The organism is Massilia litorea, from assembly GCF_015101885.1.
Lineage (GTDB): Bacteria > Pseudomonadota > Gammaproteobacteria > Burkholderiales > Burkholderiaceae_D > Telluria > Telluria litorea.
Map to the genome: position 1 here is coordinate 1,421,888 of NZ_CP062941.1, position 57,671 is coordinate 1,479,558.

The window sequence follows — 57,671 nt, forward strand, 5'->3', positions numbered from 1 at the left end:
GTGCTCGGCCGCCAGGGCGTTGGTCAGCTCGGTGAGGTCGCCGTCCATAATAAAGTCGAGTTTATATAAGGTCAGGTTGATGCGGTGGTCGGTCAACCTGCCCTGCGGGAAGTTGTAGGTGCGGATCCGCTCGCTGCGGTCGCCCGAGCCAATCAGACTTTTACGGGTGGCCGCTTCCTTCGACTGCTGTTCGCGCAGCTGCACATCTTTTATGCGCGCGGCGAGGACTTTCATGGCCTGCGCCTTGTTCTTGTGCTGGCTGCGGTCGTCCTGGCATTCGACGACGATGTTGGTCGGCAGGTGGGTGATGCGCACCGCCGAATCGGTTTTATTGATGTGCTGGCCGCCGGCGCCGGAGGCGCGGTAGGTGTCGATGCGCAGGTCGGCCGGGTTGATGTAGACGTCCTCGACCTCGTCCGCTTCCGGCATCACGGCCACCGTGCAGGCCGAGGTGTGGATGCGTCCCTGGGTTTCGGTGGCGGGCACGCGCTGCACCCGGTGGCCGCCCGATTCGAATTTCAGTTTCGAATACACGCCATTGCCGATCACGCGCACGATGACTTCGCGGTAGCCGCCCAGGTCGGAGCTCGATTCGGAAACCATCTCCACCTGCCAGCGGTTGCGTTCGGCAAAGCGGGTGTACATGCGCAGCAAATCTCCCGCGAACAGGGCCGATTCGTCGCCGCCGGTACCGGCGCGGATCTCGAGGAAAATGTTGCGCTCGTCGTTTTCGTCCTTCGGCAGCAGCATTTTTTGTAAATCGAGGTCGAGCGCGGCGAGGCGCCCTTTGGCGGACTCGATTTCTTCTTGCGCGAATTCCTTCATCTCCGGATCGCCCAGCATTTCCTGGGCCGCGGCAATATCGCCGTTCGCCTCCTGGTACTGGCGGTAGAGAGCGACGAGCGGACCGATCTCGGCATGCTCCTTCGTCATTTTCCGATAATTGTCCATGTTGGCGGTGGCGCCTTCATGGGTCAGCAATTCGTCGAGTTCGACCAGGCGGTTCGCGAGTTGGTCCAGCTTGGCCAGCATCGATGGTTTCATAGCGGATTCGGAAAGAGTTGGAACAAAGGCGCGTGGCGCCGGGACGCGCCCGATGGCGGGCGCAACTGCAGAAGTAAAAAAAGCGCTAACGGCGGCCGCGGAACAGCTGCGGCAGCAGGCCGGCCAGGCGTGCGCGCTCGTCGCCTTCGGCGCGGTGCAGCGCCTGCTGCGGACCGTGCAGGAACTTGGCGGTCAGGCCTTTCGACAAGGCCTCCAGCACGGCGTCGACGTCTTCTCCGCGCGCCAGCAGTTTGCGGGCGCGCTCGAGTTCGGCCAGGCGCAGCGCCTCGCTCGACTCGTGGAGTTGCTGGATCACCGGCACCACGGCGCGGTCGCCGATCCAGTGCATGAAGGAGGCGACCCGGTTCTCGATGATGGCCTCGGCCTGGGCGACGGCCGCCTGCCGGCTTTCCATGCCGGTCTGCACCACCTGCGCCAGGTCGTCGACGGTGTACAGGAACACGTCGTCCAGTCGCGCCACTTCCGGTTCGATATCGCGCGGTACGGCCAGATCGGCCATGAAGACCGGACGGTGGCGCCGCGCTTTGATGGCGCGCTCGACCAGGCCGAGGCCGAGCAGCGGCAGCGTGGACGCCGTGCAGGAGACGACGATGTCGAACTGGTGCAACTGCTGCGGCAGGTCGGCCAGGCGGATCGCGCGCGCGTTCAGGCGCGTGGCGAGCGACTCCCCGCGTTCCATGGTGCGGTTGGCGATGGTGATCGATTTCGGGTTCTGCGCCGCGAAGTGGGCCGCGCACAGTTCGATCATCTCGCCGGCGCCGATGAACAGCACGTGCTGGTCGGAGATGCTGTCGAAGATGCGCTGCGACAGGCGCACGCAGGCCGCCGCCATCGAGACGCTGTGGGCGCCGATCTCGGTGGTGGTACGCACTTCCTTGGCCACCGCGAAGCTGCGCTGGAACAGCTGGTGCAGGTAGGTGCCGAGACCGCCCGCTTCGTCGGCGGTGCGTACCGCGTCCTTCATCTGGCCCAGGATCTGCGGCTCGCCCAGCACCATCGAATCGAGGCCGGAGGCGACGCGGAAGGCGTGGCGCACGGCATCGTCCTGCGGCAGCATGTACAGGTGCGGACGCAGCTCGGCGAAATTCAGGGCGTGGTAGTGGGCGAGGAACTGAGCCGAGGCATCGAGCGGATTGGCGACGCCGCTGGCGGCATACAGTTCGGTGCGGTTGCAGGTCGAGAGAATCGCCGCCTCGTCGCCGCCGGCGGTGTCACTGTGCTTGATGCGGCCGAACCATTCGCGCGCCGAGTGCACCGCCCGTCCCAGCTGCTCGGGCCCGAGCGCCAGCTGCTCGCGCAGCGAGACCGGTGCAGTCGTGTGGTTCAGGCCAACGGCGAGCAGTTGCATGCTGGGGTAAAAGGAGGGAAACGGTGACAGCCATTATACGCGCATGCGCGCGCAGTGTCCGGCGGGTGCCCCGTGGAAGCTCGCAGGGTGGGCACGGGCGAACCCGGCATGCAGGCCGTTGGCCTGCATGCCCCCGCAGACATTATTGCGCGCCGAGCTTTTCGAGGCGATAGCCGTAGCTGTACACCGGCACCAGCCTGAAACCGTTTTCCGGGCGCAGGCTGAGTTTATTGCGCACGCGCGAGACATGGGTGTCCATGGTGCGCGAGGGCACGGCCGTTTCGCGGACCCAGACGGCTTCGTGGATATAGGCGCGCGACAGCGGGCGGCCGATGTTGCGGAAGAACAGCAGGGCCAGATAAAACTCTTTCTGGGTGACGTCGATGACGCTGCCGTCCTTCAGCAGACGGCCCGGGCGGGTTTCGAAGACGTAGGAGCCGAATTGCAGCTGCTCGGTGCCGGTCTGCGCCGGATAGGCGCGGCGCAGCAGGGCCGAGACGCGCGCCACCAGTTCGCCGCGGCGCAGCGGTTTCACCAGGTAGTCGTCGGCGCCGGCGGCCATGCCGGCCACGATGTCGTCTTCGGCGCTGCCGCTGACGAGGAACATGGCCGGCGCGTCGGGCGCCATTTTTTCCTTGGCGCGGCGCAGGGTATCGGCCGCTTCCGGGTCGCCGGCGGGCCAGTCCATGATCAGGAGGTCGGTGCTGTCCTTGCGCATCTGCGCCAGCATCTCCTTGCCGCTGTCGAAGAACTGGCAACTGTGGCCGGCGGCACTCAGTACCTGGCAAACCAGGTCTGCCTGACTACGGTCATTATCAAGGACGGCTATTCTCATGGCGGCACGCTATTTGTCAAATTCGTACTGTAGGATGAGTCCTACAACGTTAAACCGACTATATCAGACTTTGACAAAATAATGCTACTTGTTAACTTCCATTTTTTATCGAAAGAGCATAGGCATCGGGAAGGTGTGCGGAATTCTCAACAGTTCTTCCTCTATGAACACTCAATTCCGACAGTTTGACAGGAGTTGGACGTGAGCGAATCCTTGCAGCATAAATGCAACATAAATGGCCAAAAAACAACACTGTTGCATGGCCTGGGGGCATTGTGAGGGAAATGTGAAAGACGCGCTGGCGCGTATTCCTACAAGACAGGCGGCCCCTGCGCTTCAAAAAGGCCGGGCGGAAACGACAGCGTCCGGACTGGCCGGACGCTGGTGGGGGAAGGAATGCGCTGTGTTACGCGTCGGGCAGGACCACGTTCACGTCGAGCACTTCCAGGTTGCCCTGGCGGTCGAGCGAAATCTTGATGTCGTCCGCGTTGACCTTGGTGTACTTCGAGATCACTTCGATCAGTTCGCGGTGCAGGGCCGGCAGGAAGTCCGGGCCGGTCCGATTCGTGCGCTCACGGGCGATGATGATCTGCAGCCGTTCCTTGGCCGCGGTCGCGCTCTTCTTCTTTTCGGGGAACAGGAATGAGAGCAGGGCCATATCACTTTGTCCCGAAGAGGCGCTGCAGCAGGCCCGGCTTTTCGTAGTTCGTGAAGCGCAGCGGACGGTCTTCGCCGAGGAAACGGGCGACCACGTCTTCATAGGCTTCGGCCACGTCGGTGCCCTTGAAGTGAATCGCCGGATTGCCCTGGTTGGAGGCGTGCAGCACCGATTCCGATTCCGGGATGATGCCGATCAGCGGGATGCGCAGGATTTCCTGCACGTCCTGGTAAGACAGCATCTCGTCGTTTTCGACGCGCTTCGGCGAGTAACGGGTAATCAGCAAATGTTCCTTGACCGGCTCGCCGCCGGTCTGGGCGCGGCGCGACTTGGCCTGGATGATGCCGAGGATGCGGTCCGAATCGCGCACCGACGACACTTCCGGGTTGGTCACGATCAGCGCTTCATCGGCGAAGGTCAAGGCCATCAGGGCGCCATGCTCGATACCGGCCGGCGAATCGCAGATGATGAATTCGAAGTCCATCTTGACCAGTTCGTTCAGCACGCGCTCGATGCCGTCTTCCGACAGGGCATCCTTGTCGCGCGTCTGCGAGGCCGGCAGGATGAACAGGTTGTCGCAGTGCTTGTCCTTGATCAGGGCCTGGTTCAGCGTCGCCTCGCCATTGACCACGTTGACCAGGTCGTACACGACACGGCGTTCGCAGCCCATGATCAGGTCGAGGTTCCGCAGGCCGACGTCGAAGTCCAGCACGGCGGTCTTGTGGCCGCGCAGGGCCAGGCCGGTGGAGAAGCTTGCGCTGGAGGTGGTTTTGCCCACGCCGCCCTTGCCGGACGTCACAACAATAATTCTTGCCACAAAAGTGTCCTTTACAGTATCTGGTAGTGCCTGGCTCAGGTGCGCGATCAGATGCGCGACGAAGCCGGAGTCAGCGGTTCGAAGTCAGTGATGATATATCGATCCGGTCGCCGACCAGGCGAATTTGTGCCGGCTGGCGTGCCAGCTCGGCAGGGAAGCCGTCGTCGAAGGTGCGGTACACGCCTGCGATCGACACCAGTTCCGGTTGCAGCGACAGGCCGAAGATGCGCGAATCGGCATTCCCCGACGCCCCCGCCAGCGCGCGCCCATGCATGGGCGCGTAGACGTGGATGCTGCCGTCGGCAATGATCTCGGCGCCATTGTTCACGGCTGCCGTGATGATCAGGTCGCAGCCGCGCGCATACACGCGCTGGCCGGCGCGCACCGGCGTGTCGACGATCATGGCCGGCAGCGCCACGGTCTGCGGCTGTTGCGGCTGGGCTGGATGCGGGGCTGGCGGCGCGGGCGCCGGGGCCGCTTGCTGCACCGGCGCGATGGTGACGGCGGCGCTGGCGGCGGTCGCCGCGGCGACATCCTCGCGCGCGCGGTCGCCGCCGGCGCCGTCGTCGAGCGCCAGCCCGCGCGCCTTGATGGCCTCGCTCATCTCGGGCGTGGCGCCGCGCACGGCCACCGCGTTCAGGCGGTATTTCTTCAGCAGGTCGACCAGCGCGCGCCAGTCGATATAGGTGGGCTCGGGGCGCAGCGCGCCGACGTCGATCACCGCGAATTCATCTTCGAAAAAGTCCGAGACGCCGCCGGTCATTTGCTTGAGGGCCGCATCGATCGCAATCGGGTCAACCGAATGCAGGATCGCCGAGATGGCGACGACCGTGGAAATCTTGATTTCGATGGGCAGGCTGGACGGGCTTTTCGACATAAACGGTTCAGGTTGGATTAGCCCGTGCATTCTACTGTGAAATTTGCTGAAAAGGGAGGCATTTCCCCGATCATTCCATAGGGCAATTGACAGTGCAACAGCGTTCCTTATTTTGCTGGAAATAACCGTGTGGAAACCCCTGATCAACCGATAAGCTTTACTGGTTGTTTTCCGTGGATAAGCTGATAAGATTGACTTCGCTCAAACGTAAACGCAGGCGTGAAATCTACCATCCGAGGTTTCCGCCGGGCCGACATCGGCAGCCCTGCACCGTATCCGGGTGCACATTTACTAGCGCCACAGAGCGTACCGAGCGTATCGCTGCCAATCAAACCTGGCTCAGCCAGAACTGGAGAGAACAATGGAAGACGTCGTCATCGTAGCCGCCGGCCGCACCGCGGTCGGCAAATTCGGCGGGTCCCTCGCCAAGATCCCCGCCGCCGAGCTCGGCGCGCAAGTCATCCGCCAGCTGCTGGCGAAAACCGGGATCGATCCCGCGACCGTCAGCGAAGTCATCATGGGGCAAGTGCTCACCGCCGGCGCCGGCCAGAACCCGGCGCGCCAGGCCGCCATCAAAAGCGGCCTGCCCGACATGGTGCCGGCCTACACCATCAACAAAGTCTGCGGCAGCGGCCTGAAAGCCACCCATCTGGCCACCCAGGCGATCCGTTGCGGCGACGCCAACATCGTCATCGCCGGCGGCCAGGAAAACATGAGCGCCTCGCCGCACGTGCTGAACGGCTCGCGCGACGGTTTCCGCATGGGCGACGCCAAGCTGGTCGATACCATGATCGTCGACGGCCTGTGGGACGTCTACAACCAGTACCACATGGGCGTCACTGCCGAGAACGTCGCACGCAAGTACGAGATCTCGCGCGCCGAGCAGGACGAATTCGCCCTGAACTCGCAGCTGAAAGCCGAGGCCGCGCAAAAGGCCGGCAAATTCAAGGACGAGATCATCCCGATCGAGATCCCGTCGAAGAAGGGCACCGTTGTCTTCGATACCGACGAGTATCCGAAAGCCGGCAGCACGATCGAGGCCTTGGCCAGCCTGCGTCCCGCCTTCAACAAGGAAGGGACTGTCACGGCCGGCAACGCATCCGGCCTGAACGACGGCGCCGCTGCCGTGATCATGATGAGCGCCTCGAAGGCGCGTGAACTGGGCCTGACCCCGATCGCGCGCATCAAGGCCTATGCGTCCTCGGGCCTCGATCCCACCATCATGGGCATGGGCCCGGTGTCGGCGTCGCGCCTGTGCCTGCAGAAGGCCGGCTGGACCCACGACCAGGTCGACCTGATGGAAATCAACGAGGCCTTTGCCGCGCAGGCGGTGGCGGTCAACAAGGAAATGGGCTGGGATACCTCGAAGATCAACGTCAACGGCGGTGCGATCGCCCTCGGCCACCCGATCGGCGCCTCCGGCGCGCGCGTGCTGGTGACCCTGCTGCACGAAATGGTGAGGCGCGACGCCAAGCGTGGCCTGGCCAGCCTGTGCATCGGTGGCGGCATGGGCGTGGCGCTGGCGGTGGAACGCGACTAGGCAGGCTTGTAGTGCTGACAAAGGAGCCACGGGACACAGGCGCACAAGCGGTGATCGCGGCTCCTCACAACGACGGACAAAACAGGAGAAGACAAATGGCACGAGTAGCTTTAGTTACGGGTGGTATGGGCGGTCTTGGCGAAGCCGTGTGCATCAAGCTGGCGGCACTCGGCTACACGGTGGTGACGACCCACTCGCCGGGCAACAACAAAGCCGAAAGCTGGCTCGCCTCGATGCGCGACCAGGGCTTTAATTTCAAAGCCTATCCGTGCGACGTCGCCGACTACGATTCCGCGCAGGCCTGCGTCAAACAGGTCGAGCAGGAAGTCGGTCCGGTCGACGTGCTCGTCAACAACGCCGGCATCACGCGCGACATGACGTTCAAGAAGATGGATAAAGTGAACTGGGACGCGGTCATCAAGACCAACCTCGATTCCGTGTTCAACATGACGAAACCGGTCTGCGACGGCATGGTCGAGCGTGGCTGGGGCCGCATCATCAACATCTCGTCGGTCAACGGCCAGAAGGGCGCCTTCGGCCAGACCAACTACTCGGCCGCGAAAGCCGGCATGCACGGTTTTACCAAGGCGCTGGCGCTGGAAGTGGCGAGAAAGGGCGTTACCGTCAACACCATCTCGCCGGGCTATATCGGCACCAAGATGGTCATGGAGATCCCAAGTGAGGTGCTGGAAAGCAAAATCATCCCGCAAATCCCGATGGGCCGCCTCGGCAAGCCGGATGAAGTCGCCGGCCTGGTCGCCTACCTGTCGTCGGACGAAGCGGCCTTCGTGACCGGCGCGAATATCGCGATCAACGGCGGCCAGCACATGTACTGACCGGCGTTTTGTACGTCACCGGAAGCACCGCCGCGGCCCTCGGCCCCAGGCGGTGTTTTTTTATGAGCGGCGCAACGCAGGCGCAAGTGCAGATGTGCAAGAGCGCGGCTCGTTCGCGCCGTTTTTTGTATCCTGCATGGACCCCCTGTCAAACCGATAAACCGATGGACGCCAGCGAAACCTCTTCCGTAGTCAATCTTCCCAAGCAGCTGCGCTACGAACATTTTATTCGCCGTGTGGCCGATACCGGCCGGGTCTGGGGCCTGGTGCGCGACGGCTGGGCCATCGGCAAGACCGACGACGGCGCGCTGGTCTTTCCGCTCTGGCCGACGGGCGAGCTGGCGCAGCAATGCGCCGTGCTCGAGTGGGAAGGGTATGTGCCGCAGGAATTCGATTTGCAGGAACTGTTCGACGAACTGCTGCCGCAGATCGAGGCCGACGGCATCCTGCCCGGCATCACCTATACGCCCGACGAATACGGGCTGACGCCCTCGCACACCCAACTGCGCGCCGACCTGCAGGCGCGCCTGCGCCAGCGTGCGTTTTCCCGCAACGACTCCGCCGAATAAGGCCATCTCATGCATACCCTCCCGTACGACGGCCTGGTCCTGGCCGCCCTCGACGAACAGTTATTGCACCCCGGCGTCAAAGGTTTACCGATCACCGAGCCGCTGCGCCAGGGGGCGATCGGCGTGCAGGGCTGGAATGTGCTGCACGCCGACACCAGTTTCCCGGTCGCCGTCCTGAAAACAGGCGCCCTGCGCCATAACCTCGACTGGATGCGCCGCTTTTGCGAACGTTACCAGGTGACGCTGGCGCCGCACGGCAAGACGACGATGAGTCCGCAATTGTTCGGCGCCCAGCTTGCCAACGGCGCCTGGGGCATCACCCTGGCCAGCGCCACGCAAATCCAGGTCGCCTACCGCTTCGGCGTGCGGCGCGTGCTGTTGGCCAATCAATTGGTGGCACCGGCCGACATCAAGTCGGTACTTGCCCTGCTGCGCAGCGACCCCGGTTTCGAATGCATCCTGCTGGCCGATTCGCTGGCGGGGGTGGCGCGCCTGGCCGAAGCGGTGGCGCTGCATCCACTGGCGCATCCGCTGCCGGTACTGGTCGAACTGGGGCTGGCCGGTAAACGCGCCGGCTGCCGCACGCCGGAGGCGGCCATCACGGTGGCGCGCGCGATCGCCGGCGCGCCCGGCCTGCAACTGGCGGGTTACGAGGGGTATGAAGGGCTGCTGGTGACCGACGACCGCAAGCAGGACCTGGCGGCCGTCGACGCCTTCCTGGCCCAGCTGGTGGAACTGGTGCGCAGCGGCGACGACGAAGGGCTGTTCACGGGGGCCGAGATCCTGCTGTCGGCTGGCGGTTCCGCCTATTTCGACCTGGTCGCGCGCGGCCTTGGCGCCGTTTCCGGGCTGTCGCGGCCGGTACGCGCGGTGCTGCGCAGCGGCTGCTACCTGACGAGCGACCATGGCACCTATGAACGCATGATCGGCGAACTCAATGCGCGCGAAGGAGATCGGGACGGCTTGCAACCGGCCCTGGAGGTGTGGGCGATGGTGCAGTCGCGTCCCGAACCGACGCTGGCCATTCTGACCATGGGCAAGCGCGACGTGTCGTATGACGCCGACCTGCCGGTTCCCCTGCTGTACCACCGCCCCGGCCCCGGCGCGCCGCACGCGCTGCCGCCGGGCTGCAGCATTTTCAAACTGAACGACCAGCACGCCTATCTGCGCCTGCCCGACGGCCATCCCTTGTGCACGGAGCTGGCGGTGGGCGACCTGGTCGGCTGCGGCATTTCCCACCCGTGTACCACCTTCGACAAATGGCCCTTGATCCTGAGCGTCGACGACGACTATCACGTGCGCGGCGCCTGCAATACCTTCTTCTAAGACGGTAGTACGGTAGGCTACAATCCTTGCTCGAACTTCAAGAGAGCCGCCATGCCCGCCACCCCGCCGTCGCTGTTCCCGCCGATCCAACCGACCCGCCACGGCATGCTCGCCGTGGATGCGCTGCATACGATCTACTGGGAGGAGGTGGGCAATCCAAACGGCATCCCGGTGCTGTTCCTGCACGGCGGTCCCGGCGCCGGCCTCTCTCCCCAGCACCGGCGCTTTTTCGATCCCCATGCCTACCGCGTGATCCTGTTCGACCAGCGCGGCGCCGGCAAGTCGACCCCGCTGGGCGAATGGCGAAATAACACGACGCAGTTGCTGATCGAGGACATCGAGCGCCTGCGTACCATGTTTGGCATTTCGCGCTGGCTGGTGTTCGGCGGCTCCTGGGGCTCCACCCTGGCGCTGGCCTATGGCCAAACGCATCCCGAGCGTTGCCTCGGCTTTGTCCTGCGCGGGATTTTTCTCTGCACCAAGGCCGAAGTCGAGTGGTTCCTGCACGGCGTGCAATGGTTTTATCCGGAACTCTACGCCGAATTCATCGCCCCGATCCCGGCCAGCGAGCGGGCCGATCTGCTGGGCGCCTATGCGCGCCGCCTGCTGTGCGACGACCCGGACTTGTACTGGCCGGCGGCGCGCGCCTGGAGCCGCTTCGAAGGCAGGCGGGTGTTCCTGCTGCCGCAGGAAGAAGAGCAGCCCTCCGATACGCTCGACCTGGGCGTCGGCCGCCTTGAAGCGCACTACATGGCGAATGGCGCTTTTTTGGAAGAAGACCAGCTGATCAGCGACATCGGGCGCATTGCCCACCTGCCGGCCGTCATCGTGCAGGGCCGCTATGACGTGATCTGTCCGCCGCTGTCGGCGCACCGCCTGCACGGCGCCTGGCCGGGTTCGATCCTGCGCATGATTCCGGATGCCGGACACGGCGCGCTGGAACTGGGCATCGCGCGCGCCCTGGTCGGCGCCACCGAAGCCTTTAAACGCTTCGGCCGCTTCGATTGACCGAAGACCCCACAGGCGGCTGCTACACTACGCCTGACACATTCCAACGCCCGTAAAAAAACGTGTTTTCATGAACATCCAGATTAGCGACATCGGCCACATGATCCAGCTGGCGATCGCGCCCGTCTTTCTCCTGACGGGCGTGGCGACCAAGCTGACGGTGCTGACCAACCGGCTGGCGCGCATCATCGACCGCACCCGCGTGCTCGAGGACCGCCTGCAAATCGGCCCGAACGACGCCTATACCGACGAACTGGAAACGCTGTATACGCGCTCGCACCTGATCAACTACGCGATCACCTCCAGCACCGCCTGCGGTTTCCTGGTCTGCCTCGTGATCGCGATGCTGTTCGTTGGAGACAGCGCCAACATCAAGCTCGACAAGTACATCGCCGCCTTCTTCGTGCTGGCCGTGTTCGGCCTGATCTTCAGTTTCATGTTTTTCCTGCGCGAGATTTTCATTTCCTCGCGCTTCATGCGCATCCGCCACGACGCCAGCCTGGTGCCGGGCGAGCGCCGTACCTGACTACCTACCTTCACATCGAATCGAGTTCCACATGCACGACTACCAGCGCCCACCCACCCTGCACCTTTACGGCATGCGCGACGAGCTCGAGCAAGCATTGAAGGCGGGCCAGTTCCGGCTGGTGCCGGCCAACGGCTTCCTGACGATTTCCTTCTCGCAGGCCTGGAACAAGTCCCTGTTCGAGGTGCTCGGGCCGGCCGACTGCTGCCTCGTCATCCACAACAGCGAAGAGTTCGGAGAGCGCCTGCACCGCGCCGTCCAGCGTGCCTTGCCGAACTGGGCCGGCATCGACGGCGCCGTCGAATACGGTACCCGCTCGCCGCTGGGCGCAGCGTTTACGAAAAGCCGTGCCGAAGCGCAGGAACAGGAATGGAAGTTCGCCTGGCGCTCGCTGTCGCCGAATACGAGCCTGAACCCGGTGACGGTGAAAATCGGCAGCATCGAGCAGTTTGCCGAATTGCGCGCACCCGAGAGTCACCTGGTGTGAGGCAGGGCATCCGCGACGTTTAGAACCACGACTCCACGGATTCCCGCTTTAATGTCGGGATGACAAATACTGCCTACCCCCATCTCCTCGCCCCGCTCGACCTCGGATTCACGACCCTGAAAAACCGCGTGATCATGGGGTCGATGCACACCGGCCTCGAAGACCGTTTCTATAACTACGGCAAACTGGCCGCCTTCTACCGCGAGCGCGCGGCCGGCGGGGTGGGATTGATCGTCACCGGCGGCATCTCGCCCAACCGGCAGGGCTGGCTGCTGCCGCTGGGCGGCACCCTGAATTTCATCGGCGACGTGCCGAACCACCGCCGCGTCACCCGCGCCGTGCATGAAGAGGGCGGCAAGATCCTGATGCAGATCCTGCACGCGGGCCGCTACGGTTATCAGCCCTTCGTCGTCTCGGCCTCGCCCGTGAAATCGCCTATTTCAAAATTCAAGCCGAAAGAACTGAGCGAAAGCGGGATCGAGTCGACCATCCGCGCCTACGTGCGCTGCGCCAAGCTCGCGAAACTGGCCGGCTACGACGGCGTCGAGGTGATGGGCAGCGAGGGCTATCTGCTGAACCAGTTTTTATGCGCGCGCGTCAACAAGCGGACCGATCGCTGGGGTGGCGCGATCGAGAACCGCATGCGCCTGGCGGTGGAGGTGGTGCGCCGCATCCGCGCCGCCGTCGGTCCCGACTTCATCCTGATGTACCGCCATTCGGTCCTCGACCTGGTCGAAGGCGGCAATACCTGGGAAGAAGTGGCCAGCGTGGCGCGCGCCCTGGAAGCAGCCGGCGTCACCATCCTGAACACGGGTTATGGCTGGCACGAGGCGCGCGTGCCCACCATCGTCACCTCGGTCCCGCGCGCGGCATTCGCCAGCGTGGCCGGGCGCCTGCGGCGCGAAGTGAACATTCCCGTGGTCGCCTCGAACCGCATCAACATGCCGGGTGAAGCAGAGGACGTGCTGGCGCGCGGCGACGCCGACCTGGTATCGATGGCGCGCCCCTTCCTCGCCGACGCCGCTTTTGTTGCCAAGGCCGCCAGCGGGCGCGCCGACGAGATCAACACCTGCATCGGCTGCAACCAGGCCTGCCTCGACCACACCTTCTCGAATAAACGCGCCAGCTGCCTGGTCAATCCGCGCGCCTGCCACGAGACGGAATTGACCTACGCGAAGACGAATAAACCGCGCAGGATCGCCGTCGTCGGTGCCGGACCGGCGGGACTGTCGGCGGCGACGGTCGCAGCCGAACGCGGGCACGCGGTGACCTTGTTCGAGGCATCGAATGGCGTCGGCGGCCAGTTCAACATCGCCACGCAGATCCCCGGCAAGGAGGAATTCGCCGAGACCGTCCGCTATTTCACGAGAAAGCTGGCATTGACCGGCGTCGACGTGCAGCTGAACCGGCGCGTGACGCGCGACGAACTGCTGGCGGCCGGTTTTGATGACGTCATCGTCGCCACCGGCGTGCGCATGCGCATGCCGGCGATTCCCGGCATCGATCATCCGAAAGTGCTGTCTTACCTGTCCGTCCTGCGCGACAAGGCGCCGGTGGGCAAGCGGGTGGCGATCATCGGCGCCGGCGGCATCGGTTTCGACACCGGAGAGTTCCTGCTGCACGATCCCGCACACCCCTTGCCGCAGCCGATCCGCACCTGGACCGGGGACTGGGGCGTCGACCTGGATGCGACGGTGGAGGGAGGATTAGTCAAACCGGTGCCTGCCCACCCCTACCGCCAGCTCTACCTGCTGCAGAGAAAGAGCACGCGTCCTGGCGCGGGCCTGGGTAAGACCTCGGGCTGGGTACACCGCGCGGCGCTGGTGCGCGGCGGGGTGCAGATGCTGGCGGGGGTGCAGTACGAGCGCATCGACGACGCCGGGCTGCACATCACGGTCGGCGGCCAGCAGAGACTACTTGAGGTGGACAACGTCGTGATTTGCGCGGGGCAGGAGAGCCTGGACGAATTGACGATCGGAGCGGTGACGGGAAGTACGCGCTTCCACAAGATCGGCGGGGCCGTGCTGGCGGCGGAGCTGGATGCGAAGCGGGCGATCCGGGAAGGGGCGGAGCTGGCGGCGCGTCTCTGATCATATGCCGTAAAACGCGTGGAGTCGGGACTCCACCCTACGAACCGAGGTATACGTAGGGTGGAGTTCTGACTCCACGCGGCAGAACGTTCGCGTATTTGAAAAAACGGGGATTGCGCCCCGTTGTTGTTACTTCTTGCGCACCACCACGCAGCCGATCGAATAACCGGCCCCGAACGAGCAGATCACGCCGTTCGCCCCCCGCGGCAAATCGTCCTGGTATTTGTGGAAAGCGATGATGGAACCGGCCGACGAGGTATTCGCATAGCTGTCGAGAATCACCGGCGCCTCGTTCGGCTCGGCATCGCGTCCGAGCAGGGTGCGCGCGATCAGCAGGTTCATGTTCAGGTTGGCCTGGTGCAGCCAGTAGCGCGACACCTGCGGGATCTGCAGGCCGGCCGCTTCCGCCGTCTCGCGGATCATCTCGGCGGCCATCGGGCACACTTCCTTGAACACCTTGCGGCCCTGCTGGCGGAACAGTTTATCTGCTTGCCCCACGCCCGATTCGTCGAAGCGGTTCATGAAGCCAAAATTGTTGCGGATGTTATTCGAAAACTTGGTTTTGAGTTTCGATTCGAGGATCTCGAACTGGTGTTCGCCGACGGCCGTGTCGGCCGCTTCGATGATCATCGCCGTACACGCGTCGCCAAAAATGAAATGGCTGTCGCGGTCGCGGAAGTTCAGGTGGCCGCTGGTGATTTCCGGGTTCAGCACGAGTACCGCGCGTGCCTGGCCGGTCTGCACGGCCGCCATCGCGGTCTGGATGCCGAAGGTGGCGGACGAACAGGCCACGTTCATGTCGAAGCCGTAGCCCTCGATGCCGAGCGCGTCCTGGACTTCGACCGCCATCGCCGGGTAGGCGCGCTGCATGTTCGATGCGGCCACCAGCACCATGTCGATGTCGGCAGCCACGCGGCCGGCGCGGGCCAGGGCGTCACGGGCGGCGGCCACGCACATCTCCGCCTGCAGCGACAGCTCGTCGTCGCCGCGCTCGGCGATGCGCGAGGTCATGCGCGTCGGGTCGAGGATGCCCTCTTTTTCCATCACATAGCGCGACTTGATGCCGGAGGCTTTCTCGATGAAACCGCTGCTCGATGGTTCGAGCGCTGTCACTTCGCCCGCGGCGATGGCTTCCGCATTCTCACGGTTGTGCAGCTCGACATAGGCATTGAATGCCGTCACCAGCTCGTCGTTCGAGATGGAAAACGGAGGCGTAAACAGACCGGTGCCGCTGATGACGACTGGTTTCATGTTGGGGACTTTCAAAGGAGATAAGGGGAGATTCCCCGGCGAATGACGGCGATTCTACACAATCGGGCCAAGCCTGGGAATTGTCGGGGAGACCATCCGAGGCTGAGCTCTAGCACACGATGCTAATGATGCCGCGCCAGCGTGGTCCCGGATGGGCGCTTCGACAATTGCACCGGCAGCCCCTTCAGGTGTTGAACGGCCTGCAGTAACTGAAAATCGCCCGCGCTGCCGTAAGCCAGCGGCTGGCGGTCACGCGCCGCATCCAATAAGGCCATCTGCTCTTCGATATCGTCGGGACGGGTCTTCGTCTCCCCGCTGCCGTCGCCCGACAGGTGGTGGTCGAGGTCGGCTTCGCGCAGGCGCAGCGCGTTCAGGCCGTCGTTCTCGGCGTTTTCGTCGACCGCGAAATCGGGGACGATGCCGCGCGCCTGGATCGAGCGTCCGTGTGGGGTGAAATAGCGCGCCGTCGTCAGTTTTACGGCAGCGTCGCGCCCGATCGGCCGGATCGTCTGCACCGAGCCTTTACCGAAGGTCTGGGTGCCGACGATGGCCGCGCGCTTGTGGTCCTGCAGGGCGCCGGCGACGATCTCGGACGCCGAAGCCGAGCCGGTATTGACCAGCACCACCAGCGGCAGCGTCTTGTACATTTTCGGGATGCTCGCGAGCGGATCGCGTCCGCTGCGCAGCATGTAGTGTTCGGGCTGACCATAAAAACGCTGGCGCGACTCGGGCAACTGGCCGTTGGTGGAAACGATTTCCGCGCCTTCCGGCAAAAAGGCGGCGGCCACGCCGATCGCGCCCTGCAGCAGCCCGCCCGGATCGTTGCGCAGGTCGAGCACCAGCCCTTTCAAATGCGGTTCCCGGCGCGCCAGTTCGGTCAGCTTTTCCGCCATGTCGTCGACGGTCGGTTCCTGGAACTGGGCGATGCGCAGCCAGCCGTAACCGGGTTCCACGATCTTCGCCTTGACGCTTTTCTGGACGATCTCCTGGCGTTCGACGGTGAGCACCAGCGGCTGCGGCGCGCTGGCGCGGGCAATCGTCAGCGTAACGCGGCTGCCGGGCGCGCCGCGCATGCGCTTGACCGCTTCTTCCAGGCCGAGGCCGCGCACATCGAGGCCGTCGATTCGGGTAATGCGGTCGCCGGCCTGGATGCCGGCGCGTTCGGCCGGCGAGTCTTCCATCGGCGAGACGATTTCCACATAGCCGTCGTCGCTTTCCCCGATCTCGATGCCGAGGCCCACGAACTTGCCTTCGGTTCCTTCGCGCAGCTCGCGAAAGGCGGCCGGGTCGAGGTAGGCCGAGTGCGGGTCGAGCGAATCGACCATGCCCGAGATGGCGCTGGTGAGCAGCTTGCCCCCCTCGACCGGTTCGACGTAATCGGCGCGGATCAGCTCTACCGCCTTGGCCAGCTGCTGCAGCTGGTCGAGCGGCATGCTCGGCTCGACCGGTTTATAGGCGAGCGCGGAAAACTGCATCGTGACGGCGGCGCCGGCGGCGAGGCCGACGGCAAGCAGGCCGGCGTTCTTGAGAGTGGAGCCCATAGTATCGGTGGTGGAAGAGTAGGAGCAGGTCCTGGCACGCATGAGATCGCGCGCCCCCAGTATAAACCCGAATCGTGCCCGGCCCGGGCTGCGCCCGCGCAAACGGGCGCGACTTGTAAAGCGGGTTGTACTTCCGGTAAGTAATTGTAAGAGTGGTCACCTGGGGACCAGGCCGGTCCTATAGTCGATTCCAGTTTTTCTCTCTCCACCCCAAAGTGGTTTCGCCCACGGTTCCCCACCGTGGGTATTTTTTTGCCGATCCTGTGTTGTATCGAAAAGTAAAAAAGGATCAATGGATGAGGCGGTCTCGACGGCAGCCGCTAGAATGGCCGGTTGCGTCAATACCGATGGCGCTGCCGGCCCGGCGGCGCCTCACATAAAAAAGAGACATGAACAAGCTGATTCCCACTGCCTGCCTTGCCCTGCTGGGTGCGGCAGGCTCCCCCGTCCTGGCCGCCGGCCAGAGCGTCGACACTGCCGCCCCTGCGCCCGATGCGCAGAAAACGACCGTCAAGGCGGCGCCCGCCACCAGCGGCAAAACAGACGGAAAAACGAGTGAGGCGGCCCCGGTCGCCCAGGTCAGCGTCACCGGTTCGCGCGCCAACGACACCGATCAACGGCGCCTGTCGACGGCCTCGAAAATGGTCTTCGGACGCGAGGAACTCGACCGCAACGGCGATTCCAGCGTCGGCGACATTTTGAAACGCCTGCCGGGCGTGACGATGGGCGGGCCGCCGGGCCGCGGCGGCGGCGGCGCCGTGCGCATGCGCGGCCTGGGCAACGGCTACACGCAAGTGCTGATCAACGGCGAGCGGGCGCCTGCGGGGTTTTCGATCGAATCGCTGCCGCCGGAGCAGGTCGAGCGCATCGAGGTCATGCGCGGACCGGTGGCCGAGCACAGCACGCAGGCGATCGCCGGCACCATCAACATCGTGCTGCGCGAGGGTTATCGTCAGAAGGACATCCAGTTGCGCGCGGGCGACAACATCAGCGCCGGGCTGCATTCGCCGAACCTGTCGCTGGCGCTGCCTGGCCAGTCCGGCAAGCTCTCCTGGCTGACGACGGTGAACGCGATGACCGGGCGCAGCCACAACGACAGCGACAGCTATGTGCGCGAGGAAGACCTCGCCGGCAAGGTGACGCGCGAGCAGAACATCCATACCGGCATCGATTCGCGCACGCGCGGCATGTTCCTGTCGCCGCGCCTGTCCTATAAATTCGAAAACAGCGATACCCTGACTTTTCAGCCCTTTATCGGCATCAATCGCAACGACAACGGCAGCGACACCCATATTGACCACCTGGGCGGCACCCGCCCGGCGGAATACGCGCGCCTGCGCACCGCTTCGACATCGGACTCCAGGTTCTTCCGCGCCATGGGCAACTGGCTGCACAAGATGGACGGCGGCGCCAAGCTCGACGTCAAACTGAGCGGGGGCGCGAGCCGCAACGACAGCGAGAGCCTGCGCCATACCTTCGATGAGGGAGGGGCGACCCTGCGCACCTTCAACGATGTCGACAACACCCGCAACAGCAACATCACGCACAGCGGCAAGTACACGAAGCCGATCGGTAAAGGCCATTTGTTCGCCATGGGCTGGGATGTCGAAGGCGCGCAATTGCGCCAGGTGCACGTGGCCGAAGACGACGGCGGCGCGCTGTTCGACGATTCCGGCGCCAACCTGGAAGCGAGCACGCGCCGCCTGGCGCTGTTCGCCCAGGACGAGTGGGACATCACCGAACGCTGGTCGGTCTACCTCGGCCTGCGCTGGGAGGGGATCCGCACCACCAGCACCGGCAGCGCGTCGGAAGTCGAGAACACGAGCCGCGTCTGGAGCCCGGTCCTGCATACGGTATGGCGCATTCCCGGTTTCGAAAAGGACCAGGTGCGCGCCAGCCTGACCCAGAGCTATCGGGCGGCGCCGCTGAACGACATGATCGCTTCTCCCTCGTTCGCGACCTATAACGCGCGCGTCAGTCCCGACCGCAGCGGCAACCCGAACCTGAAACCGGAACTGGCCAAGGGCATCGACCTCGCCTACGAACACTACCTCGGCAAAAGCGGCATCCTCAGCGCCAGCGGTTTTATCCGCAACGTCGACAACCTGATCCGGCGCGTGATCACCGAGCGCCCGACGAACCAGGGCCTGCGCTATCTGTCGAGCCCCCAGAACATCGGCAGCGCGCGCACCAGCGGCATCGAACTGGAAGCGAAATTCCAGCTGGCCGAACTGGTGCCGAACAGCCCGGATATCGACTTCCGTTCCAATTACAGCCGCTTCTGGTCGAGGGTCGAGGGTATCCCGGGTCCGAACAACCGGCTCGACGGCCAGGCCGAGCAGACGGCCAATGTCGGCCTCGACTACCGGATGAAGGGGCGGCCCTTGACGCTCGGCGCCAGCTACAACTGGACCCCGCCGCTGCTGGTGCAGACCAGCGCCACCGAGGCCAGCGCCGCAGGCGCCAAGCGCCAGGTCGACCTGTACGGGTTGTGGAAATTCAGCGCGAATAACCAGCTGCGCCTGTCGGTCAACAACCTGCTGGCCGAGGACTACGTGACCGCGCGGTATTACACCGCGCCGACCGGCTACGTGCGCACCAGCGCGCACACCGATCCGACAGTCGGTTTGCGCCTCGAAATGAAGCTGTAAATGGAAGGCGATCCGCGGACATGCATATGTGCGCGGACGCCGACGGGCTGTAGCGCCCGTCAATACAGGCGCCGTGCAAAATGCGCGGCGGCCCGCACTGTGCGCATTTTTGCCACATTCCCTCTCGACGGATGGGTCCGGATCGGGCATTCTTGCAGGATGACCCATGCCGCGGTCGCCAACGCTTGACACGAGGAACTCCCTTGAAACGTACCCTTCTGAGCACCCTGACCCTGTCCGTCCTTGCCACTTTCGCCCATGCCGGCGACACGACGAAATCCAATGCCGCACCCGTCGCCGTCGCGGCGGCCAGCACCGCCAGCACCGCCAGTACTGCCGGCGCGCCGATCTCCGGCATCGACACCCAGTTCATCGACACCTCGGTGCGCCCGCAGGACGACTTCTTCACTTACCTGAACGGCAAGTGGCTGAAATCGACCGAGATCCCGGCCGACAAGGCCAGCTGGGGTACCTTCATGCAGCTGCGCGACGACAGCCAGGCGCACCTGCGCGGCATCATCGAGGCGGCCCAGAAGGATCCGCATAAAAAGGCCGGCACCGACGTGCAGAAGATCGGCGACCTGTACGCCAGCTTCATGGACGAAGCGAAGCTCGAAACGCTGGGCGTGAAACCCCTGGCCGGCGAACTGCAGCGCATCCGCACCCTGAAGGACAAGAAGGGTTTGCCGGAGCTGGTGGCCCACCTGTCGAAGATCGGCGTCGCCACGCCTTACGGCATCCGCGTCGGCCAGGATGCGCGCGCCTCGACGAAATACGCGACCTATATCGGCCAGGGCGGCCTCGGCATGCCGGACCGCGACTATTACCTGAAACTCGACGACAAGCGCATGGCCGACACGCGCGCCAAGTACGAAGCGCATGTCGCCCAGATCCTGACCCTGGCCGGCGCAAAGAACGCGGCCGAACAAGCCAAGGCCATCGTCGACTTCGAGACCGAACTGGCCAAGGTGCAATGGACCAAGGTCGAGAACCGCGACCCGGTCAAACGCTACAACAAGATGAGCGTGGCCGAACTCGGCGCGCTGACCCCGGGCTACGACTGGAATGCGGCGCTGGCTGCAGCCGGCGTCGGCAACAAGCTCGACTACGTCATCGTCGCCCAGCCGAGCTATCTCACCGGTTTTAATCAAGTCCTCGCCAAGACGGATCTGGCGACCCTGAAGTCCTACTTCGAATGGCAGCTGCTGCGCGAATACTCGCCTTATCTGTCGAAGGCCTTCGTCGACGCCAACTTCGCCTTCTACGGCACCACGCTGACTGGCGTCACCGAAAACCGTCCACGCTGGAAGATCGGCGTGTCGACCGTCGAAGGCGCACTCGGCGAAGCGGTGGGCCGCCAGTATGTCGGCAAATACTTCCCGGCCGAGCGCAAGGCGCGCATGGAAGAACTCGTGAAAAACGTGCTGGCCGCCTACAAGGACAGCATCGATACCCTCGACTGGATGACCCCGGCGACCAAGAAGGAAGCGCAGGCCAAGCTGGCGAAATTCACCCCGAAGATCGGCTACCCGAACAAGTGGCGCGACTATTCGAAGCTGAGCATCCGCAGCGACGACCTGGTAGGCAACGTCAAGCGCGCGTCGGAGTTCGGCTACAACCGCAACATCGCGAAACTGGGTAAACCGATCGACCGCGAAGAGTGGGGCATGACGCCGCAGACGGTGAACGCCTATTACAACAGCTCGATGAACGAGATCGTGTTCCCGGCCTCGATCCTGCAGCCGCCGTTCTTCGACATGCGCGCCGACGATGCCGTCAACTACGGTGCGATCGGCGCCGTGATCGGCCACGAAATCGGCCACGGTTTCGATGACAAGGGCAGCCAGTCCGACGGCGACGGCAACCTGCGCGACTGGTGGAGCAAGGAAGACCGCGCCGCCTTCCAGGCGCGTGCCGACATGCTGGTCAAACAGTACAACGGCTATAGCCCGATCCCCGGCTACAACGTCAACGGCGAACTGACCCTGGGGGAAAACATCGGCGACAACTCGGGCCTGGCGATCGCCTATAAAGCTTATAAAATCTCGCTCAAGGGCCAGCCGGCCCCGGTGATCGACGGCTTGACCGGCGACCAGCGCTTCTTCATGGGCTTCGGCCAGGTGTGGCGTAGCAAAATGCGCGAAGCGCAGCAGATCGTGCAAGTGAAAACCGACCCGCATTCGCCGGGCCAGTTCCGCGCCAACGGCACCGTGATGAACCACCCGGCCTTCTATGAGGCCTTCGGCGTGAAGGAAGGCGACAAAATGTATTTGGCGCCGAAAGACCGCGTCACGATCTGGTAAAGTCATCAACCTGGTCGTGCATAAAGCCCGTCGCGACGGGACGTATGCATAGTCGACCGATCCGGCCGGTGCCCACGAGGCGCCGGCCGCCAACCTGATAAATAGTGGAGAGACACCCATGAAGAAACACATGCTGAGCGCCCTGACGCTGGCACTGATCGCCGGTTTCGCACACGCCGAAGGCGCCGCCGGCACCGCCGCAGCCACCGCCAAAAGTGCCAAGGTCCCGGTCCTGTCGTCCGGCGTCGCCACCGAATACATCGAAGAGAGCGTGCGCCCGCAGGACGATTTCTTCGAATACCTGAACGGCAAGTGGCTGAAAAATACCGAGATCCCGGCCGACAAGGCAAGCTGGGGTTCGTTCATGCAGCTGCGCGAGAACACCTTGCCGCGCCTACGCGGCATCATCGAAAAATCCGCCGCGACCAACCCGGCCGCCGCCACCGACGCCCAGCGCATCGGCGATTTTTATGCGAGCTTCATGGATGAGGCGCGCCTGGAACAGCTGGGCGTGACGCCGCTGCAAGGCGAGCTGGCCAAGATCGCTGCGCTGAAAGACAAGTCCGAGTTGCCGGCCATGCTGGCGCGCCTCGGTAAAATCGGCGTCGGCGTTCCCTTCGACTTCGGCATCCACCAGGACAACAAGGATTCGACGAAATATGTGGCCGACATCGGCCAGGGCGGCCTGGGCATGCCGGACCGCGACTACTACCTGAAGGCGGACGACGCGAAACTGGCCGCCACCAAGGCGAAGTACCAGCAGCACGTCGAGAAGATGCTGGCGATGGCGGGCGACAAGAACGCCGCCGCCAACGCGAAAGCCATCGTCGACTTCGAGACCGAGCTGGCGAACATCCAGTGGACCAAGGTCGAGCTGCGCGATCCAATCAAAGCCTACAACAAGGTCAACCTGGCCGACATGGACAAGATGGCGCCTGGCTACGACTGGAAGAGCTGGCTCGATACCACCGGCCTGTCCGGCAAGGCGACGTATGTGATCGTCGGCCAGCCGACTTACCTGAAGTCCTTCGTCGCGCTCTCGAACAAGACCTCGCTCGACACCTGGAAGGCATATCTGTCGCTGCACCTGGTCCAGTCCTACGCCAGCTTCCTGTCGAAGAATTTCGTCGACGAGCGTTTCGACTTCTACGGCAAAACCCTGTCGGGCGTGACCGAGATCGAGCCGCGCTGGAAGCGTGGCGTCAGCGCCGTCGAGCGTTCGCAGGGCGAGGCACTGGGCAAGCTGTACGTGGCCGAGTACTTCCCGCCTGAGCACAAGGCGCGTATGGAAAAGCTGGTGAAAAACCTGCTGGCCGCTTATAAAACCAGCATCGACAAGCTCGACTGGATGAGCCCGGCGACCAAGAAGGAAGCGCAGGCGAAACTGGCCAAGTTCACGCCGAAGATCGCCTACCCGAACAAGTGGAAGGATTACTCGGCGCTGGTCGTCAAGCGCGACGACCTGGTCGGTAATGTGATGCGTTCGCGGGTGGTCGAAGCGGACCGCGAGATCAACAAGCTGGGCAAGCCGATCGACCGCGAAGAGTGGGGCATGACGCCGCAGACGATCAACGCCTACTACAACCCGGAAATGAACGAGATCGTGTTCCCGGCCGCGATCCTGCAGCCGCCGTTCTTCGATGCCAACGCGGACGACGCGGTCAACTACGGCGGCATCGGTGCCGTGATCGGCCACGAGATCAGCCACGGCTTCGACGACCAGGGTGCCCAGTACGACGGCAACGGCAACCTGCGCGACTGGTGGAGCCCGGCCGACCACAAGAACTTCAAGGCCAAGGCCGACATGCTGGTCAAGCAGTACAACGGCTACAGCCCGCTGCCTGGCTACAACGTCAATGGCGCACTGACGCTGGGCGAAAACATCGCCGACAACTCGGGTCTCGCCATCGCCGCGAAAGCGTATAAAATCTCGCTGAAGGGCAAAAAGGCGCCGGTGATCAACGGCCTGACCGGCGAGCAGCGCCTGTACATGGGCTGGGCGCAAGTCTGGCGCGAGAAGATGCGCGAGCCGGCCCGGATCGCCCAGGTCAAGACCGACCCGCACTCGCCGGGCCAGTTCCGCGCCAACGGCACCCTGATGAACCAGCCGGGCTTCTACGAGACCTTCAAGGTCAAGCAGGGCGACAAGATGTACCTGGCGCCAAAGGACCGCGTGATCATCTGGTAAGCACCGGATCACGTTCTACAAAAAACACCGCCTGGCTTGCGCCGGCGGTGTTTTTTTTGCTTACCGGGGCGGACAAATAAAAAGCCCCAGCGGCCTTGCGGCGGCTGGGGTAGTGTCGAAGTTGGCGTTGATTAGCGTGGCACGATCGCAAACTCGGGGCTGTTGCCGTAGTTCGGCTTGACGGTGCGCGCCATGAACTTGCTCCAGGCGGCAGCGGCGTTCGGCAGACGGGCATCGACGGCGTAGGCCAAGGCTGGCTGCATGTTCGACGGATAACCAGCGATGCTGTCCGAGTAACCGGTCATCTCGCCGACCTTCAGCTTGAGGAAGCTGGCCATTGCCGCACTTCCGCACTCGAGCGAGCGGAAGGTGGCCGTCTCGCTAGCATCCGCCACCTGCGACATCGTCTTGTACAGGGGGCTGGTCTCCGAGTCACGGATGTTCATCGAGTACAGCGCCGCGTCGATCCAGCAGATGCCCGGGTCAGTCATGCGGATCACCGGCGCCTTGGCTTTCCAGCTCAGCAGTTTTTGCGCGCCGCTAAAGCCAAGCTCTGCGGCATGGCCAATTGCCGAAGTAAAGAAGTCATCCTGCCACGGAGCGATGCCGCGACGATTGTTATAGACGACCGCGCTCTTCATGTCGAGCACATTGAATACATTGGCCGCACTGTTATCAGTGTAAGCCTTGTTATACCAGTCCAGGTTGCTCGTCAGAATGCGGGCGAAATGCGATTTCAGGCGGTCGCTGTCCGGTGTAATGAAAGCTGCTTCTGCGAGCGTTCGCATACTCCAGGCCTGGCCGCGGACCTGTTCCGGCTCGAGCAGACCCTGAATGTTATTACGGTAGCCAGGATTGGTGCCGAATACATTTACCATTGCCCAGAATTGCAGCTCTTCCAAATAGTAGTAGTCGCCGGTCACAAGATAAGGCAGGTAGGCAAACGCCGGTTGGTGCGCGGAGTCATACGTGTAAGGCGAGCTGCAGCTGGCACCGAGCGCGCACTTCGGGAACGCTTCGAGTTGTTTGGTGACGGGATTGCGCGTATCGGTCGGAATCCCGGCAATGGTCATGTAGGGATAGTCGATCAGGCTGACCGGGCGGTCCGTGTTCTTGTCTCGATAGTGCGATGACCAGCTACCCGCGAGGTCGGCCGTACCCAGGGTAACTTCTTTAGCCCGCCCTTCCATCGTCAGCAGATAGGTAGCAGCCCAACCCGGCAACAGGCCGAGGTCGACGCGGCCGCCGGTGCTCGGCATATACGGGATTGCCATGCCGATACCCATCGGCTCGATGGCAGCCCCGGTCCATTTCGACTTCAACTCAGTAAATGTCGCTTCGGGCACGACGACGCTCTGGTCGTAGTTCGGCACCGCACGGCTGGCGATCAGGTAGCCGACATTGTGCTTGATGAGCGCCTGCGAGGCGTCGCCGCCCCACCAGAACACCTTGCGCCAGCGGCTGTGGTGATAGTGGGTCAGGCCCGGCTTCGAATAGACCACGGCGCCGCGCACCATCACTTCGGCGTCATAGGTGAAATTTTGCGGATTCGGCTCGTAGGCCCAGTTGTTTTCGAGCGTGACGTCGACGCGCGCCTTCTTGATGTCGTTGTACCAGCGGATCGCGAAGCGCGCCGTCAGGTGCGGGTGGGCCACGCCGTCGGCGCTCGTCAGCGGCGCCGAGACCTGCCACTCGTTGGCGACCGCGCCCGCGAGCCAGGTCTGGTAGGCGCCGCCGGTCTTGATGATGTCGTCGGCCGACACGCTGTAGCGCACGCCGTTGATGGTGGCATGCACCGACGAGCTGAAACCGTTCAGCAGGAGGGTCTTCGGACCCATGCCGCTGGCGTGTGGCGCGTTCGTTTTCATCAGCGACAGCAAGCGGGTTTCGCTCGCGTTCAGGCTCGGGATCAGGCCCGACACCACTGCATGGCGCACCGAACCGTCCGGGTGGGTCGCCTTGACGTCGAGCTGCAGCGGAACTTCGGTGCCGTCGTTGAAGCGGCCGACCAGCGAATCGGCCGGCATCAGGTCACCGGCGGCAAATACCTGGCCGAACGTGACCGGCAGGTTTGTTTGGGCGCTGGCGGTGATGTTCTGGATGCGCACGTCGGTGATCACACCGAAGACGGTGTAGGCGGTGGTCGTGGCCGCCGTGGTGGCGGGCACGGCGGCTGTGCCCGCAGGCGACACGGTGGCCTCGGGCGCTGCTGCGCCGCCGACCGGCGCGGCCTGCGGGGCAACTGCGGCCGCGGCTGCCGGGACCGTTGGCGCCGATGTGCTCGAGGCGACACCGGCAGTTGAACCGGAACCGCCGCCGCCGCCGCCGCAGGCCACGAGCGTGCTACCGAATACCGCGATTGCGGCAATTCGCATTGCAAAGTGTTGGAGTGGAAGTGTCATGGCAGGTCTTCAGAGGGTTACTTTGGGGAATAAATTATTGCCCCAGTGCATTTCTGAAGGTTACGCCAAAGCAAAACTGAACGACAGAAAAATCAGTCTTGCTGTTCCGGATTTCGTCCAAATACAACACAACATTGTCGATTCATTTACGAATATTATTCGTTTAGAACCGAAACAAAGTGTATTTATATAGTTATTTTGACTCGCCACCCAATAAAAAAACCGCCCGGCGGGCGGTCTGGACCAACCATTCCTTTGGCTTCGTCAACGCGAGGACGCCACCATGAAGTCGACCGCTGCCTTGACGTCGGCATCCGGCGCGCTGGAGCCGCCTTTGGGCGGCATGACGCCGGCCTTGCCCTGAAAGCCCTTGATGGCATGCTCGTACAGCACCTCGTTGCCCTGCTTGATGCGGGGCGCCCAGGCTGCTTTGTCGGCCACTTTCGGCGCACCGGCAATCCCGGCGCCATGGCAGGCGATGCAGGCACTATTGAACAGCGCCTTGCCGGCGTCGGCATTGGCGACGGCCGGTGCGGCCGCAGCAGGGGCAGCGACCGCAGGCGTGGCCGCAGCCGGGGCCGCAGTCGGAGCGGCGCTGGCCGGCGTGCCGCCGGCCGGTGCGGCCGTGGCGGCATTCGCTGCTGCCGGCGCGGCGGCGGTCTCGGCGCCGGCGGCGGGCGCGGCGCCCGCTGCGGGTGGCGCCGGCTCCTTGAACTTGGCGCCGCTCTGGTTGGCCATGTAGACCACCGCGCGTTCGACTTCCACATTGTCCAGGTCGGGATTGCCGCCCTTGGCCGGCATGGCGCGGATGCCTTCGATGGCGTGCTTGGCGAGCGTATCGTAACCCTGCGCCAGGCGCGGGCCCCAATCGCCGGCGACGCCGATCTTCGGGGCGCCCGCGGCGCCGCTGGCGTGGCAGGCCGCGCACACGGCGGTGTAGACGGCATTACCTGCTTGCAGCACTTTCGGCGCGTTGGCATCGCGCAGCGTAAAACCTTCTTCGGCGACCGGGCGCAGGCGCTGGGCCACTGCTTCCTTGCCGAGGCTGTTGGTGCCGGCGCCTTCCAGCTTGTCGTTGGTGACAAAGGAGACAAGCAGGATGATGCCGATAACGATTACCAGGAAGAAGCCTGCGACCACCCCGATCAGTTGCTTGGGCGTCCTGATAAACGATTGTTCATTGTGTGCGTCGCTCATGATTTCCTTAATACGATTAAAAAAACCTGCTACCCGGCGTGTGTCTTCCTGCATGACTTTTTGGAAAGGCCGCCAATCGGCGATTATAGTCTCAAAAGATGCCCCATAGCACATGACTCGTTTGCAACTTCTACTTTCCATGGACGGGGAACGCGAAAGAATGTATCCTTCGCATCGCTCAGGCATTTCCTCGCGAGATGACTCGACGCGTTTTACCAGTGCGGCTGTAGCTCAGTGGATAGAGTATTGGCCTCCGAAGCCAAGGGTCGCTGGTTCGATCCCAGCCAGCCGCACCATTCTTTGCATACTGTTCAGTATAAAAGCGAGCGCCCGTCTCGCGCACCTCGATCTCGTCATCACCCCTCGTTTTTGCATGAGCCTGCGGGCACGGTGCATCCCTTGCTGCGTGCCTTTAGTGCCGTCATGAGTACTGGACGGACAGGTTGCGGTCCTCCTTGGCTTACGTATGATACGTACCACATATCGCCCATAAGTTTCAATTTATTGAATTTAGATAACTTTTATTGCGATAAAATTACTATAATTCTCCGTAAATATGACGGTCATCAAGAACCGAAACCAAATTCTAGGGAAGCAATGAAAGATAGCGCACTCGATGACCTGTGGGTGGTCATTCCTGCCTTCAATGAAGGCGCAGTTATCGCTGACGTTGTGCGGGACATAAGGCAATTTTGCCCGAATGTCGTGCTTGTGGACGACGGCTCACGGGACGACACCGCGGAGCATGCGCGGTCCGCAGGCGCAATCGTCCTGCGCCATCCGATCAATCTGGGGCAAGGCGCGGCGCTGCAGACCGGCATCGAATTCGCCGTGCGCAATCGCGCTGTCTACGTGGCCACCTTCGACGCCGACGGACAGCACGACGTTCACGACTTGGCGCCGATGATCGAACTGCTGAAGGAGCGCAACCTCGATGTCGTACTGGGCAGCAGGTTCATTGGTAAGACAGTCGGCATGACATTTTCCAGGCGCCTACTGCTGCGTGCGGCGGTCCTGTTTACACGACTGACGACGGGGATGAACCTGACCGATGCGCACAATGGCTTGCGTGTTTTCACGCGCAAAGGCATCGCCAACATTTCGCTGGTCCATAACCGCATGGCCCATGCATCCGAAATTCTCGAGCAGATCGCCCAGAACCGGCTGGCATACGCCGAGTTCGGGAATACGGTGCGCTATACGGAGTATTCACGTGCCAAAGGACAGAAAGCGTCGAATGCCGTGAATATTGTTGTCGACCTCGTTCTTGGAAGGATTAGCAAATGATCGTTCAATCCCTGCTGACGATCGCGCTGGTCGGATCCCTGTTGTACATCTTTGGCCAGAAACGACTTCTCGGTACTATCCGGCTTGGCCTGTACGCCGTCATCTGCGCCGGCTTGTTCTTTGTCTGGTCGCCCGATCAATCGACCGCGATTGCCAATCACCTGGGCGTGGGGCGCGGTGTTGACCTGATTTATTACATCTGGATCGTCTTGTCGCTCGCCGTTTTCGTCAACATCCATTTGAAGCTGCGTGAAAACACCAGTTTGGTAACCCAGCTGGCCCGGCAAATCGCGATTGCCGAAGCGCAACGCAACCTGAGCGAGCAAAGCGTGCAGGCAGTCCACAACCAGGCCCAGGGCACCAACTAATGTACTTGACCAGTTTGAAGAATCCTGCCTGGCAGGTGCGCGGCGGCAGCGCTGCTGCCGGCACCTTTCACGCGATCGCAGCCGGACTATGCATTCTGACGGCGCTGTCGTTCTTCCTGCTCCCGCTCCCGACCCTGCAATGGTTCACCGATTACTGGGAACATGCGTCCGCCGTCCGCGTTTTATCGGAAAACGTGCTTGCGCCAAGTAACCCGCACTACGCCACCTACGACGCCGATCGCCAGTTTATACCGCTGTTCGTTTTGCTCGGCGGGTTGATGCAGTTGACCGGCATGGGCGTTACCGCAGCCCTCGCGCTCGGTGCCGTCGTGACGACGGCTCTTTTCGTCGTCGGCGTGAAAATGTTTGCCGATTCCTATTTCCAGCACAGGTGGGCGCCGGTAATTCTGATCGCCGTCTTGCTGTGTTGTTGGGGTACGCCCTGGGTGTGGACCGGCTTCTACGAGTTCCGGGCGATGTTCTACAATAGTTTTTATCCGGCGGCCTTCGTATTTTCACTCACTTTCATCACGTGGGCACTCGTGATCCGGGCCCTGCAGTCCGATACAGTCGCGCTATCGATTTGCTGCCTGCTGCCGCTCCTGTCTGCGCTCATGTTCGTTTCGCACCAGTTGGGCGGACTGTTTGCGCTGGGAGGCGCCTTCCTGTTCTTGTTATTCGAGCCGAAAAGTACGAGTAAAACGCGTCTCTTACTGTTTACTTTGTTGGCTTTCGGAGTGGCTATTACCTGGTGGTGGCCGTATTTCAATCCCATCGAACTGACTTACCGCGGGGCGGGCGACAAGGAAAACGGCGGCGTCGCCGACTTCTATAACACGGTGCAGGTCGTCCTTTTGCTGGGCCCAGCCTGGCTCGGGATACCACTGCTGTTCGAACTGTTCCGAAAGCGTATCCATCTGGCGCTTGTCGCCGGATTCCTGGGAGTTTTTGGTGCCTACTGTATTGGTGGCGCACTAGGGCACCCGGTGGCGCACCGTTTCTTGTCGTATGCGGTGCTCTACCTGCACCTGCCGATTACATGGAAACTGCTGTCCCTGATTCCGGAAAGAGAGGCCAAGTTCAGCGTGGCAGAACTGAAGAGAGACCGGCCAAGATTCGTTGTATTGGCCCTATGTGCGGCGTTGGTGATGCTGCACCTGGCGTTCGGTGCGCTCGATTTTGCCCGGGTGGGATACGAACGGACGAGCGGGAAGTCATTCGGTTCTTATCCAAACCAGGACGTGATCGGCAATTTGATCGCCGTTGCCAATAAATTGCCAGGCGATGCGATCATGTTTGCTTCGCCGCATCCCGCGCTCGCGATCACTGCCTTCAAAGGCAAAGTCGTCGTGCGGCCGCGACCCCAGTTGATGATTGCGGACGGTGTGGCACGCAGCAAGGACAATGCACAGTTCTTTTCTTCCGCCACTTCGCAGGCCGAGCGGCGCGAACTGGCTCGCAAATACGGTGTCCGCTATATCCTGATTAAAAAAGAAGATCTTCCGATGAATGTGACGGAAGACTTGAAAGCCTTGGGAGAAGTGGTCCCGAACCCCGGACAGCTCGTCCTTATCAAGATCGATATTTCGAAATTACCATGACTAATTCCCTGATCCTGACGATGATTTTTTATTCGTTGGGGATGGCAGGTGGCCAACTGCTGTTCAAGCTCGCTGCAATGCACCTTGCTCAACGGACTCCGGCTTCGTCTGTCATTTCGTATTTGAACGTCTACCTGGTGTCCGGACTGTTTCTCTACGGCCTACTGACGATGTTGTGGGTATGGATCCTGCGCAGCGTGCCGCTCTCCAAAGCCTATCCGTTCGTTGCCTTGTCCTTCGTGTTCACGCCGATGCTATCGAAGTTTGTGTTAGGCGAGCAGTTGTCGCCCGGATATTTTGCAGGACTTGCGCTTATTGCTGCCGGAGTGGTTGTAATTGTCCGTACTTGATACACCGTGCCTTCTTCCCAAAACTGACTTCGTACACGCACTGATGTGCTCCAGCCGTACAGGTAGTCAATAAACAATCCGAATGAAAAGCCAAACCACGTTGCGTTTGATTCAGGTCGATGCCCTACGTGGAATCGCAGCCTTGATGGTCGTTTTTTTCCATTACACGACCAAATATGAGGAATTATTTGGGCATGCTGGTAAGCCGGCAGTTTATGTACCCTGGGGCTACCTGGGCGTTAACTTGTTCTTCATGATCAGTGGTTTCGTTATTTTCATGACACTGGATAAAACTGTGCGGCCTTTGGATTTTGTCGTGTCCCGTGGTTTCAGGCTCTACCCTGCTTATTGGTTTGCGGTGACGGTCACCTTTTTGATTACGCAATGGACCGATCTTCACGGACAAACGGTTGATCTGGGAACCGCACTCATCAATTTGAGTATGGTGCAAGGTTTGTTTGGGATTAAAAACGTTGACGGTGTCTATTGGACATTGAAGATCGAACTAATCTTTTACGGCTGGGCACTGCTCTTGTTTTATCTTCGATCACTGGATAAGATCCAAGGCGTGCTGATTGGCTTGCTCCTTCTTCGTTGTGTGGAACATTTTGTGCCATCTGCGTCGGGCTATACCATACCGTCGGAGCTAAGTCGGCTATTACTGCTAGACGTCATTCCCTGGTTTGCTGCCGGGATTTCGATTTACAAATTGTCGTTTAACCAGTCAAAAAACAAAAAACCATCGTATGTTGTCGTGGTAATCCTCTCAGCGCTTGCAATCGGTTTGAGCGACGGGCTAGCACTGACCGGACTACTCGTGCTATTCGCATTGCTATTATTCAGTGCCGCGACAGGAAGTATTTCGCTTCTCAGTCACCGAATTTTCACACTTCTTGGAACGATGTCGTACTGTTTATACTTACTTCACGAAAACATCGGATGGTCTATTATTGCTGCATGCGAAAAAGCAGGCACATCGGCAAATACCGCCATCCTACTGGCCTTGTTTGTTTCCTTAGGCTTGTCATTTGTGGCGATGCGAATTGTTGAGCAACCCGCTGTTGCATGGGGACGGGCTTGGTATCGTTTGTACCGCGCCCGCAGGGACGACGCTGTTGCTTGATTCCTCAGCCTCCATTGTGTGAGTGGAATGATGAGGAAGCGCCCCTGCAAATAAATAATTGACCACTGTCCTGCCGGTTTTACTTCTACAGTCCATTAGACTATCGAGTGGCGCTTGACTGGCGCCGGCACCACTACCGGTGCGATATCAGCCGCCGACCAATCGCGTGGCACACGCAGGCGCCATGCAACCCAAGCGCAGAGCGGCTGTTTGATGAATAATCGGCGCGCCTGCGCTGGCTGTGCGGTAATCCAACCATTGACAAGCCCGTGTGCGGTCGAAGGAAGTAGATGAGGAGCCAGGCCACGCACGATTAGGTGTTCGCGGACGGCGCGGTTTTCGAGGACTCCTTGCGCTTGGCGCAGCATTCGCTTCCATTGGCCAAGGATATTTTTAAACGTGATCCGCTCCATCGAGCGTACGTTCCAGATTGCGTCCGGTACGACGGCAATGCGGCGTCTGTCCCAATGATTAGCAGCAGGGTCCAATCCAAGCATCAGCACCGCGCCCGTAACGGAATCGGTACGGTATAGTCCCAGCGGTAGCCGGAATCCGGAAGCGCGCAGCTTCGCCATAACCCCTGCTCGGATCAGGTTCAAGTTCCCGTGGAACCCACCTTCGCTCAGCATTAATGCCCGGAGGTGAAGCGCCGAGCGGCCGCAGGTCGGGACGCCGGTTGCTCCTTGCGCTTCTGGCGCAGTCGCGAGTCCTCGGTCAAGGGCGTCGAAGGAATCCGGTTCGACTTCGACATAGCCGTCGAGGAAAATAGCGTCGCCGTCAGATGCCCAAATACGGTGCACATACTCGTTCCAAGCATGTGCCTTGTCGCCCTGTTGGATGCGCCAGACACGCAGCACACATGTCGGCGGAACGTCGACACACAATCCTGCGATGTTATGTGCCAGCTCCGGATTACCGTTTACCAATACATCTACGACTGCACGCCTGTCCTTACAGGCTTGAATGGCGGACCGGATGCAAGCGGCCAGAGTAGAAACATCTTCGCGCGAAGCAATGATGGCAATGGAGCGCGGCTCGACAATCATACGGCTGACTTGGCTAGAAAACCACATTGTAATGTAAATGCATAAAAAAAGAGCAAACGTCCTGATGGGGCAGGGCGTAGCATGTCTTCTTTTACAGCGTAATGTAGCGCCGCAGGCGCCCACCGAGGCTGTTCGCCACGGGTAAGGGCAGCTTCTGCCAAGCGCTTTCGATCAGGGCCCGCAATGACGAGCCGCCTCCCTTTGCCGCGGGGGCCGCGATCGCCGCCACGCCTTGCGCGTCCCATTCTTTCCAGTCGAGCGCCACCGGCAGCGCGCCCCATTGCTTCTTGAATTTATAGGTCCCCTCGCCGAAGGTCGAGCGGCCGAAGTCGAACTGGCGCACGCCGCGTTCGCACAGGTGCGACTGGATCGCCCAGTACAGCAGCATATTCGGCGCCAGCGAGTTGAACTCGGCCAGGGTCGAAGCCCAGGGAATGACGGCCTTGTCTCCGCACAGCAGCACCCAGCCGGCGCCAACCGCCTTGCCCTCGTGGCGCACGATGACCATGAACATGTCGCCGGCCGCGCCGTAGTGCCGTTGGACGGCTTCGAACCAGGCACGGCTGTGGGGAGGACTGCCGAGGCGACGCATGTTGCGGCTGTAAATATCGTAAAACTCGGCGATGCCGGCCGCGCCGGTGATTACTTCCGAGGTCAGGCCGTTCTTTTCCGCTTTTCTCACCTGGCTGCGCAGCTTCGGGGGATACGACTGCATCAGTGCCGCCGCGCTCTCGGGCAGGCCGAGCAGCATGCGCACCTTGCGTCCCTCCAGTCCGGCTTCGTCCTCCGTCCCGGGCGCCGAGCAGCGCAGCTCCAGTCCGGCCGCCCCCTGGGTGCCCAGGTCGAGGCGCGCGCGTGCCGCCAGCGCCTCGGCGACGGCACCGGAGACGGCCAGCGGCCCGCCGAGGTCGCAAAACGGTAGCGAGATCCAGCGCGGACGCGACAGCGGCCGGGCGAATTCGCACAGCGGCAGCATGCCGGCCAGTTCCGATCCTTGCCAGGCCACCAGCACGCGGCCGGCATAGCCGTAGGCGCTGGCAACGGCGCGGCGCCAGGCCGCCAGCTGGTAAGCATTGCCCTCGGGATGCGCGCGCACGAAGGCGTCGAGCGCATCGTTGCCGGGATCGTCATTGTCGAGGGTGGAGAATCTGAGGTCGTTCAAGCGCTGCTCCTGCGGTGGCATCAGTGTTTGCTGAGATGCATGATGGGTCGCGCAAGATTGTAATCGATCGACAACATCTTTTCTTCGCCGTATTCCAAGTGTGTGCAGCGCGCACGATTCATTTTCTTACGGAACTTGTCAGACAGAAAATGCTATATTGCACAGTGTCATGCGAACAGCGTGGCCTCCTTGCTGTGCGCCGCGGCCGATGCTCCCTGATGAACCGGGGACGGGCCTGGTGAGCCGGTTAAGGAAAACGAAAAAACAACGGAACACACGGATGCAAATACAACATCGCCTATGCGTCCGTGTTGTTGATGGCGTACAAACTAGGGTGCCGCGTTGAGGGGCTTCTAGTTCCCATGCTATATTAAATATTGGCATAATAGCAAAACTTTATTCGATATCGAAAGCTGATAATGAAAGCAGATCAGGTCGTCGCAGTAGTAGGACTGGGTTACGTGGGCTTACCGCTCGCAGTGGAATTCGGCAAGAAAGTACGGACGATTGGTTTCGACCTGTCGGCGTCAAAAATCGAGAACTACAAAAAATTCATTGACCCGACCGGTGAAGTCTCGACCGAGCAGTTGCAGGCAGCAAACAAGCTGGAAGTGACGACTGACGCGGCGCTGCTGGCGCAGGCGGACTACGTCGTCGTGGCCGTGCCGACCCCGGTCGACATCGCCCACAACCCGGACTTCACGCCACTGATCGGTGCCAGCACCACGGTCGGTAAAAACCTGAAACAGGGCGCGATCGTCATTTTCGAATCGACCGTCTATCCGGGCGCCACCGAGGAAGTCTGCATTCCGCTGCTGGAAAAGCATTCGGGAACGAAGTGGAAAGAAGGCTTTCACGTCGGCTTCTCGCCTGAGCGCATCAACCCGGGCGACAAGGAACACACGCTGACGACGATCCTGAAAGTGGTCTCCGGCGACGACGCCGAGACCCTGGAAAGCGTCGCCCAGTTGTACGAAACCGTGATCACCGCCGGCGTGCACCGCGCCTCGAGCATCAAGGTGGCCGAGGCAGCCAAGGTCATCGAAAACACCCAGCGCGACCTGAACATCGCCCTGATGAACGAACTGGCGATCATCTTCGACAAGATCGGCATCGATACCCTCGAAGTGCTGAAGGCGGCCGGTACCAAGTGGAACTTTTTACCGTTCCGCCCGGGCCTGGTCGGCGGCCACTGCATCGGCGTCGATCCGTACTACCTGACCCACAAGGCCGAGATGGTGGGTTACCACCCGCAAGTGATCCTGGCTGGCCGCCGCATCAACGACGGCATGGCGAAATTTGTTGCCGAGAAAACCGTGAAATCGATGATTTCGTCGGGCTTCCAGGTCAAGGGCGCCAAGGTCAACGTGATCGGTCTGACGTTCAAGGAAAACTGCCCGGACCTGCGCAATTCGAAAGTGGCCGACATCGTCCACGAGCTGGAAAGCTACGGCGTCGACGTGCACGTCTGGGATCCGCTGGCCGAGGCCGACGAAGCCCATCACGAGTATGGCATCACCCTGGAAAAGAACTGGGACGCGCTGCCGAAGGCGGACGCCCTGATCGCCGCCGTGCCGCATAAGGAAGTGCTGGCGATGTCGGTACCGGACTTCCAGGCAAAGCTCAACGACGGTGGCTGCTTCATCGACGTCAAGTCGCAATTCGATCAGAATGCCCTCCGCGAGGCTGGCTTCTGCGTCTGGCGCCTGTAAGTCGTCGTGCGGAATGAGCCGCCGCCTGACCGCGGCGGCTTTGTGCGTTCTGCCACCGCCCGAACTGCAGTGCGTTAGTTAATGAGAAAGTGTTGTGAAAACTGTGAATAAGATTCAAGACGTTAGGCAGCAGCTGGGCCAGCACAGCCATCACTGGCTGGTCACCGGCGCCGCCGGCTTCATCGGCTCGAACCTGGTCGAAGCCTTGCTCAAGCTCGGCCAGCGGGTAACCGGACTCGACAATTTCGCCACGGGTCACCGGCATAACCTGGACCAGGTGAAAGAATCTGTCACGCAAGAAGCCTGGACGAAATTCAATTTCATCGAAGGCGATATCCGCCTGCCCGCCAATTGTGCGCGCGCCTGCGAGGGCGTCGACTTCGTGCTGCACCAGGCTGCGCTCGGTTCGGTCTCGCGTTCGATTGACGATCCGATCACGACCAACGACACCAACGTCACCGGCTTCCTGAACATGCTGGTGGCCGCGCGCAATGCGAAAGTACGCCGCTTCGTCTACGCCGCATCGAGCTCGACCTACGGTGACCATCCGGACCTCCCGAAACGCGAAGACGTGATCGGGAACCCGCTGTCGCCCTACGCGGTCACAAAATATGTCAACGAGCTGTATGCGAACGTGTTCGGCCGCACTTACGGTATGGAGACGGTGGGACTACGCTACTTCAACGTGTTCGGCCCGCGCCAGGATCCGCACGGTGCGTATGCCGCCGTGATCCCGCAATGGGTTGCCGCGCTGATCCGTAATCAGCCGCTGCGCATCAACGGCGACGGCGAGACCAGCCGCGACTTCTGCTACATCGACAATGTCGTGCAGGCGAACCTGCTGGCAGCGATGGCCTCGCCGGAGGCGGTGAACCAGGTCTACAACGTCGCGCTCAACGAACGTACCAGCCTGAACCAGCTGTACGCGATGATGCGCGACCTGCTGCGTGAGCGCTTCCCCCATGTGGATGGGCACGCACCCCAGTATGTCGACTTCCGCCGTGGCGACGTGCGCCACTCGCAAGCCGACATCGGCAAGGCCGCCGCGCTGCTGGGCTATGCGCCCACGCACCGAATCGGCGAGGGCCTGCGCCAGGCCATGGATTGGTATGTCCACGACCTGCTGAAGCAGGATTCTCGTGCGGCATCCGAGTAAGTAAAAAGAATCAGGAGGCTGACGTGTTCAGGATTTCTAACCATTATGTGTCGAAGATCGTATCCGTCCTGCTTGTCGTGGAAGTGCTGGTGCTGCTCGGCGCCGCCTACGCGGGCGCGGCGCTGCGCTACATGGAAGTCGGCACCACGGTGACGGTTCCGTCGCTCGACCATTTCTTCACCTCGGCCGTCGCGTTCGCGCTGGCCATCGTGTTCAGCATGAGCGCCATGGGCATGTACCAGCTCGATTTCGAAGAAGGCCTGCGCCACCCGTTCCTGATGAAGCTGATGCCTTCGTTCGTGATGGGCTTCCTGATCCTGACGCTGGTGTTCTATGTCGCGCCCGAACTCTCGTTCGGCCGCAGCATCCTGGTGATCGTGTTCGCGCTGGCGGCGGTCGGCATCTTCATCGCGCGCATGATTTTCTTCAAGACCTCGGAAGCGCGCTTCCTGCAGTCGCGCATCATGTTCCTCGGCGGCGGACCGCTGGCCAAGGAATGCAGCGAACTGGCCGAGCGCGCCAACCGCTACCACCGCTACGACATCGCCGGTTTCATTCCGGCGCCGGGCGAGGAGCTGTGCGTGACGCAATCGGACCTGCTGAAAATGCGCGACGGCGATTCGCTCGTCAAACTGGCGCGCCAGTACAACGTGTCGGAAATCGTGGTCTCGGTGCAGAACCGGCGCGGCGGCTTCCCGATCAAGGAACTGCTCGACTGCAAGCTGCAGGGGCTGAAGGTCACCGACGCCGCCACCTTCTTCGAACGCGAAACCTGCCAGATCCGGGTCGATTCGATCCAGCCGAGCTGGCTCGTCTTCGGCGGTGGCTTCGACCAGAGTTTCGTGCGCATCTTCATGAAGCGCACCTTCGACCTGATTTGCAGCACGATCATCCTGGCGCTGACCTTCCCCTTGATGCTGCTGGCCGCGCTGGCCGTGTGGTTCGAAGACCGCGGTCCGGTGTTCTATTCGCAGGAACGGGTCGGCAAGGACGGGAAAAGCTTCTTCGTGCATAAATTCCGCAGCATGCGCGCCGACGCCGAAAAGGGCGGCAAGCCGCAATGGGCCGCGCAGAACGATCCGCGCGTTACCCGCGTCGGCAACTTCATGCGCAAGACCCGGATCGACGAACTGCCGCAGATCCTGAACGTGTTCAAGGGCGAGATGTCCTTCGTCGGTCCGCGTCCCGAGCGCCCATACTTTGTCGAGCAGCTGATCGAAGTGGTCCCGTACTACAATGTCCGCCACAGCATCAAGCCAGGCATCACCGGCTGGGCGCAGGTGCGCTACGGCTACGGTTCCTCGGCCGAGGATGCGCTGCAAAAGCTGCAGTACGACTTGTACTACGTCAAAAACAACAGCCTGTTCCTCGACTTCCTGGTCCTCATTAATACCTTGAAGGTGGTGCTGTTCCGCAGCGGCCGCTAATCGTCGGCTCCGCCCGCGATAACGTTACATGCCGGGCCTGCGCGCCCGGCTGCGCACATGGATAGTGTCTCTCTCACCAGTATCGCCACCTACAGCTACGGCCTCGCGGCCGTCGGCTTCCTGCTGCTGGGCGTGCCGCTTCTGACGAGCTGGCGCGGGCGGGCGCACGGCCCGCTGCTGGTGGCGGCCTGCCTCATCTCGGCCTTCTGGGCCGCCTCCCTGGCCTGGGCCGCCACCGACCTGCTGATGTGGACCGACCTCTCCGACGGCTTCGAGGTGGCGAGGAATGCCGTCTGGTCGCTGTTCCTGGTCGTCCTGCTGGGAGACTGGCGCGCGCCCGGCAGCCGGCTGCCGCTGAAGCTGCGGCCGGCCCTGTTCGCGGCGGCCGTCTGCTACCTGGTCGCGCTGGCCGCGGCCAGCCTCGGCTACTGGGACCTGGCCCTCCTGGAAAGCGTGCTGCCGGTGACGGTGCGCGTGGTGCAGGCGGTCGGCGGCATGCTGTTAGTGGAACAGGCCTACCGCAACAAGACCACCCAGGAACGCTGGGCCATTAAATTCGCCTGCCTCGGCATCGGCGGCATGTTCGCCTACGATTTTTATTTGTACAGCCACGCGATGCTGTTCCGCGAAGTCGACCCCGACATCTGGGCCGCGCGCGGCGTCATCAATGCGCTGACGGTGCCGCTGCTGGCGCTGTCGATGCGGCGCGCCAAATCGTGGCGCTCGCCGCTGGCGGTGTCGCGCCGCGCGATGTTCCACTCCGCTGCCCTGTTCGGCTCGGCCATCTACCTGCTGGCGATGGGCTCGGCCGGCTACTACCTGCGCTATTTCGGCGGCAGCTGGGGCACGGTGATGCAGGTCACCTTCCTGTTCGGCGCCTTGCTGCTGCTGGCCGGGATCCTGTTCTCGGGCACCTTCCGCGCCTGGCTGAAGGTGTTTATTTCCAAGCATTTCTACAGCTACGGCTACGACTACCGCGAAGAGTGGATGCGCTTTACGCGCACGCTTTCCGAAGCGGGGCCGAACCTGGGGGAACGCACCGTACAGGCCGTGGCCGCCCTCGTCGAAAGCCCGGGCGGAGCCCTGTGGCAGCGCCGTGAAGCGGGCCGCTTCGAGCCGGTCGCGGCCTGGGAAGTGCCGCTGCCGGACGTCGCCGAGCCCGCCGACTCGGCCCTGTGCCGCTTCCTCGAATCGACCCAGTGGGTGATCGACCTCGGAGAGTACGCGGACGACCCGGACAAATACGAAGGGCTCGTGCTGCCCGAGTGGCTGCGCGATTTTCCGCGCGGCTGGCTGGTGGTGCCGCTGATGATGGGGGCAAATAAACTGTTCGGCTTCGTCGTGCTGCATACGGCGCGCAGCCCCGTCAAACTGAACTGGGAAGTGCTGGACTTGCTCGAGATCGCCGGCAGCCAGGCCGCCAGCTACCTGGCCCAGCAGGATGCGGCCGACGCGCTGATGACGGCGCGCCAGTTCGAATCGTTCAACCGCATGTCCACTTTTGTGGTGCACGACCTCAAGAACCTGGTTTCGCAGCTGTCCCTGATGAATGCGAACGCGGAAAAGCACAAGAACAATCCCGAATTCCAGGCCGACATGCTGGAAACGGTATCCTTGTCCGTGCAGAAGATGCGCCTGATGTTGCAAAAGCTCTCGCGCATCGACGTCCAGGAAAAGCCGGTGCCGCTGGCGGTGGACCAGGTGGTGCGGCAGGCGGTGGCCAACAAGGCGGCCTTCGAGCCGCGCCCGCAGCTCGACCTGCGCGACACCGGCCTGCGCGTGCTGGCCGACCGCGAGCGCCTCGAGCGCGTCGTCGGCCACCTGATCCAGAACGCGATCGAAGCCACGCCGAAGGAGGGCAGCGTCACCATCGGCCTCTACCAGGATGGCGAAGCGGTCCGCATTGAGATCACCGATACCGGCGAAGGCATGAGCGAAGAGTTCATACGCGAGCGCCTGTTCAAGCCCTTCGAGTCGACCAAGTCGGCCGGCATGGGCATCGGCGTGTTCGAGAGCCGCGAATACATCAATGAGCTGGGCGGGCGCCTGGAAGTATCCAGCAAGCCGCTGTCCGGCACCACTTTCAAAGTCATCCTGCCCCTGTACAAGCAGGATGCGCTGCTCGTCGACCGTGCAGCCTGACCCGAGGATTTACCACTGTGACCCAGACCAAACAGAAACTCCTGATCATCGAAGACGACCCCGGCCTGCAAAAGCAGCTGAAATGGAGCCTCGACGCCTATGACGTCGCCGTCGCCGGCGACCGCGAAGCCGCGCTCGCGCAGATCCGGCGCCACGAGCCGGCGGTGGTGACGATGGACCTCGGCCTGCCGCCCGATCCGGACGGCTCGACCGAGGGTCTTGCCACCCTGCAGCAGATCCTGGCGCTGGCCCCGGACACGCGCGTCATCGTCCTGACCGGCAACCAGGACCATGCGAACGCCGTGAAAGCGATCGGCCTCGGTGCCTACGACTTCCACCAGAAGCCGTGCGACCCCGAGGTGCTGAACCTCGTGATCCAGCGCGCCTTCTTCCTGCACGACCTGCAGCAGCAAAACCGCCGCATGCAGAGAGAGCAAGCCTATTCGCCGATGGCCGGCGTGATCTCGCGCGCGCCCTCGATGCTGAAAATCTGCCGCAACGTCGAAAAGGTCGCCCCGACCTCGGCCTCGGTGATGCTGCTCGGTGAATCGGGTACTGGCAAGGAAGTGCTGGCGCGCGCCGTGCATGCATTGAGCCCGCGCGCAAAAGAGCGCTTCATGGCGATCAACTGCGCGGCGATTCCGGAAAACCTGCTGGAAAGCGAATTGTTCGGCTACGAGAAGGGCGCGTTCACGGGCGCGGCCAAGCAGACCAAGGGTAAAGTCGAACTCGCCCACGGCGGCACCTTCTTCCTCGACGAAGTGGGTGACTTGCCGATGCCGCTGCAGGCGAAACTGCTGCGCTTCCTGCAGGAGCGCGTGATCGAGCGCATCGGCGGCCATGAGGAGATCCCGGTCGACGTGCGCATCGTCTGCGCGACCCACCAGAAACTCAAGGAACTGTGCGCCACCGGCCGCTTCCGCGAAGACTTGTATTACCGCCTGTCCGAGATCGTCGTGACGATCCCTCCGCTGCGCGAGCGCGAGGGCGACGCCGCCCTGCTGGCCCACCATTTCAAAAATAAATTCTGCGCCGCCGAAGGACGTGCATCCCTGCATTTCGCACCCGATGCGATTGCCGCCATCGAAGCCTATCCATGGCCGGGCAACGTGCGCGAGATGGAAAATTATATTAAGCGCGCCGTGATCATGGCCGACGGGAATACCATCGTCGCCGACGACCTGGGCCTGCCGGGCGAGGGCCTGGAAGAAGAGCCGATCAACCTGCGCCAGGTGCGCGACGAGGCCGAGTACAAGGCCATCGTCAAGGCGCTGGCCCGGGTCGACGGCAACATCGTCAAGGCCTCGGAGATCCTCGGCATCAGCCGCCCGACCATGTACGACCTGATGAGCCGTCACAACATCAAGACCGGCGCATGAAGTTCATCAAGCTGCTGGCCGTGCCGCTGGTCCTGGCGGCGGCCGGCGCGGCGGCGGGTTTATATTACCTGCAGTCGCAAGGCGTCACGCCGCGCGCGCTGGCACCGTATCTCCTCAAGCGCACGGGCGGCCACAACCCCCTGGTCGAAGGCGCCGGCCGCTTCGCCTCCGGCACCTTGCTCGCGCTCGACCGCGGCCAGGCCGGCCCGTATGTGCCGCCGGCGCTGCTGCTGGGCGCCCAGCCGGAAAGTCCGCCGGCCCCCGCCGGGCGCGAGCGGCTGGTGGCAAGCGTCGACGAGGTGCGGCGCGCAATGGCCGATGCCGCGCCTGGTGACGTGATCACCTTGCTGCCCGGCGAGTACACCGTACGCGCCACCCTGTACGCGGGCAGGCCCGGTACGGCCGCCGCTCCGATCCTTGTACGGGCCGCGCGCCCGGGGACGGTGGCAATCAATGTTGCTGTCGGCGAAGGGGTGACGGTAGCGGCGCCGTACTGGCGTTTCGAAAATCTGAGCTTGCGTGGTGTCTGCGCCGAAGATGAATATTGTGACCACGCCTTTCACGTAGTCGGCGCTGCCCACCATTTTACGGCCCGCAACAACACGATCCGCGACTTCAACGCCCACTTTAAAATCAACGGCGAGCGCAGCACCTTCCCCGACCACGGCCTGATCGAATCGAACACCCTGAGTAACGCGGCGCCGCGTAAAACATCGCGGCCCGTCACGCCGATCGACCTGGTCGCCGCCAGCGACTGGACCATTCGTGCCAACCTGATCCAGGACTTCGTCAAGGCCTGGGGCGACCGCACCAGCTACGGCGCCTTTGCCAAGGGCGGCGCCGCGCGCACCGTCTTCGAGCGAAACGTGGTGCTGTGCGAGGCGCTGCTGGCCAGCCAGCCGGGACAGCGCATCGGCCTCTCGTTCGGCGGCGGCGGCACCGGCAAACCCTATTGCCGCGACGCGCGCTGCATTACCGAGCACGACGGCGGCATCATGCGCGCCAACCTGATCGCCGGCTGTTCGGATGTCGGCGTCTACCTCAACAGCGCAGCCGGCACCCAGCTGGTCGACAATACCGTGCTCGACACGGCCGGGGTGCAGGTACGCTTCCCGACCAGCAGCGCTACCCTGGAGGGCAACCTGGTGGACGGGCCCCTGCGTTCGGATGAGGGAGGGGTGCTGCGCGCCGGGGACAATCTGGCGACCGGTATCGGCTGGCTTTATCTGGGAAGGCATCCGCAGCGGCAGTTGTTCGCGGATCCGGCACGGCTCGATTTGGAATGGCGCGGCGAGGCGCCGCAGCGCGACGCGGGAGCGTCCGCAGCCGGCCTGTGTGGAGCACAGCGGCAGGCGCGGCGGGCCTACGGCGCGGCTGACGATTTCCGCGCCTGCTTCAGGCGGAGCGCTCCAGATGCCCGTCACCTTCTTGCGCAACCGCTGCCGTAACAAGCTTGTCCGGCTTGTTTTTGAAGATCCGCGCAACCAGATAATTGCCTGCACGATTAAGGACGATGGCAGCGGCGACGATCACGACAAGGCTGAGAAGGAAATCGATGATCGGATTGCCGCTAGGATGGACAAACAGGTAGCTGTGGATCAGGTAAATTTCTAGCAGGCAGGCTTCAAGCGGGACCAGAAAACGCAGGGAGGCCAGCCGGAGACCCGGATGCGTCAATCGTAGCGATATCGCCAACGAACATGCAAAGAGCAGGATCCCGTTGAGCGCGCGAAAACCGAAGAACATGTTCAATACGGCGATCGACAGCGGCAACGCGATCAAGGCGCCATTGAGCAGCGCGACATTGGTGCGCAGGCGGTTCACGCCCACATAGGTCCCGATGAGAAATCCCAGCATGGTCAGCCATAGGGAGAAGCCGAATTTGACCGTATGGTCGAGCGCAAGCAATGCGATGGTGGCGATTGCCATGGTCACGGTCGTGCGCGGGGAGGCGATCAGGCGGCGCGCCAGCAGCGGGTAGGCGGCATAAAAAAACAGGAGCAGGGTGAAGAACCATAGGCCGGCCCCAAGTGCGCTCATGCTCGGTCCGAACAGGTTCAGCACACCGGACAGGCCAATAAAATGCACGATGGTGTGCCAATGAAGGATGTCGCGGCCTTGCACGATGAGGAGCATGGTTAGGACGCTGAGGATCAGCCAATAGCGCACTCCCAGGCGACGCAATTTCTTGTTCCAGAAAGCGCCGACGTCAAGGTCCACGCCGTTCAGGCGTCCCGTAAAGAAGGCGGATGAAAAGCCGAACACGAACAGCGCGACGGTCGACAGAATCCAGATGGGGCTGTCTTTGAACCAGTGATCGGCGACGACGATAAAAATCGACATGACCTTCGCGATCGAAAAATTTTGACTGACTGTCTTATCCATATTCGACCGCAATGAAAGGCGCGTGGCCTGTTATAAAAATAAAGTTAGCGAGCTCCGTCTGACCCTACCTGCCTTGCAGAGTTTTCACATCCTCGGGTAGCGCGTTCCGACCGGCTTTCCCGTACTGCTGTGCGAGTTTCCACTTGCCGATACGGTCGTTGGCAACCTGCGCCACCATGCGCGGCACGGTATGCCAGAGCCGTCCCTTCAGCAGCTTGTTCTCGGAAGCCTGGGCGGCGGGAATGGCATCGGCGGCGCTTGCGAGGCCACAGGCATCGAAGCGGTCGCTGTTTTCCTGCAGGAACTCGCATAGCTTGCGCAGGCGCCCCTGGGTCAGGCGGTCAGGCCTTGTCTGCGTGAAGGCCAGGTCGCGCTTCTGGACGAATTCGAACGGATGGGTCAGTACGACGACCAGCGGGATGCCTTCGCTCCTGGCCTTCTCGAGCAGGCGCCGCGTTTCGGCAAAGCTCGAGCCGGCGATGGTCAGCGACTTGATGTTTTGTTTCGGGCCGATCCGCCAGTCCGAAAACGACAGCACCGGGTACTCCTTGACGCCGTGCCGCTGGTGCTGGCCGCTGAACAGGCGGTAATCCGGATTGCCGCTGTCATGGATCGCCACGCCGATGTTCGAGCTGTAAGTAATGCCGGTTTGAGCCAGAGCCTGGTACAAGCCGTCGCCATGGTGGAGGTTGCCACTACGGAAAGCGCGGGGACGGGGAATGCCCCATTCCTTGAAGGTGTCGATGCCTTGATCGATGAGCTTGACGGTGGCTTCGATGCTGTGCTGGCTAATATCGTCGCTGATGCGTTCAGCACGCGGCGTGTTGCGCCAATCGCTGTTCTGGAAATTCGTCCAGCAGGGATGGGCGTGCAGCTGCACTTCGTGCCCCGCGGCATGGAGTTGCTGCGCGATCGGCCGCATCGGGTCGTGCTTGAAATAATGGCGGTGCTGTGTGTCGACGAAGAAGGTCGCCTGGATATCGTAGCGGCGGAAGGTATCCAGCATGAAGCCCAGGCCTTCCGAGCGGCCATCGACATTGCACCAGACGAGCGGTTCGGCAACCGGCTGTTTTGTTTTGTCCGAGAAGGCACCGGCGATGCTGAACTCGGTGTCGATCGTGATGCAGACGCGCGTGCGTGCCACTGGGAGTTTCATGCGATAGGAGTTGACGTGGTTATGCAGCGGGAGTTGCCTGAGCCGACGCGATTTCAGGCTTAACAATCTGAGGATCGACGTTCAAAGACCCAATATCGGTAAATCTACTCAACAGTAGGAAAAATCCTACATTGAATTTGGCATAATTGCCAGATGTATTTACGTATGGATGGCTTAATACAACAGAATCAAGTGCACCATTGGCAGCGCGCTGGATCCCCTGTGTCGCGTGTACTGGCTGAGCGATGGGCGCCCGAATGCATGTGGGGCAGGCGGACAGCTTGCTGCCGATACCGCCTGCGTAAGGGTTGTGTCGAAACAAACGCAGCAGAGGCGGCGCTGGTGTGGCAAGTCTCAGCGGCGCCTCAAGCGTCCGGCCGGATGTTCTGGTTGGTGCGGAACAGGTTGTCCGGATCGTATTTCGCCTTGATCTGCCTGAGCCGCGCGTAGTTCGGGCCATAGGCTTCGGCGATGCGGTCGACTTCGTCCTCGTTCAGGAAATTGATGTAGACGGTGCCGGCGGCATGGGGCGCCGCGGCCTTGAAAAATTCGCGCGCCCAGGCCAGGCAGGCCGCATCCTGCGCCGCTTCTTCCCAGCGCGTGTGCACGTTCATCGCATACAGCGCGGCGCGGTGCGGATAGGCCATCTCGTCCGGGGCGTGGGTATTCGCCGCGCCGCCCAACAGCCCGAGAAAAATTTCGCTCTGCGCGGACGGCAGCTTGCCGGCATAGTCGACCACGACGTCGATGGCCGCGTCCGACAGCGTATTGAAATTGTGCGACTTCCAGTAATTGCGTGCCGGCGGCACCAGCAGTGGATCGAAGGCCTGCTGCCAGGCGCTGTAGGGCACGGCGCCGACGTGTTCGCCCAGCGGGTTGCCGAAACTGCGCACCGTGTCGAGCGCAGCCTGCACCTGTTCGGGCGGCTGCGGCGAGAAAAAGGCGAGGGCGACGATCCCGGTGCCGTGCACCGACTCGGGCAGGAAGGGCAGTGGCGGCGCGCCGCGCAGCACGGCCCAGACGGATATGTTCTCGTCCAGCGCCTCCACATAGTCGCGGTAGTTGCGCAGCAGGGAACGCGCCTGCGCGAAGGGGAAGACGATCAGGCCGGCGGTGACCAGGGGCCCCACCTGGTGCAGCGCGAACTCGAAGGTGGTCACCACGCCGAAATTGCCGCCGCCGCCGCGGATGGCCCAGAACAGGTCGGGGTGATTGTCGCTGTCGATGTGCAGGCGCTCACCGCTCGCGGTGACGATGTCGGCCGCGACCAGGTTGTCGATGGCGAGACCGTGCCTGCGCGTCAGCCAGCCGAAGCCGCCGCCCAGGGTCAGGCCGCCGACGCCGGTGGTCGAGTTGATGCCGAGCGGCGTCGCCAGCCCATAGGCCTGCGCCTCATGGTCGACGTCGCGCAGCAGCGCGCCGCCCTCGACCCAGGCCCGCATCCTGTGCGGCGCCACCTGCACCGAGCGCATGCCGGACAGGTCGATCACCAAACCGTCGTTCACCAGGGCGCTGCCGGCGATGTTGTGGCCGCCGCCGCGCACCGCCAGCGGTATTCCGTGCTCGCGCGCGAAATCGACCGCCGTGCGCACGTCGGCCGCGCCGGCGCAGCGCACGATCATGGCCGGGCGCTTGTCGATCATCGCATTCCAGATCGTTCGCGCCTGGTCGTAAGCCGGCTCGCCCGGCAGCACCACGCTGCCCCTCAGCTTGCCCTGCAGTTCCTCCATCTCGCTGACCGCTACGGTACCCATCACGCACCTCCGCTTTGGTTCGTTAACCAACTTTCAGGATAGGAAAACGAAGGCGATATGCAAGGGGAGCCGGCGCCCGGCTGGCGTTCAGCTCACCAGCTGCGCAGCCAGTCGCGGGTCCAGCTCGACACCTGGTCCTGCCAGGGCCGGCGCGAGAAGGTGTGGTCCGCCTTGTCGATCTGCTGGCGCGTAAAGCGCGGCGTACCCAGCAGGCGCTGCCAGGGGCCGGAACGGTGCGAGAGCGCGGCGAATTCCTGGGCCGTGAGGTCGGCCCCGCTGAGGACGACGAGCACGCGCCCGCCAAAACGGGTCAGTGCGCCCTGCATGCGTTCCGGCAAGGGCGCGCCGTCGCGGGACGCAGCCGTGCCGGCGTCCAGCTTCGGTCCGAACGCCTTGCCGACGTTGTCCCACAGCGAACGGACCGAGTCCTTGACATCGAACTGGCCGCTGCCGATCTTTTTCCACAGGCGCGCGTCGAACAGGCGGTCCTTGTAGTAGTGCTTGATGGTGGCGCGCGCCGCCCCTTCCTCGGTGCGGACCCAGGGGTTCAACAGCACCAGCCCGGCCACGCGCGGATCCTGCGGCGCGTACATCGCAGCGGCCGAGGCGCCGTCGCACAGCCCCCAGAGCACGATTTCGGAGAGGCCGGGGACTTCGGCCACAAAACGGTCGATCGCCGCCCGCAGGTCGTCGTCGACGTTTTCGAAATTTTGCAGGTCTCCCTCGCTGTCGCCCATGCCGCGGTAGTCGAAGCGCATGGCCGGGATGCCCGCATGGGCCAGGTCGCGCGCGAGCAGGGTGAACTGGCGGTGGCTGCCGGCGCGGTATTGCGGGCCGCCGACGACGATCAGCACGCCGCGCGACGATGGCCTCGCCGCCGCCTGCGGCAGGCTCAGGATGCCGTACAGCCAGGCACCGCGGCAGGAAAAGGCAATTGCGCGTTCCTCAGGCATCGGGTGTCTCCAGGCGGGCCAGGGTTGCCTCGATCAGGGCCGGGCAATCGATCGTTTCGGGCGCCGTCCAGAATTGCGGTCCCTGGACCGGGACCAGGTCGACCCGGCTGCCCTGCAGTCTCCAGGTATCGGCCACGCGCACCGCGGCCGGCGGCAGCGGGCGGCCGGCGGCTGCCGTGACTTCGAACCAGCTGATCGGGCAGCGCGGGCCGAGCGCGCGCGCATCGGCCGCGTCCAGGCCCGCGGCCAGTTGCGGATTCAGGGTATAGCCCGCGATCTCGAGCGCCTCGTCGGCGGCCAGCGCTTCGCGCAGAGCTTCGGTGCCGCCGCTGTCGCTGCCGCCCGCCAGCAGTTCTCCGGCCAGGCGCAAACGTAAAAAGCCGTTCAGGTAGCCCGAGCCGTTGGTGACCGGCTGCCACAGCAGCAGGCGCTCCGGCGCCACGGCCGCCGTTTGCGCATGCACGACCGCGAGCAGGGCGCCGACGCGCAGGCCCCACAGGCCGGCCGTGCGGCCGAGGCGTTCCTCGATCCAGGCGCGTCCCTGCGCGACGTCGCGCAGCCAGCCGTCCCAGGTCGCGTCGCCGAAGTCGCCGGCGCTGTCGCCGCAGCCGTGCAGATCGAGCAGCAGCACGCCGATGCCCTGGTTCGCCAGCGCACGCGCGCCCAGCGCGGCCATGCGGCGCGAACGGTTCATCTCTTCGGCAAACGGGTGCACGTAGACCAGCGCGCCGCGGCATTCCCCGCGCGGCGCGTGGTACATGCAGAAACGCGGTCCGTCGGGCGTGTCGAGGAAGAACGCGTCGGCGTGCGCGTGGCCGGGGTCGCTCATGCCTTAGTTGGCACCGTCGTCGGCGCGCTCGGCCACGAAGGCGGCCAGGCTGCCGAGGGTGGCGAAGGTGCTGGCGCTGATGTCGTCGTCGTCGACCATGATGCCGAAATGTTCTTCCATTGCGCCGATCAGGGTGACCACCGCCATCGAATCGAGTTCCGGCAGGCTGCCCAGCAGCGGCGAATCGGCATCCAGCGATTGTCCGGCCGGGCCGAGGTTCAGCACGTCGATCAGCAGGGTTTTGACTTCTTCAAGGTACTTCATAAGCTCGTCGTCGTTGTGTTGGCGGGGCGGGAACCCAGCTTGGTGCGGGTGTCCAGCAGCGTGTGCAGGCGTTTCACTCCCGGCCAGCGGTAATAGTTAACATGGTACAGAGTGCGTACCTCTTCCGTCCAGCGCGTATGCCATTCCATCACGCGGCCGTAGAACTCGAGCCGTTCGAAACGGCCGGCGTCGAACAGGCGCCGGGTCGCTTCCTCGCGCATCAGGAGGGTCGGCGACAGGTTCGAAGGCACGCTCTCGTCATATGCCGTCTTCAGCACGACGATGCTGGCGCCATCCTCGACGCACAGGTCCATCGCGACCAGCTGCTCGCCGAAATAATAGCGGTAGACGCTGGCGGCAGCGCGCGCCGCCATCGCTTCCAGCATGGCGCGATAATAACGGCCCTGGGCATTCTCGCTGCTGACCGCCGTGCCCTCGCTTCCCTTCCAGCCCGTGGTTTCGAGGCGCCCGTAGTCGGCCACGGCCTGCGCCATGGCTTCTGGTGCGCGCTCGATGACCATCCTCGTCGCGATGCCTTCGCGCTCCAGGCGCGCGCGCTGTTTTTTCAGGTTGCCGCGCAGGTTTTTTCCGCGCGCGTTCCAGTAATCCTCGAAGCTGCCGGCCAGGGTCACGCGCGCCGTGTCGATGTAGTCGAGCGTGCGGGTGCAGGGTCCCTCGGCCGGGCGCGGAACCAGCATCGGGTCCATCTGCGTCAGCGCCAGCAGCAGCGGGAAGCCGGGCAGCGCGCCGAGCAGGCCGCGCGCGAGCGTCGCGGTGTCGCGGCCGTCCTCCTGCAGCCACAGCCCGACCGGCGCCTGCGCCGGCTGAAACGTGCTCCAGGCGCCGCGCCGGCTCGGGTGCACGATCGCCATGGTGCATACCGTGCCGCCATCGTGCAGGCAGGCCAGCAACTCGTCGCCGCGGCCGAACTGTTCGATCAGCGGCGCGACGAATTCCGCCGCCAGCAGGGCCGAGGCGTGCGTGGGGGCGAGCGAAGCGTGCAGCCGCGTCCAGTCGCCGCTGTGGCGCGCGAACTCGCGCGCCGGATAAAGCGTCCAGCTCATGGCGCCACCGCCTCGCGCAGGCGCGCCGCCAGCCAGGACATTTCGCGCTCCGTGAGCTCCTGGTGACAGGGCAGGGCCAGCACGTGTTCGGCCAGCATCGCGCTGTTGGCGCAGGTGGCGGCGTCGACACCTTGCCACTGCGGGGTGCCGAAACGGGTCAGCGGCACGCCCAGCGCCTGCAGGCGTGCGAACAGGCGCCCGGGGTCGTCGGCCAGCAGCGGAAATACCCACGGGCAGGCGCCGTCGGGCAGGCGCGGATGCAGCGGGCGCACGCCGGGTAAGCCCTGCACGGCCGCTTCCAGGCGCAGGTAATGGCCGCGGCGCAGGGCGGCGATGCGCCCGGGCGCGGCCAGTGTCAGCATGGCGCGCGCGAACAGCGACGAGCGTTTATCTACCCAGGCCGGGTCGAAATTGAAACTGCTGTCGGAGGAGTCGGGCGCCAGTGCCGGGGCAGCGCCACCGCGCCTGCGCTTGAACAGTCCCCATACCGCGCTTTTCGCGCGCAGCGGCAGGGACAGGGCGGCGCGCACGGCCGGCAGGCGGCCGTACATGAATCCTTTTTCCAGGGAATTCAGGGCCACCTTGGCCTCGAAGCCGGCGCCGGCCGAGTGCAGGACGATGTGATCCAGGCTGTGGCGCGCCGATACCAATGCGCCGCCCTCGTAGATCGGCAAGAACTTCATGCTGCTGGCGATGGCGTAATTTCCCCAGGCGCCGACCGGGCGTCCGCCTGCCTCGCCGATAAAGCAGTGGGCGCAGTCTTCGATCAGGGCGATGCCGTGTGCATCGCACAGGGCGCGGATCGGCGCCATCTCTTGCGGGAAGCCGAAATAATGGGTGACCATCACGGCACGCACGTCGGGAGTGATTTTTTCAGCGAGGTCCCGCAAATCGACCGCGGCATCGGCGTGCACCCGATAAAACACGGGTTCGGCGCCGCGCCAGAGCACGGGAGGAATCATCGAGGCGCTGTGGTAAGCGGGCACCAGCACCCGCTGGCCCGGCTGCACGCCGATTTCGCGCAGCGCCAGCGCAATCGCGACGCGCCCGCTCGTCACCAGTTTATAGTTGCCGGCGTCGAGCACGGTGCGCGCAGGCGCTGCGGCCGCGCGCCGGAACGAGGACGCCGACAGGATCGGCGCCAGCGGAATCAGGGGCCGGACGGGTGACGGGTTCGCGCGCATCCGGCCAGTATAAACCGGGTGTTGAAAAATTTGCCACGAGACATCGCTTGTTGGCGACAGGGGCGCGATACGCGGGCTGGAAAGCTGCAAGCTGTTAAGATTGCGGGCTGCGCGGCCCTGATGTCGCGCTTCCGCATTCGACCCCGTATTGATCACGACCATGGCTGATTTGATCCACGATTTTCTGTTCGATTCCGCACGCCGTACGCCCGCTGCGGAGGCGCTCGTCTACGGCGCCGTGCGCCTCGACTACGCCGCCCTGGCCGCCGCCGTCGAGGGCGCGGCCGGCGCGCTGATCGAGGCCGGCATCGCGCCGCGCGAACGGGTTGCCGTGTTCCTGGAAAAGCGCATCGAGAACGTGGCCGCGATGTTCGGCGCGGCCCTGGCCGGCGCCGTGTTCGTGCCGGTCAATCCGCAACTGAAACCCGAGCAGGTGGCCCACATCCTGGCCGACTGCAAGGTACGGGTGCTGGTGACCTCGCCGGAACGGCTGGCGCAATTGACGGACGTGCTGGCCGGCTGCCCGGACCTGGGAACCGTGTTCGTGACCGGCGCGGCGCCGCTGCAGGCCGCCGTCGAGGTGCGCAGCTGGGACGCGGCGCAAGCGGTTCCTGGCGCCGCCGTGCTGGCCGCGCGCCGCCCGATCGACGCCGACATGGCCGCGATCCTGTACACCTCGGGCAGCACCGGCAAACCGAAGGGCGTGGTGCTGTCGCACCGGAACATGGTGGCCGGCGCGCGCAGCGTGGCGAGCTACCTGGCGCTGACGCCGCAGGACCGCATCCTGGCGGTGCTGCCGCTCAGCTTCGATTACGGCCTGAGCCAGCTGACCTGTGCCTTCCTGGCCGGCGCCACCGCGGTCCTGATCAACCACCTGTTCGCGAAAGACATCCTGAAAGCGGTGGCGGCAGAACGCATCACGGGCCTGGCGGCGGTGCCGCCGCTGTGGCTGCAATTGGCGAACCTGGCCTGGCCGGGCGACTGCTCGCTGCGCTATCTGACCAATTCCGGCGGCGCGCTGCCGACGGCGACTGTCGCCAGCCTGCGCGCGGCCTTGCCCCGCGCCGAGCTGTTCCTGATGTATGGCCTGACCGAGGCTTTTCGTTCCACTTATTTACCGCCATCCGAACTCGATCGCCGTCCCGATTCGATGGGGCGCGCGATCCCGAACGCGCACGTCATGGTGGTGCGCCCCGACGGCACGCCCTGCGCGCCGAACGAACCGGGAGAACTGGTGCACCGCGGCGCGCTCGTCTCGCTCGGCTACTGGAACGATCCCCTTAAAACCGCCGAGCGCTTCAAGCCGGCGCCGGGCCACGACCCGGCGCTGCCGATCGTCGAGATGGCGGTCTGGTCGGGCGATACGGTGCGCATGGACGAAGAGGGCTACCTGTATTTCATCGGCCGCGGCGACGACATGATCAAGGTCTCCGGCTACCGGGTCAGCCCGCTCGAGGTCGAGGAGGTGGTCTACGCCAGCGGACTGGTGGTCGAGGCGGTTGCCTTCGGCGTGCCGCATCCGCAGCTGGGGCAGGCGATCGTGCTGCTGGCGCTGCCGAAGGACGCGGGCCTTAGCGGCGCGGCCCTGTTAAAAGCGTGCCAGCGCCACCTGCCGGCCTGGATGGTGCCGGCCCACGTCGCGTTGCGCGACGAGCCTTTTGCGCGCAACCCGAACGGCAAGATCGACCGCAAACTGCTGCAGCAAGCCTTTATTACCCTGTTTGAAAGCACACCATGAACGCAGACGCGAAGCTGAAGCCGGTCCACGCCGCACAGACCCTGTTCCCGGTCGAGGACGGCTGCCTGCAGGTGGGCGGCATCCCGCTCACGCGCCTGGCGCAGCGCGTCGGCAGCACCCCGTTCTATGCCTACGACCGGCGCCTGCTGACGGAACGGGTGGCCCACGTGCGCGCGCACCTGCCGCCGGCGGTGGAGCTGCATTTTTCGATGAAGGCCAATCCGATGCCGGCCCTGGTCCAGCACATGGCGCATCTGGTCGACGGCATCGACGTCGCCTCTGGCGGCGAACTGAAGGTCGCACTCGACACCGGCATGGCCCCCGGCCGCATCAGCTTCGCCGGCCCCGGCAAATCCGAGGCCGAGCTGACGCGGGCGGTGGCCGCCGGCGCCGTAGTCCACGCCGAGTCCGAGCGCGAGCTGCGCACGCTGGCGCGGGTCGGCGACGCGCTCGGCATCGCACCCTTGCTGGTCCTGCGCATCAACCCGGACTATGAGTTAAAAGGGTCGGGCATGCGCATGGGCGGGGGCGCCAAGCAGTTCGGCATCGACGCCGAGGATGCGCCGCGCCTGCTGGCCCTGTGCGCGGAGCTCGGCCTCACGGTGCTCGGCTTTCACATCTTCAGCGGTTCGCAAAGTTTAAAGGCCGAGGCCATCATCGAGGCCCAGGCCCAGACGTTTATCCTGGCCCAGCAGCTGAGCGGGCAGATGCGCGACCCGGTGCGCATCCTGAACATCGGCGGCGGCTTCGGCATCCCGTATTTTCCGGGAGAGGCGGCGCTCGACCTGGGACCGATCGGAGATGCGCTCGCCGCCGCGCTGCCGGGCGTGAAGGCGGCACTGCCCGAAGCGCAGCTGTCGATCGAACTGGGGCGATACCTGGTGGGCGAGGCCGGCGTCTATGTCGCGCGCGTGATCGACCGCAAGGTGTCGCGCGGACAGGTGTTTCTGGTCACTGACGGCGGCCTGCACCACCACCTGGCCGCTTCCGGCAATTTCGGGCAAGTTATCCGGAAGAATTATCCGGTCGCGATCGGCAACCGGATGAACGAATCGAACGAACGCGAAACGGCTTCCGTCGTCGGCCCGCTGTGCACCCCGCTCGACCTGCTGGCCGAACGCATGGAGCTGCCGGCAGTGGAAGTGGGCGACCTGGTGGTCGTGTTCCAGTCCGGCGCCTACGGCCGCTCGGCCAGTCCGCAGGGTTTTCTCAGCCATCCGGAAGCGCCGGAAGTGCTGGTCTGAGGGCCATTCCTGAAGCTGGACGATATTTGCGTGGAAAGATAGCCACACTGCACGATATATTTCCTAATAACTAGATATTTTTTCTTAAGGCGAGTGTTTCGTTATTAAACTGGGGCAAACTTTGGAAACGTAATGAAACAACACATCCCATATCTCGACGGTTGGCGCGGATGCGCGATCGCCTTTCTGTTGATCGGACATTTTTTCCCTTATTCAGGGATTAATTTCGGCACTGTTGGGGTGGCATTGTTTTTCGTTCTTTCCGGACTGTTGATGGCCCAGGTGCTGTTCGTCCAGCGCACGGATTTCGGCAGCTTTTACCGGCGCAGGATTTCGCGTGTCGTGCCCTCGGTGGTGGTGTACCTGGCCGCGATCACGGCGGTCTTCGCCCTTACCGGAAACCAGGTGTCGTCGAGCGAATTGCTGTCCGCCGCTACCTTCACCAATAATTATTTCGTGGCCACTAGATGGACCATGCCGTTCGGGCATATCTGGTCCTTGAGCGTCGAAGAGCACTCGTATGTGCTCTTGTCCTTGGCCGCCTTCTGGTGCCGCGCGCGTGGCGGGCGCGGCCTGCACGCCATTGCCGTCATCGTCTCCGCAATGCTGCTGGCGATCGCCGTGTATTCACTGGTCCCCGGTGCGCAGGCACCCAACTTTTACCTGCGCACCGAGGTCGCCTCGTTCGGTATTTTCTGTTCCGGCTTCCTCGCCTTGCTTGTCACGCAAGGCCGCTACGCCCTGGCCCGGGCCTGGATCGCGCCGGCAGCGCTCGCAGCCGGGATCGCAGCGCACTGGTGGAGTGTTCCCATCGAGCTACGCGTGGTACTTGGCGCGGGCGGACTGGCGGTGGCGCTCAACGCGATGGCGTACGCGCCGCGCTGGCTGCTGGCCATTTTTGAATTTTCCTGGCTGCGCACTCTGGGACGCTATTCGTTCTCGATCTACCTGTGGCAGCAGCCGTTCTACCAGCTGACTTATCGCAGCGGGCTGCCACCCGTGCTGGGGCTGCTGTTATCGCTCATTGCGGGCTGGGCGGCTTTCCATCTCATCGAAAATCCCGCGCGCCTGTACTTGAACAAGCGCTGGGGAGCAAAATCCCCAGCGCCTGGCTTTGCCGAGCATACAGAGGTTTTTCGTTAAGTCACCCTCGTTATTGACCGAAACCTAAGCTCGGCAAGATAAGAATCTGCTTGACCGAGTTGACCACGTACGGCTCAGGCGAGTTCGGCGTCCATTACATCCACCACTTCAGAATCAGCAGTGCCTGCAACGGGTGCTTGCCGGCTCTTCGGGCCGTGTTTTATGTAGACAGGCGCTTTTTTGTAGGTCCGTACAATCATCAGGAGTGGGCCGAATAACCAGGCTCGGCGTTGGCGTAATGCTGGTGCAAACTGGGATGCAAATAGCAGGACTTTGTTGCTGAAGCTTACATATTTAAACGCAGAGCGGATCACGGAGGAGTCGCCATAAATATACTTTTTTTCTACTTGGCTCCGTGCTTCGCTGATGCTTTCATCGACTGGCGGATGGTCGGCAGGCAGGCAACGCGAACTCGGGAAGTCGTAAAACTCCGGGTAAAAACGCTGCAAGCATTCGCGCTGGAGATAGCGCTTGTACTTTTGCTCGGGATCGTAAGAAAGGGCAGCGAACGCGAACTCGAGATCGCAATATGGGAATACCACCACATGCCCTGGCGGATGCATCATCGTGATTGAAGGCGCGATGCAACGTCTTGTGCGGCCTTGCAAAAAAGCCAGCTGCGATTGATTCGTATTGGGCAAAAATTTGTTGACGTATTCCCTATATTTTTGGCGGTAGCTGTCTGCTGAATTGACACGGGCTGACAGTTGGCTCAATGTGCCCTCTTTGACCGCCTTCTCGACGATTGCAGAGGTCGAATCGTTTGCCCTGCTGTCGAAACCTTCGATGTCAAAGCTGGAGTTGCCCAGGACGTCTCCTGCAAGTCCATCTAATATCAGCGAAGGAGGGCGCCCAGCCAGCCATTGCATGAGAGGCACGGCCCAGCTATGCATGAAGGTCTCCGTGCCGATGAGATGCTGCCGTTTTAACGCGTCCTTGGTCAGCTGATCTGGAGAGCTGGCCGGAACCACCTCGCAGTCGACTCCAAAGGCAGCCGCGATCTTCGGGGCATATACCGAGTCGATATCGTAATCGCGTCCCTGCTTGCGGTTGTAACTCTGGCAGGTGACTGCCTTGAAACCTATATTTTTCTTGACCAGCAGGGCAAAGAAGCGCCGCGAATCGAAGCCACTGGAAAACGGTAAGGTTACTTCCCCCACCTTCAGCTTCATACAACGTTCCATGGATGCTCGAAACGCTGTCTCGATGACATCTACGGCGTCATCGTCAACCGCTTGTTGCCCTGCTGGGAGCTTGGCAAAATCAAACCACTGTCTTATATCGCAATGCTCTGCCGTGATCTGCATTTCGGCACCCGCAGCGAAGCGCTTGATGTCGTGATAAAAGCTGCGGTCTCCCAGAACGTAGCCATTTTGCATCAGGCTCGCCCAACTGGTCAGGTCGGGGACATCGCCGTCCAGATAAAGCAGGCCGGGATGAGAAGCGACATACCAACTACCGTTGTTTTTCCTGTAAAACAATGGACTCATTCCAAAGGCGTCACATTTGATCGTAGCGCTTTGTGAAGCCGTATCGAATCTCAAGAAAGAAAAAACCCCATTTTGTAAGTCGTCCGCCGCTATGCTCGAAAGATCCTCAGGGGGCGAGTAGGAATGTATTTCCGACGAAACTTCGTAACCCCTGAATACGACCAGGTTTTCCCCCACCTTATGGACCAGTCCAGTGTTC

46 protein-coding genes and 1 tRNA gene (2 of these 47 running past the window's edge) are annotated in these 57,671 nt (G+C 62.8%); 26 read left to right on the plus strand and 21 right to left on the minus strand.

Annotation, left to right across the window (positions count from 1 at the left end; all coding sequences use genetic code 11):
• The 6 genes from prfA to minC all read right to left on the minus strand — a co-directional run.
• Positions 1-1,044 carry the 5' portion of a peptide chain release factor 1 gene (prfA, locus tag LPB04_RS06350; RefSeq protein ID WP_193687888.1) on the minus strand. Its footprint begins 33 nt before the window's first position, so 1,044 of the gene's 1,077 nt are visible here — the first part of the coding sequence; the start codon lies at positions 1,042-1,044; its stop codon lies off the left edge, out of view.
• 85 nt (positions 1,045-1,129) lie between these two features.
• Complete coding sequence (gene hemA / locus LPB04_RS06355; RefSeq protein WP_193687889.1) at positions 1,130-2,413, minus strand: glutamyl-tRNA reductase; 1,284 nt, start codon at positions 2,411-2,413, stop codon at positions 1,130-1,132.
• 142 nt (positions 2,414-2,555) lie between these two features.
• Positions 2,556-3,248: a response regulator transcription factor gene (locus tag LPB04_RS06360; RefSeq protein WP_193687890.1), complete on the minus strand. Its 693-nt coding sequence runs from the start codon at positions 3,246-3,248 to the stop codon at positions 2,556-2,558.
• Between the two features lie 406 nt (positions 3,249-3,654).
• Positions 3,655-3,906: a cell division topological specificity factor MinE gene (gene minE, locus LPB04_RS06365; protein WP_193687891.1), complete on the minus strand. Its 252-nt coding sequence runs from the start codon at positions 3,904-3,906 to the stop codon at positions 3,655-3,657.
• A gap of 1 nt (position 3,907) precedes the next feature.
• On the minus strand, positions 3,908-4,723 hold the full coding sequence (minD, locus tag LPB04_RS06370; protein ID WP_193687892.1) for a septum site-determining protein MinD: 816 nt from the start codon (positions 4,721-4,723) through the stop codon (positions 3,908-3,910).
• 70 nt (positions 4,724-4,793) lie between these two features.
• Positions 4,794-5,600, minus strand: coding sequence for a septum site-determining protein MinC (minC, locus tag LPB04_RS06375; RefSeq protein WP_193687893.1), 807 nt, complete (start codon positions 5,598-5,600; stop codon positions 4,794-4,796).
• 361 nt (positions 5,601-5,961) lie between these two features.
• On the opposite strand from minC, the gene LPB04_RS06380 reads away from it, so the two are divergent.
• The 8 genes from LPB04_RS06380 (at position 5,962) to LPB04_RS06415 (ending at position 13,982) form a co-directional block, all read left to right on the plus strand.
• Positions 5,962-7,140 (plus strand): acetyl-CoA C-acetyltransferase, encoded by a 1,179-nt coding sequence (locus LPB04_RS06380; protein WP_193687894.1) that lies wholly within the window; start codon positions 5,962-5,964, stop codon positions 7,138-7,140.
• 95 nt (positions 7,141-7,235) lie between these two features.
• Complete coding sequence (gene phbB, locus LPB04_RS06385) at positions 7,236-7,976, plus strand: acetoacetyl-CoA reductase (RefSeq protein WP_193687895.1); 741 nt, start codon at positions 7,236-7,238, stop codon at positions 7,974-7,976.
• Between the two features lie 164 nt (positions 7,977-8,140).
• Entirely contained in the window at positions 8,141-8,545 is a 405-nt protein-coding gene (locus LPB04_RS06390) for a DUF2750 domain-containing protein (RefSeq protein ID WP_227496635.1), read from the plus strand.
• A gap of 9 nt (positions 8,546-8,554) precedes the next feature.
• The gene (locus LPB04_RS06395) at positions 8,555-9,871 is read left to right on the plus strand and encodes an amino acid deaminase (protein ID WP_193687896.1); all 1,317 of its coding nucleotides are present in this window, start codon (positions 8,555-8,557) and stop codon (positions 9,869-9,871) included.
• Between the two features lie 51 nt (positions 9,872-9,922).
• Positions 9,923-10,879, plus strand: a complete 957-nt coding sequence (gene pip / locus LPB04_RS06400; protein ID WP_193687897.1) for a prolyl aminopeptidase — start codon at positions 9,923-9,925, stop codon at positions 10,877-10,879.
• A 70-nt stretch (positions 10,880-10,949) separates the two neighbouring features.
• Positions 10,950-11,405 carry a DUF2721 domain-containing protein gene (locus tag LPB04_RS06405; RefSeq protein WP_193687898.1) on the plus strand — a complete coding sequence of 152 codons (456 nt, stop codon included), beginning with the start codon at positions 10,950-10,952 and terminating at the stop codon, positions 11,403-11,405.
• A gap of 31 nt (positions 11,406-11,436) precedes the next feature.
• The gene (locus LPB04_RS06410; protein ID WP_193687899.1) at positions 11,437-11,892 is read left to right on the plus strand and encodes a hypothetical protein; all 456 of its coding nucleotides are present in this window, start codon (positions 11,437-11,439) and stop codon (positions 11,890-11,892) included.
• A gap of 59 nt (positions 11,893-11,951) precedes the next feature.
• A complete protein-coding gene (locus tag LPB04_RS06415; protein WP_193687900.1) occupies positions 11,952-13,982 on the plus strand; it encodes an NADPH-dependent 2,4-dienoyl-CoA reductase in 2,031 nt (676 codons plus the stop codon).
• Positions 13,983-14,111: 129 nt separating this feature from the next.
• On the opposite strand, the gene LPB04_RS06420 is transcribed toward LPB04_RS06415, so the two are convergent.
• Both LPB04_RS06420 and LPB04_RS06425 read right to left on the minus strand, forming a co-directional pair.
• A complete protein-coding gene (locus LPB04_RS06420) occupies positions 14,112-15,233 on the minus strand; it encodes a beta-ketoacyl-ACP synthase III (protein ID WP_193687901.1) in 1,122 nt (373 codons plus the stop codon).
• Between the two features lie 122 nt (positions 15,234-15,355).
• On the minus strand, positions 15,356-16,774 hold the full coding sequence (locus tag LPB04_RS06425) for a S41 family peptidase (RefSeq protein WP_193687902.1): 1,419 nt from the start codon (positions 16,772-16,774) through the stop codon (positions 15,356-15,358).
• A 389-nt stretch (positions 16,775-17,163) separates the two neighbouring features.
• Here LPB04_RS06425 and LPB04_RS06430 point away from each other — a divergent pair, with 389 nt between their 5' ends.
• The 3 genes from LPB04_RS06430 (at position 17,164) to LPB04_RS06440 (ending at position 23,916) form a co-directional block, all read left to right on the plus strand.
• Positions 17,164-19,425 carry a TonB-dependent receptor plug domain-containing protein gene (locus tag LPB04_RS06430; RefSeq protein ID WP_193687903.1) on the plus strand — a complete coding sequence of 754 codons (2,262 nt, stop codon included), beginning with the start codon at positions 17,164-17,166 and terminating at the stop codon, positions 19,423-19,425.
• A gap of 203 nt (positions 19,426-19,628) precedes the next feature.
• Positions 19,629-21,728 (plus strand): M13 family metallopeptidase, encoded by a 2,100-nt coding sequence (locus LPB04_RS06435; RefSeq protein WP_193687904.1) that lies wholly within the window; start codon positions 19,629-19,631, stop codon positions 21,726-21,728.
• A gap of 118 nt (positions 21,729-21,846) precedes the next feature.
• On the plus strand, positions 21,847-23,916 hold the full coding sequence (locus LPB04_RS06440) for a M13 family metallopeptidase (RefSeq protein ID WP_193687905.1): 2,070 nt from the start codon (positions 21,847-21,849) through the stop codon (positions 23,914-23,916).
• A gap of 131 nt (positions 23,917-24,047) precedes the next feature.
• On the opposite strand, the gene LPB04_RS06445 is transcribed toward LPB04_RS06440, so the two are convergent.
• Together LPB04_RS06445 and LPB04_RS06450 are read right to left on the minus strand one after the other, a co-directional pair.
• Positions 24,048-26,252, minus strand: a complete 2,205-nt coding sequence (locus tag LPB04_RS06445; protein WP_227496636.1) for an RIFT barrel domain-containing protein — start codon at positions 26,250-26,252, stop codon at positions 24,048-24,050.
• Between the two features lie 330 nt (positions 26,253-26,582).
• Positions 26,583-27,515, minus strand: a complete 933-nt coding sequence (locus LPB04_RS06450) for a c-type cytochrome (protein WP_193687906.1) — start codon at positions 27,513-27,515, stop codon at positions 26,583-26,585.
• A gap of 220 nt (positions 27,516-27,735) precedes the next feature.
• On the opposite strand from LPB04_RS06450, the gene LPB04_RS06455 reads away from it, so the two are divergent.
• The 6 genes from LPB04_RS06455 (at position 27,736) to LPB04_RS06480 (ending at position 32,244) form a co-directional block, all read left to right on the plus strand.
• Positions 27,736-27,811 (plus strand) — tRNA-Arg (locus tag LPB04_RS06455).
• 301 nt (positions 27,812-28,112) lie between these two features.
• Positions 28,113-28,802, plus strand: coding sequence for a glycosyltransferase family 2 protein (locus tag LPB04_RS06460; RefSeq protein ID WP_193687907.1), 690 nt, complete (start codon positions 28,113-28,115; stop codon positions 28,800-28,802).
• On the plus strand, positions 28,799-29,170 hold the full coding sequence (locus LPB04_RS06465; RefSeq protein WP_193687908.1) for a DUF2304 domain-containing protein: 372 nt from the start codon (positions 28,799-28,801) through the stop codon (positions 29,168-29,170). Before LPB04_RS06460 ends, LPB04_RS06465 begins: the two co-directional genes overlap by 4 nt.
• 5 nt (positions 29,171-29,175) lie before the next feature.
• A complete protein-coding gene (locus LPB04_RS06470) occupies positions 29,176-30,771 on the plus strand; it encodes a glycosyltransferase family protein (RefSeq protein ID WP_193687909.1) in 1,596 nt (531 codons plus the stop codon).
• Positions 30,768-31,121, plus strand: a complete 354-nt coding sequence (locus tag LPB04_RS06475; RefSeq protein WP_193687910.1) for an EamA family transporter — start codon at positions 30,768-30,770, stop codon at positions 31,119-31,121. Before LPB04_RS06470 ends, LPB04_RS06475 begins: the two co-directional genes overlap by 4 nt.
• A gap of 82 nt (positions 31,122-31,203) precedes the next feature.
• On the plus strand, positions 31,204-32,244 hold the full coding sequence (locus LPB04_RS06480) for an acyltransferase family protein (RefSeq protein WP_193687911.1): 1,041 nt from the start codon (positions 31,204-31,206) through the stop codon (positions 32,242-32,244).
• A 95-nt stretch (positions 32,245-32,339) separates the two neighbouring features.
• On the opposite strand, the gene LPB04_RS06485 is transcribed toward LPB04_RS06480, so the two are convergent.
• Together LPB04_RS06485 and LPB04_RS06490 are read right to left on the minus strand one after the other, a co-directional pair.
• Positions 32,340-33,290 (minus strand): hypothetical protein, encoded by a 951-nt coding sequence (locus LPB04_RS06485; RefSeq protein WP_193687912.1) that lies wholly within the window; start codon positions 33,288-33,290, stop codon positions 32,340-32,342.
• A gap of 91 nt (positions 33,291-33,381) precedes the next feature.
• Positions 33,382-34,452: a GNAT family N-acetyltransferase gene (locus tag LPB04_RS06490; RefSeq protein WP_193687913.1), complete on the minus strand. Its 1,071-nt coding sequence runs from the start codon at positions 34,450-34,452 to the stop codon at positions 33,382-33,384.
• A gap of 419 nt (positions 34,453-34,871) precedes the next feature.
• Between LPB04_RS06490 and LPB04_RS06495 the strand changes: the two genes are divergently transcribed.
• The 6 genes from LPB04_RS06495 (at position 34,872) to LPB04_RS06520 (ending at position 43,716) form a co-directional block, all read left to right on the plus strand.
• Entirely contained in the window at positions 34,872-36,164 is a 1,293-nt protein-coding gene (locus LPB04_RS06495; RefSeq protein ID WP_193687914.1) for a nucleotide sugar dehydrogenase, read from the plus strand.
• Between the two features lie 103 nt (positions 36,165-36,267).
• The gene (locus LPB04_RS06500) at positions 36,268-37,320 is read left to right on the plus strand and encodes an SDR family oxidoreductase (RefSeq protein ID WP_193687915.1); all 1,053 of its coding nucleotides are present in this window, start codon (positions 36,268-36,270) and stop codon (positions 37,318-37,320) included.
• 23 nt (positions 37,321-37,343) lie between these two features.
• A complete protein-coding gene (locus LPB04_RS06505) occupies positions 37,344-38,747 on the plus strand; it encodes a TIGR03013 family XrtA/PEP-CTERM system glycosyltransferase (protein ID WP_193687916.1) in 1,404 nt (467 codons plus the stop codon).
• A 57-nt stretch (positions 38,748-38,804) separates the two neighbouring features.
• Positions 38,805-40,889: an XrtA/PEP-CTERM system histidine kinase PrsK gene (gene prsK / locus LPB04_RS06510; protein WP_193687917.1), complete on the plus strand. Its 2,085-nt coding sequence runs from the start codon at positions 38,805-38,807 to the stop codon at positions 40,887-40,889.
• Between the two features lie 17 nt (positions 40,890-40,906).
• The gene (gene prsR, locus LPB04_RS06515; RefSeq protein WP_193687918.1) at positions 40,907-42,268 is read left to right on the plus strand and encodes a PEP-CTERM-box response regulator transcription factor; all 1,362 of its coding nucleotides are present in this window, start codon (positions 40,907-40,909) and stop codon (positions 42,266-42,268) included.
• Entirely contained in the window at positions 42,265-43,716 is a 1,452-nt protein-coding gene (locus LPB04_RS06520; RefSeq protein ID WP_193687919.1) for a right-handed parallel beta-helix repeat-containing protein, read from the plus strand. Before prsR ends, LPB04_RS06520 begins: the two co-directional genes overlap by 4 nt.
• Here LPB04_RS06520 and LPB04_RS06525 read toward each other — a convergent pair.
• The 8 genes from LPB04_RS06525 to LPB04_RS06560 all read right to left on the minus strand — a co-directional run bounded on the left by LPB04_RS06525 (position 43,664) and on the right by LPB04_RS06560 (position 51,857).
• Complete coding sequence (locus LPB04_RS06525) at positions 43,664-44,611, minus strand: acyltransferase family protein (RefSeq protein WP_193687920.1); 948 nt, start codon at positions 44,609-44,611, stop codon at positions 43,664-43,666. The genes LPB04_RS06520 and LPB04_RS06525 overlap by 53 nt on opposite strands.
• A 106-nt stretch (positions 44,612-44,717) precedes the next feature.
• Positions 44,718-45,797, minus strand: a complete 1,080-nt coding sequence (locus LPB04_RS06530) for a polysaccharide deacetylase family protein (protein WP_193687921.1) — start codon at positions 45,795-45,797, stop codon at positions 44,718-44,720.
• A 377-nt stretch (positions 45,798-46,174) separates the two neighbouring features.
• A complete protein-coding gene (locus tag LPB04_RS06535; RefSeq protein WP_193687922.1) occupies positions 46,175-47,563 on the minus strand; it encodes an FAD-binding oxidoreductase in 1,389 nt (462 codons plus the stop codon).
• Positions 47,564-47,655: 92 nt separating this feature from the next.
• The gene (locus LPB04_RS06540; protein ID WP_193687923.1) at positions 47,656-48,516 is read right to left on the minus strand and encodes a hydrolase 1, exosortase A system-associated; all 861 of its coding nucleotides are present in this window, start codon (positions 48,514-48,516) and stop codon (positions 47,656-47,658) included.
• A complete protein-coding gene (locus LPB04_RS06545) occupies positions 48,509-49,345 on the minus strand; it encodes a hydrolase 2, exosortase A system-associated (RefSeq protein ID WP_193687924.1) in 837 nt (278 codons plus the stop codon). Before LPB04_RS06545 ends, LPB04_RS06540 begins: the two co-directional genes overlap by 8 nt.
• A gap of 3 nt (positions 49,346-49,348) precedes the next feature.
• Positions 49,349-49,609, minus strand: a complete 261-nt coding sequence (locus tag LPB04_RS06550) for an acyl carrier protein (protein WP_193687925.1) — start codon at positions 49,607-49,609, stop codon at positions 49,349-49,351.
• Positions 49,606-50,673 (minus strand): GNAT family N-acetyltransferase, encoded by a 1,068-nt coding sequence (locus tag LPB04_RS06555; RefSeq protein WP_193687926.1) that lies wholly within the window; start codon positions 50,671-50,673, stop codon positions 49,606-49,608. The genes LPB04_RS06550 and LPB04_RS06555 overlap by 4 nt, the downstream gene beginning before the upstream one ends.
• A complete protein-coding gene (locus LPB04_RS06560) occupies positions 50,670-51,857 on the minus strand; it encodes an aminotransferase class I/II-fold pyridoxal phosphate-dependent enzyme (protein ID WP_193687927.1) in 1,188 nt (395 codons plus the stop codon). Before LPB04_RS06560 ends, LPB04_RS06555 begins: the two co-directional genes overlap by 4 nt.
• 160 nt (positions 51,858-52,017) lie before the next feature.
• Between LPB04_RS06560 and LPB04_RS06565 the strand changes: the two genes are divergently transcribed.
• The 3 genes from LPB04_RS06565 to LPB04_RS06575 all read left to right on the plus strand — a co-directional run bounded on the left by LPB04_RS06565 (position 52,018) and on the right by LPB04_RS06575 (position 55,982).
• Entirely contained in the window at positions 52,018-53,595 is a 1,578-nt protein-coding gene (locus LPB04_RS06565) for an acyl-CoA ligase (AMP-forming), exosortase A system-associated (RefSeq protein ID WP_193687928.1), read from the plus strand.
• Complete coding sequence (locus tag LPB04_RS06570; protein ID WP_193687929.1) at positions 53,592-54,839, plus strand: pyridoxal-dependent decarboxylase, exosortase A system-associated; 1,248 nt, start codon at positions 53,592-53,594, stop codon at positions 54,837-54,839. Before LPB04_RS06565 ends, LPB04_RS06570 begins: the two co-directional genes overlap by 4 nt.
• 132 nt (positions 54,840-54,971) lie before the next feature.
• Positions 54,972-55,982 carry an acyltransferase family protein gene (locus LPB04_RS06575; protein ID WP_193687930.1) on the plus strand — a complete coding sequence of 337 codons (1,011 nt, stop codon included), beginning with the start codon at positions 54,972-54,974 and terminating at the stop codon, positions 55,980-55,982.
• Between the two features lie 74 nt (positions 55,983-56,056).
• Here LPB04_RS06575 and LPB04_RS06580 read toward each other — a convergent pair whose 3' ends face one another.
• Positions 56,057-57,671, minus strand: the 3' portion of a protein-coding gene (locus LPB04_RS06580) for an asparagine synthetase B family protein (RefSeq protein WP_193687931.1). The gene runs 164 nt beyond the window's last position; only the last 1,615 of its 1,779 coding nucleotides appear in the window; its start codon lies beyond the right edge, outside the window; it ends in the stop codon at positions 56,057-56,059.

Coding starts and splice junctions, on each gene's coding strand:
- hemA (WP_193687889.1), bottom strand. CDS start 2,413: ATGCAACTGCTCGCCGTTGGCCTGAACCACACGACTGCACCGGTCTCG.
- LPB04_RS06360 (WP_193687890.1), bottom strand. CDS start 3,248: ATGAGAATAGCCGTCCTTGATAATGACCGTAGTCAGGCAGACCTGGTT.
- minE (WP_193687891.1), bottom strand. CDS start 3,906: ATGGCCCTGCTCTCATTCCTGTTCCCCGAAAAGAAGAAGAGCGCGACC.
- minC (WP_193687893.1), bottom strand. CDS start 5,600: ATGTCGAAAAGCCCGTCCAGCCTGCCCATCGAAATCAAGATTTCCACG.
- LPB04_RS06380 (WP_193687894.1), top strand. CDS start 5,962: ATGGAAGACGTCGTCATCGTAGCCGCCGGCCGCACCGCGGTCGGCAAA.
- phbB (WP_193687895.1), top strand. CDS start 7,236: ATGGCACGAGTAGCTTTAGTTACGGGTGGTATGGGCGGTCTTGGCGAA.
- LPB04_RS06390 (WP_227496635.1), top strand. CDS start 8,141: ATGGACGCCAGCGAAACCTCTTCCGTAGTCAATCTTCCCAAGCAGCTG.
- LPB04_RS06395 (WP_193687896.1), top strand. CDS start 8,555: ATGCATACCCTCCCGTACGACGGCCTGGTCCTGGCCGCCCTCGACGAA.
- pip (WP_193687897.1), top strand. CDS start 9,923: ATGCCCGCCACCCCGCCGTCGCTGTTCCCGCCGATCCAACCGACCCGC.
- LPB04_RS06405 (WP_193687898.1), top strand. CDS start 10,950: ATGAACATCCAGATTAGCGACATCGGCCACATGATCCAGCTGGCGATC.
- LPB04_RS06410 (WP_193687899.1), top strand. CDS start 11,437: ATGCACGACTACCAGCGCCCACCCACCCTGCACCTTTACGGCATGCGC.
- LPB04_RS06415 (WP_193687900.1), top strand. CDS start 11,952: ATGACAAATACTGCCTACCCCCATCTCCTCGCCCCGCTCGACCTCGGA.
- LPB04_RS06420 (WP_193687901.1), bottom strand. CDS start 15,233: ATGAAACCAGTCGTCATCAGCGGCACCGGTCTGTTTACGCCTCCGTTT.
- LPB04_RS06425 (WP_193687902.1), bottom strand. CDS start 16,774: ATGGGCTCCACTCTCAAGAACGCCGGCCTGCTTGCCGTCGGCCTCGCC.
- LPB04_RS06430 (WP_193687903.1), top strand. CDS start 17,164: ATGAACAAGCTGATTCCCACTGCCTGCCTTGCCCTGCTGGGTGCGGCA.
- LPB04_RS06440 (WP_193687905.1), top strand. CDS start 21,847: ATGAAGAAACACATGCTGAGCGCCCTGACGCTGGCACTGATCGCCGGT.
- LPB04_RS06450 (WP_193687906.1), bottom strand. CDS start 27,515: ATGAGCGACGCACACAATGAACAATCGTTTATCAGGACGCCCAAGCAA.
- LPB04_RS06460 (WP_193687907.1), top strand. CDS start 28,113: ATGAAAGATAGCGCACTCGATGACCTGTGGGTGGTCATTCCTGCCTTC.
- LPB04_RS06465 (WP_193687908.1), top strand. CDS start 28,799: ATGATCGTTCAATCCCTGCTGACGATCGCGCTGGTCGGATCCCTGTTG.
- LPB04_RS06475 (WP_193687910.1), top strand. CDS start 30,768: ATGACTAATTCCCTGATCCTGACGATGATTTTTTATTCGTTGGGGATG.
- LPB04_RS06480 (WP_193687911.1), top strand. CDS start 31,204: ATGAAAAGCCAAACCACGTTGCGTTTGATTCAGGTCGATGCCCTACGT.
- LPB04_RS06485 (WP_193687912.1), bottom strand. CDS start 33,290: ATGATTGTCGAGCCGCGCTCCATTGCCATCATTGCTTCGCGCGAAGAT.
- LPB04_RS06495 (WP_193687914.1), top strand. CDS start 34,872: ATGAAAGCAGATCAGGTCGTCGCAGTAGTAGGACTGGGTTACGTGGGC.
- prsK (WP_193687917.1), top strand. CDS start 38,805: ATGGATAGTGTCTCTCTCACCAGTATCGCCACCTACAGCTACGGCCTC.
- LPB04_RS06520 (WP_193687919.1), top strand. CDS start 42,265: ATGAAGTTCATCAAGCTGCTGGCCGTGCCGCTGGTCCTGGCGGCGGCC.
- LPB04_RS06525 (WP_193687920.1), bottom strand. CDS start 44,611: ATGTCGATTTTTATCGTCGTCGCCGATCACTGGTTCAAAGACAGCCCC.
- LPB04_RS06535 (WP_193687922.1), bottom strand. CDS start 47,563: ATGGGTACCGTAGCGGTCAGCGAGATGGAGGAACTGCAGGGCAAGCTG.
- LPB04_RS06540 (WP_193687923.1), bottom strand. CDS start 48,516: ATGCCTGAGGAACGCGCAATTGCCTTTTCCTGCCGCGGTGCCTGGCTG.
- LPB04_RS06545 (WP_193687924.1), bottom strand. CDS start 49,345: ATGAGCGACCCCGGCCACGCGCACGCCGACGCGTTCTTCCTCGACACG.
- LPB04_RS06550 (WP_193687925.1), bottom strand. CDS start 49,609: ATGAAGTACCTTGAAGAAGTCAAAACCCTGCTGATCGACGTGCTGAAC.
- LPB04_RS06555 (WP_193687926.1), bottom strand. CDS start 50,673: ATGAGCTGGACGCTTTATCCGGCGCGCGAGTTCGCGCGCCACAGCGGC.
- LPB04_RS06560 (WP_193687927.1), bottom strand. CDS start 51,857: ATGCGCGCGAACCCGTCACCCGTCCGGCCCCTGATTCCGCTGGCGCCG.
- LPB04_RS06565 (WP_193687928.1), top strand. CDS start 52,018: ATGGCTGATTTGATCCACGATTTTCTGTTCGATTCCGCACGCCGTACG.
- LPB04_RS06570 (WP_193687929.1), top strand. CDS start 53,592: ATGAACGCAGACGCGAAGCTGAAGCCGGTCCACGCCGCACAGACCCTG.
- LPB04_RS06575 (WP_193687930.1), top strand. CDS start 54,972: ATGAAACAACACATCCCATATCTCGACGGTTGGCGCGGATGCGCGATC.